General features: G+C 64.7%; 46 protein-coding genes and 1 tRNA gene (1 of these 47 running past the window's edge). 18 read left to right on the top strand and 29 right to left on the bottom strand.

Going from position 1 to position 57,671, the window contains the following annotated elements:
• The 3 genes in view from AB3X89_RS18430 to hemC are tightly spaced (at most 2 nt apart) and all read right to left on the bottom strand, a layout consistent with a single transcriptional unit that may run on beyond the window.
• Positions 1-622 carry the 5' portion of a heme biosynthesis protein HemY gene (locus tag AB3X89_RS18430; RefSeq protein ID WP_368584554.1) on the bottom strand. Its footprint begins 569 nt before the window's first position, so 622 of the gene's 1,191 nt are visible here — the first part of the coding sequence; it begins with the start codon at positions 620-622; the stop codon falls past the left edge of the window.
• Between the two features lie 2 nt (positions 623-624).
• Entirely contained in the window at positions 625-2,616 is a 1,992-nt protein-coding gene (gene hemDX / locus AB3X89_RS18425; RefSeq protein ID WP_368584553.1) for a fused uroporphyrinogen-III synthase HemD/membrane protein HemX, read from the bottom strand.
• The gene (gene hemC / locus AB3X89_RS18420) at positions 2,616-3,614 is read right to left on the bottom strand and encodes a hydroxymethylbilane synthase (RefSeq protein WP_368584552.1); all 999 of its coding nucleotides are present in this window, start codon (positions 3,612-3,614) and stop codon (positions 2,616-2,618) included. Before hemC ends, hemDX begins: the two co-directional genes overlap by 1 nt.
• Before the next feature lie 543 nt (positions 3,615-4,157).
• On the opposite strand from hemC, the gene ppc reads away from it, so the two are divergent.
• The 6 genes from ppc (at position 4,158) to AB3X89_RS18390 (ending at position 12,766) form a co-directional block, all read left to right on the top strand.
• Positions 4,158-7,316 (top strand): phosphoenolpyruvate carboxylase, encoded by a 3,159-nt coding sequence (ppc, locus tag AB3X89_RS18415; RefSeq protein ID WP_368584551.1) that lies wholly within the window; start codon positions 4,158-4,160, stop codon positions 7,314-7,316.
• Between the two features lie 192 nt (positions 7,317-7,508).
• Positions 7,509-8,321, top strand: a complete 813-nt coding sequence (locus AB3X89_RS18410) for a helix-turn-helix transcriptional regulator (RefSeq protein WP_368584550.1) — start codon at positions 7,509-7,511, stop codon at positions 8,319-8,321.
• Between the two features lie 164 nt (positions 8,322-8,485).
• Positions 8,486-9,892: an argininosuccinate lyase gene (gene argH / locus AB3X89_RS18405; protein ID WP_368584549.1), complete on the top strand. Its 1,407-nt coding sequence runs from the start codon at positions 8,486-8,488 to the stop codon at positions 9,890-9,892.
• Positions 9,893-10,252: 360 nt separating this feature from the next.
• Positions 10,253-10,783, top strand: a complete 531-nt coding sequence (locus AB3X89_RS18400; RefSeq protein ID WP_368584548.1) for an energy transducer TonB — start codon at positions 10,253-10,255, stop codon at positions 10,781-10,783.
• Positions 10,784-11,155: 372 nt separating this feature from the next.
• The gene (locus AB3X89_RS18395) at positions 11,156-12,463 is read left to right on the top strand and encodes an MFS transporter (RefSeq protein WP_368584547.1); all 1,308 of its coding nucleotides are present in this window, start codon (positions 11,156-11,158) and stop codon (positions 12,461-12,463) included.
• A gap of 123 nt (positions 12,464-12,586) precedes the next feature.
• Positions 12,587-12,766 (top strand): hypothetical protein, encoded by a 180-nt coding sequence (locus tag AB3X89_RS18390; protein ID WP_013088754.1) that lies wholly within the window; start codon positions 12,587-12,589, stop codon positions 12,764-12,766.
• Between the two features lie 30 nt (positions 12,767-12,796).
• On the opposite strand, the gene AB3X89_RS18385 is transcribed toward AB3X89_RS18390, so the two are convergent.
• Positions 12,797-12,928 carry a hypothetical protein gene (locus AB3X89_RS18385; RefSeq protein WP_368584546.1) on the bottom strand — a complete coding sequence of 44 codons (132 nt, stop codon included), beginning with the start codon at positions 12,926-12,928 and terminating at the stop codon, positions 12,797-12,799.
• Between the two features lie 510 nt (positions 12,929-13,438).
• A complete protein-coding gene (gene waaC / locus AB3X89_RS18380; RefSeq protein WP_368584545.1) occupies positions 13,439-14,443 on the bottom strand; it encodes a lipopolysaccharide heptosyltransferase I in 1,005 nt (334 codons plus the stop codon).
• Positions 14,444-14,697: 254 nt separating this feature from the next.
• Here waaC and AB3X89_RS18375 point away from each other — a divergent pair, with 254 nt between their 5' ends.
• On the top strand, positions 14,698-16,098 hold the full coding sequence (locus tag AB3X89_RS18375; RefSeq protein ID WP_368584544.1) for a chloride channel protein: 1,401 nt from the start codon (positions 14,698-14,700) through the stop codon (positions 16,096-16,098).
• Between the two features lie 155 nt (positions 16,099-16,253).
• Here AB3X89_RS18375 and AB3X89_RS18370 read toward each other — a convergent pair whose 3' ends face one another.
• From AB3X89_RS18370 to AB3X89_RS18325, 10 genes are all read right to left on the bottom strand, one after another.
• Positions 16,254-16,565 carry a YXWGXW repeat-containing protein gene (locus tag AB3X89_RS18370; protein ID WP_368584543.1) on the bottom strand — a complete coding sequence of 104 codons (312 nt, stop codon included), beginning with the start codon at positions 16,563-16,565 and terminating at the stop codon, positions 16,254-16,256.
• A gap of 270 nt (positions 16,566-16,835) precedes the next feature.
• Complete coding sequence (gene minE, locus AB3X89_RS18365; RefSeq protein ID WP_008922443.1) at positions 16,836-17,090, bottom strand: cell division topological specificity factor MinE; 255 nt, start codon at positions 17,088-17,090, stop codon at positions 16,836-16,838.
• A gap of 14 nt (positions 17,091-17,104) precedes the next feature.
• Positions 17,105-17,920: a septum site-determining protein MinD gene (minD, locus tag AB3X89_RS18360; protein ID WP_368584542.1), complete on the bottom strand. Its 816-nt coding sequence runs from the start codon at positions 17,918-17,920 to the stop codon at positions 17,105-17,107.
• 105 nt (positions 17,921-18,025) lie between these two features.
• Entirely contained in the window at positions 18,026-18,838 is an 813-nt protein-coding gene (gene minC / locus AB3X89_RS18355) for a septum site-determining protein MinC (protein ID WP_368584541.1), read from the bottom strand.
• A gap of 207 nt (positions 18,839-19,045) precedes the next feature.
• Positions 19,046-19,579: a GNAT family N-acetyltransferase gene (locus tag AB3X89_RS18350; RefSeq protein WP_368584540.1), complete on the bottom strand. Its 534-nt coding sequence runs from the start codon at positions 19,577-19,579 to the stop codon at positions 19,046-19,048.
• Between the two features lie 92 nt (positions 19,580-19,671).
• Entirely contained in the window at positions 19,672-20,457 is a 786-nt protein-coding gene (gene map, locus AB3X89_RS18345; protein WP_368584539.1) for a type I methionyl aminopeptidase, read from the bottom strand.
• 556 nt (positions 20,458-21,013) lie between these two features.
• Positions 21,014-22,609, bottom strand: a complete 1,596-nt coding sequence (locus AB3X89_RS18340; RefSeq protein WP_368584538.1) for a hypothetical protein — start codon at positions 22,607-22,609, stop codon at positions 21,014-21,016.
• A 741-nt stretch (positions 22,610-23,350) separates the two neighbouring features.
• Positions 23,351-23,441, bottom strand: a tRNA-Ser gene (locus AB3X89_RS18335).
• A gap of 198 nt (positions 23,442-23,639) precedes the next feature.
• Positions 23,640-24,935: a serine--tRNA ligase gene (gene serS / locus AB3X89_RS18330; protein WP_368584537.1), complete on the bottom strand. Its 1,296-nt coding sequence runs from the start codon at positions 24,933-24,935 to the stop codon at positions 23,640-23,642.
• Between the two features lie 64 nt (positions 24,936-24,999).
• A complete protein-coding gene (locus AB3X89_RS18325; protein WP_368584536.1) occupies positions 25,000-26,313 on the bottom strand; it encodes a replication-associated recombination protein A in 1,314 nt (437 codons plus the stop codon).
• 226 nt (positions 26,314-26,539) lie between these two features.
• Between AB3X89_RS18325 and cytX the strand changes: the two genes are divergently transcribed.
• Positions 26,540-27,856 carry a putative hydroxymethylpyrimidine transporter CytX gene (cytX, locus tag AB3X89_RS18320; RefSeq protein ID WP_368584535.1) on the top strand — a complete coding sequence of 439 codons (1,317 nt, stop codon included), beginning with the start codon at positions 26,540-26,542 and terminating at the stop codon, positions 27,854-27,856.
• A gap of 193 nt (positions 27,857-28,049) precedes the next feature.
• On the opposite strand, the gene AB3X89_RS18315 is transcribed toward cytX, so the two are convergent.
• The 4 genes from AB3X89_RS18315 to AB3X89_RS18300 all read right to left on the bottom strand — a co-directional run bounded on the left by AB3X89_RS18315 (position 28,050) and on the right by AB3X89_RS18300 (position 32,124).
• Positions 28,050-28,202 (bottom strand): hypothetical protein, encoded by a 153-nt coding sequence (locus tag AB3X89_RS18315; RefSeq protein WP_368584534.1) that lies wholly within the window; start codon positions 28,200-28,202, stop codon positions 28,050-28,052.
• Positions 28,203-28,365: 163 nt separating this feature from the next.
• A complete protein-coding gene (locus AB3X89_RS18310) occupies positions 28,366-28,596 on the bottom strand; it encodes a hypothetical protein (RefSeq protein ID WP_368584533.1) in 231 nt (76 codons plus the stop codon).
• 314 nt (positions 28,597-28,910) lie between these two features.
• Positions 28,911-29,654, bottom strand: coding sequence for an outer membrane lipoprotein chaperone LolA (lolA, locus tag AB3X89_RS18305; protein WP_368584532.1), 744 nt, complete (start codon positions 29,652-29,654; stop codon positions 28,911-28,913).
• 160 nt (positions 29,655-29,814) lie between these two features.
• On the bottom strand, positions 29,815-32,124 hold the full coding sequence (locus AB3X89_RS18300) for a DNA translocase FtsK (protein WP_368584531.1): 2,310 nt from the start codon (positions 32,122-32,124) through the stop codon (positions 29,815-29,817).
• 390 nt (positions 32,125-32,514) lie between these two features.
• On the opposite strand from AB3X89_RS18300, the gene trxB reads away from it, so the two are divergent.
• The 4 genes from trxB to AB3X89_RS18280 all read left to right on the top strand — a co-directional run bounded on the left by trxB (position 32,515) and on the right by AB3X89_RS18280 (position 36,300).
• Positions 32,515-33,516, top strand: a complete 1,002-nt coding sequence (gene trxB / locus AB3X89_RS18295) for a thioredoxin-disulfide reductase (protein ID WP_368584530.1) — start codon at positions 32,515-32,517, stop codon at positions 33,514-33,516.
• A 192-nt stretch (positions 33,517-33,708) separates the two neighbouring features.
• On the top strand, positions 33,709-34,476 hold the full coding sequence (locus tag AB3X89_RS18290) for a Smr/MutS family protein (RefSeq protein WP_368584529.1): 768 nt from the start codon (positions 33,709-33,711) through the stop codon (positions 34,474-34,476).
• 114 nt (positions 34,477-34,590) lie between these two features.
• Complete coding sequence (locus AB3X89_RS18285; RefSeq protein ID WP_368584528.1) at positions 34,591-35,250, top strand: glutathione S-transferase family protein; 660 nt, start codon at positions 34,591-34,593, stop codon at positions 35,248-35,250.
• 129 nt (positions 35,251-35,379) lie between these two features.
• A complete protein-coding gene (locus AB3X89_RS18280; RefSeq protein ID WP_368584527.1) occupies positions 35,380-36,300 on the top strand; it encodes a LysR family transcriptional regulator in 921 nt (306 codons plus the stop codon).
• An 82-nt stretch (positions 36,301-36,382) separates the two neighbouring features.
• Here the strand turns inward: AB3X89_RS18280 and AB3X89_RS18275 are convergent, their stop codons facing one another.
• From AB3X89_RS18275 to AB3X89_RS18260, 4 genes are all read right to left on the bottom strand, one after another.
• Positions 36,383-37,498: an ABC transporter ATP-binding protein gene (locus tag AB3X89_RS18275; RefSeq protein WP_368584526.1), complete on the bottom strand. Its 1,116-nt coding sequence runs from the start codon at positions 37,496-37,498 to the stop codon at positions 36,383-36,385.
• A gap of 93 nt (positions 37,499-37,591) precedes the next feature.
• On the bottom strand, positions 37,592-38,449 hold the full coding sequence (locus AB3X89_RS18270) for a carbohydrate ABC transporter permease (RefSeq protein ID WP_368584525.1): 858 nt from the start codon (positions 38,447-38,449) through the stop codon (positions 37,592-37,594).
• A complete protein-coding gene (locus tag AB3X89_RS18265; protein ID WP_176121165.1) occupies positions 38,439-39,377 on the bottom strand; it encodes a carbohydrate ABC transporter permease in 939 nt (312 codons plus the stop codon). Before AB3X89_RS18265 ends, AB3X89_RS18270 begins: the two co-directional genes overlap by 11 nt.
• A gap of 217 nt (positions 39,378-39,594) precedes the next feature.
• Positions 39,595-40,842: an ABC transporter substrate-binding protein gene (locus AB3X89_RS18260; protein WP_013088730.1), complete on the bottom strand. Its 1,248-nt coding sequence runs from the start codon at positions 40,840-40,842 to the stop codon at positions 39,595-39,597.
• A 599-nt stretch (positions 40,843-41,441) separates the two neighbouring features.
• On the opposite strand from AB3X89_RS18260, the gene zwf reads away from it, so the two are divergent.
• The 4 genes from zwf to AB3X89_RS18240 all read left to right on the top strand — a co-directional run bounded on the left by zwf (position 41,442) and on the right by AB3X89_RS18240 (position 46,790).
• Positions 41,442-42,905: a glucose-6-phosphate dehydrogenase gene (gene zwf, locus AB3X89_RS18255; protein WP_368584524.1), complete on the top strand. Its 1,464-nt coding sequence runs from the start codon at positions 41,442-41,444 to the stop codon at positions 42,903-42,905.
• 194 nt (positions 42,906-43,099) lie between these two features.
• Positions 43,100-43,816, top strand: a complete 717-nt coding sequence (pgl, locus tag AB3X89_RS18250; RefSeq protein ID WP_368584523.1) for a 6-phosphogluconolactonase — start codon at positions 43,100-43,102, stop codon at positions 43,814-43,816.
• Positions 43,794-45,710, top strand: a complete 1,917-nt coding sequence (locus tag AB3X89_RS18245) for a bifunctional transcriptional regulator/glucokinase (RefSeq protein ID WP_368584522.1) — start codon at positions 43,794-43,796, stop codon at positions 45,708-45,710. Before pgl ends, AB3X89_RS18245 begins: the two co-directional genes overlap by 23 nt.
• Positions 45,711-45,863: 153 nt before the next feature.
• The gene (locus AB3X89_RS18240) at positions 45,864-46,790 is read left to right on the top strand and encodes a bestrophin family protein (RefSeq protein ID WP_368584521.1); all 927 of its coding nucleotides are present in this window, start codon (positions 45,864-45,866) and stop codon (positions 46,788-46,790) included.
• Positions 46,791-46,821: 31 nt separating this feature from the next.
• Here the strand turns inward: AB3X89_RS18240 and AB3X89_RS18235 are convergent, their stop codons facing one another.
• The 5 genes from AB3X89_RS18235 to apbC all read right to left on the bottom strand — a co-directional run bounded on the left by AB3X89_RS18235 (position 46,822) and on the right by apbC (position 52,452).
• A complete protein-coding gene (locus AB3X89_RS18235; RefSeq protein ID WP_368584520.1) occupies positions 46,822-47,568 on the bottom strand; it encodes a lysozyme inhibitor LprI family protein in 747 nt (248 codons plus the stop codon).
• A gap of 2 nt (positions 47,569-47,570) precedes the next feature.
• Positions 47,571-49,856, bottom strand: a complete 2,286-nt coding sequence (locus AB3X89_RS18230) for an Orn/Lys/Arg decarboxylase N-terminal domain-containing protein (protein ID WP_368584519.1) — start codon at positions 49,854-49,856, stop codon at positions 47,571-47,573.
• A gap of 90 nt (positions 49,857-49,946) precedes the next feature.
• Entirely contained in the window at positions 49,947-50,516 is a 570-nt protein-coding gene (gene dcd, locus AB3X89_RS18225; RefSeq protein ID WP_013088723.1) for a dCTP deaminase, read from the bottom strand.
• A 180-nt stretch (positions 50,517-50,696) separates the two neighbouring features.
• The gene (locus AB3X89_RS18220) at positions 50,697-51,233 is read right to left on the bottom strand and encodes a superoxide dismutase family protein (RefSeq protein WP_018431686.1); all 537 of its coding nucleotides are present in this window, start codon (positions 51,231-51,233) and stop codon (positions 50,697-50,699) included.
• Positions 51,234-51,363: 130 nt separating this feature from the next.
• The gene (apbC, locus tag AB3X89_RS18215) at positions 51,364-52,452 is read right to left on the bottom strand and encodes an iron-sulfur cluster carrier protein ApbC (protein WP_368584518.1); all 1,089 of its coding nucleotides are present in this window, start codon (positions 52,450-52,452) and stop codon (positions 51,364-51,366) included.
• A 336-nt stretch (positions 52,453-52,788) separates the two neighbouring features.
• On the opposite strand from apbC, the gene AB3X89_RS18210 reads away from it, so the two are divergent.
• Complete coding sequence (locus tag AB3X89_RS18210) at positions 52,789-53,442, top strand: OmpA family protein (protein WP_013088720.1); 654 nt, start codon at positions 52,789-52,791, stop codon at positions 53,440-53,442.
• Positions 53,443-53,842: 400 nt separating this feature from the next.
• Positions 53,843-55,978, top strand: coding sequence for a methionine--tRNA ligase (metG, locus tag AB3X89_RS18205; protein ID WP_368584517.1), 2,136 nt, complete (start codon positions 53,843-53,845; stop codon positions 55,976-55,978).
• A 97-nt stretch (positions 55,979-56,075) separates the two neighbouring features.
• Here metG and AB3X89_RS18200 read toward each other — a convergent pair.
• On the bottom strand, positions 56,076-57,671 hold a 1,596-nt coding region (locus AB3X89_RS18200), incomplete at its 5' end, for a translocation/assembly module TamB domain-containing protein (RefSeq protein WP_368584516.1).

Raw genomic sequence — 57,671 nt, 5'->3', positions numbered from 1 at the left:
TCAGCACTTCGCCCCAGTTCTTCAGCTGCTGCTGCGCGCGCAGCATGATCTGCTGCGCGTGGATGCGCCGCGCGCCTTGCGATTGCATCTCGGTCAGCGCATGGAGCGCGCCGTCGGCGTCGCGGCCGTCGGCGCGCATGTCGGCGGTGGCCATCAGGCGCGCGTCCTGCCACTCGGCTTCGTCGATCTGCGCGAGCCATTCGTCGCGCCGCCCGTATTCATGCATGCGATGCGCGGCGGTCGCCGCGATCAAACCGGCCGCGCCCTTGTTGTCGCCATTCGTGAGCGCGTCCTTGGCAGCCTTTTCCGCGCGCGAGAAACGGCCCGCGTACAGGTTGCCGATCGCGTCGCGCAACGCCGCGTGCGCTTTCGCGACACGCGCGCGTGCGCGGTACGCGGCGACGCGCTGCGGCATGCGCCAGATATTGCGGATGATGCGCAACAGCGCGTAGAGCAGGATGAACAGCACCACCAGCCCGACGATGAACAGATTCAGCGACATGTCGACGCGATAAGGCGGATAGATCAACAGCACCTGCCCCGCGTCGAAGCGCCCACCCACCGCGAGCATGACCGCGACGGCGAACAGTGCCGCGAGCCATAGAAGTCCCCGGATCGCCATGATTAACCCCGGTTCCGGTATTGATTGACGGCCTGCAGGCTCGTTTCGAGGTTCGGCAGCTCGACCGCGGCCGAACCGGCGTCCACCTGCTTGACGAGATCGATAACCATCTGCGTGTCTTTCGACGAAGTGTCGAAGTAGCGCGTCAACGCGGACTGCGCCGCCTGCAGATCGGACTTCAGCGTGGTCTGGTTGCGCGACAGCAGCGCGAGGCGCGCCGACAGCAGACGCAGCTTCAGGTTCTGGCGCACGAAGTAGCCTTGATCCGGCGAGACCAGCATCGCGTCGGCGTTATCTATACGGCGCACCTGCACGAGGCTCGACAGCTGTTCGCCGATGCCGTGCGTGACCTCGTCGATCCACACTTCCCAGCGCGGCTTGCCGGTGGCGGCGGCCACCTTCGCGGTGTCGACCCACGTGGCCGCGTGCGGCGTGGCACGCGGAATCGGTGCTTCACCCGACAGCGGCAGGCCGCTCACGTGATCGATCGCGTTGTCGAGTTTGATCGCGAGGCCGGTCAGATCGGTGGACGGCGCGGCCTTCAGCTTGTCGATGTCTTGCGCGATCGCCTTGCGCACCGCAAGCGCCTGCGGGCTATCGGACGCCGCGAGGCGCGTATCGGCGCTTTGCAATGCGAACAGCGCGAGCTGCGTATTGCCGGTCAGCTGCAACTGCTGGCTGGCCGCCGACAGCATCTGCCCGACTTCGGCGAGCGTCCAGTCGTCGCGATTGCGCGCGAGGTCCGCGTACTGCTGTTGCAGCGCCTGCTGCGCGGCCTGCGCATCGGCGAGCTTGCCTTCGAGCTGCGCGACCTGCGAGTCCGATTGATGCACGGTGGCGAGCGCCTGGTCGATCTTGATGCGCAGTTCGTTGGTCTGCGTGTCGTTGGCCTGCTGACGCTGCGCGAGTTCCTGCTCGGTGCGCACCAGCTTGCGGTTCATCGCGAAGCCGCCCACGCCCACCGCGCACGCGATCACCACGACGACAAACCACAGCAGCGGTCCGCTCGTGCTGCTGCGCTTTTGCGCTTCGTACGGCGTGAAAGGTTGGTTCGGCGGCAAGGCGGCGCTTGCCGGCGGCTGAGGTGAGGCGTTCGTGGATGCGTTCGTTTCAGTCATGCGTGGTTGAGCCGGGTTGGACGATACCGGTTGGACGACGGGAGGCACGGCGGCCGCGGCCACGAGGGCGCGGACTATGCGCTCGTCGCCCGCGCCGGACACCGTAATCCTATCAAAACCCAATGCCCGCGCGGTCTGCGCGATGCGGGGATGCGGCGTGACGAGCGGCGCGTGTTTGAGCTGCTCGATCTCGCCGGCGGTCAGATGCTCGTGGGCAAGTTCCTGCAGATTGCGTACGCCCTCGGAGCTGGTCAGAAGCCATGCGTGCGGCGCGCCCGCGAGCAGTTCGTGCACGCGCGCCCAAGCGCCGATCGACGGCTCCGGCACGATGCGCCGGTACGCGGCGACCGTGTCGACTTCGGCGCCGGCTTCACGCAGGCGCTCGCTCAGCCATTCACGGCCGCCGTCGCCGCGCACGATCAGCACGCGCTTGCCTTCTAGGCCCGCGGCGCCGAGTTGCGCCTCGATCGCGGCAAACAGGCCCTCGGAGTCGAAGCTCGTGGATTCGTCGTCGGCGCTCGCCGCGGGGCTGATCACGCGATGCTCCGGCGCGCTGACGCCGTGGCGCGCGAGCGCATGCACGCTGCCCGGGCCGACCACGCCGACCGGCAGCGCGTGCGGCCAGATTTCGTGATGGCGCGCGAACGCGTGATCGACCGCGTTCGGCGACACGAACACGACCAGCGCGTAGCGTTCGAGCGACGCGAGCGCGGCGCACAACGGCGCGTCGTCGATGACGGGTGCGATGTCGATCAGCGGGAAGTCGAGCGACGCGAGGCCGGCTGCTTCGAGCCGTTCGACGAGCTCGCTCGACTGGCCGGCCGGCCGTGTGATCACGACCGTGAACGGCGCCTTCTCGGGCGTACCGGCGGCCATCACTCGCTGGCCGCCGCGCCGGGCGCGGCCGCGGGACCGCTCGCGGTGCTGAGCGCGCGGACGATCTCGAGTGCCCCTTGCTGCGCGAGCGAATGCGCCACTTCCTCGCCGAGCGCGAGCGCGCGTTCGATGGTGGGCGCCGGCGCCGATGCCTGCGCGCTCAACACGCGCTGGCCGTCCGGCGTCGCGACGATGCCGCGCAGATGCAGCGCGCCGTCGCCCCACGTTGCGTAGGCGGCGAGCGGCACCTCGCAGCTGCCGCCGAGCGCGCGCGACACCATCCGCTCCGCTTCGACGGCCGCCGCCGTGTGCTGATGATGCAGCGGCGCAAGCCATGCGGCGAGGTCCGCGCGATCGGCGCGAATCTCGATGCCGAGCGCGCCCTGGCCAGCCGCGGGCAGACTATCTTCCGGATCGAGCAGCGCGCGGATGCGCTCGGCGAGACCGAGACGCTTCAGCCCGGCCGCGGCCAGAATGATCGCCGCGTAGTCGCCGCGATCGAGCTTGGCGAGTCGGGTATCGAGATTGCCGCGCAACGGCCGCACGTCGAGATGCGGATAGCGCATGCGCAGCATCGCTTCACGCCGCAGGCTCGAGGTGCCGACCACCGCACCGGCCGGCAACGCGGCGAGCGAGTCGTACTGATTGGATACGAGCGCATCGCGCGGGTCCTCGCGCTCCATGATGGTGGACAGCGCGAAACCGGCGGGCAACTCCATCGGCACGTCTTTCAGCGAATGCACCGCGAGGTCGGCGCGGCCATCGGCGAGCGCGGCTTCGAGCTCTTTCACGAAGAGCCCTTTACCACCAACCTTGGACAGCGTGCGATCGAGAATCTGATCACCACGTGTCGTCATTCCGAGGATTTTTACGTCACAAGATGGATATAATTTGTGCAGCGCACATCGCACGTGCTCGGCTTGCCACATGGCAAGACGGCTCTCTCGCGACGCAATCACAAGCGTGTGGGGTGGCGTGGAAAACGTCTCGGTGTTCATTAGCTTGCTGCTTGATGTCGGGATGGAATAACAATCAATGTTAGCACGCGCCCTTATTTGTGCCCTTGGGTTCCAGAGCACCGCGGGGCGCCGTGCGCAAGCGGTATCGACGGAGGAGACGGGCTTCGCGCCGCGCGCGAAGGCCCCCATTCAGCGTTGTCGTGCACGGTCGTTCGCGCGCCGCGCGGCGGCATGCGGGATGATGCAATGCGGCGAACATGCTGCGGCAATGTGTGCCGTGCGTTCAGTCTCTTCGCGGGCTGGCTGCCCGTGGCTCCCTTGTCCCTCGTCGGCGTCGCGCGATCGGCAGCGCTTGCGTCGTTCCTCGCACGCGGTGCGGCACGCGCGGCTCGCTTCGAAGTGGGTCGGCAAGCGCCGTTTGCGGTCGCCGTCTCGACTCTTTGTTGCAGTCGCATTAGCAGTCTGTCTTGTAGTCCGTTGCGCAGTCCCTGTTGCACGCAGTTCACGTTGTACTTGCTGGTTGCAGTTCCGCAGTCGCAGTTCATCAATCAACAGACCCTGGCTTCCCCGAGGAAACTCATCGTGACGTCTTCCGGATCGGCGCGCCCCGCCCGCCGCAACACTGCCTCGCCCACCGCTCGCCCGGCCGACGCCGCGGCGCCCGACGTCCTGTCCAACGCTGCCGCGCAAGCCGCCAAGGCCTCGAAGGCCTCGCAAACCTCTGTGCCCGTCAAGCAGGACAAGGCGCCAAAAGCAACGAAATCCGGCAAGGCCGAAAAGGCCGCGACTTCGGCCACCGCCAGCAAGCCGGCCAAGGTCAAGATCAAGATCGAAGGCGACGCGACACTCCCGCGCGCCGCGAAGACGGCAGAGCTCCAGGGCGTGTCGCAAGCTGAGCCAGCCGCCGCGCCCGCCGTAAAGAACGGCGGCCGCACGCGCGAGGACAAGGACCACCCGCTGTTCCAGGACATCCGCTATCTCGGCCGGCTGCTCGGCGACGTGCTGCGCGAGCAGGAAGGCGACGCCATATTCGACGTCGTCGAAACGATCCGGCAGAACGCGGTGCGCTTCCGTCGCGAGGACGACAGCGCCGCCGCGCAGACGCTCGACAGGAAGCTGCGCTCGCTGACGCCCGAGCAGACCGTCAGCGTCGTGCGCGCGTTCAGCTATTTTTCGCATCTCGCGAACATCGCCGAGGACCGTCACCGCAACCGTCGTCACCGCATTCACGCGCTCGCGGGCTCGGCCTCGCAGCCGGGCACGATCGCGCATGCGCTCGAGCGGCTCGTCGCGGCCGGCGCCGCCGCGACGCCGGTGCTGCAGCGGTTTTTCGACGACGCGCTGATCATGCCGGTGCTGACCGCGCACCCGACCGAGGTGCAGCGCAAGAGCATTCTCGACGCGCAGCACGACATCGCGCGGCTGCTCGCCGAGCGCGACCAGCCGCTCACGAACCGCGAGCGCGCACACAACGAAGCGATGCTGCGCGCGCGCGTCACGTCGCTGTGGCAAACGCGGATGCTGCGCGACGCGCGTCTGACGGTCGCCGATGAAATCGAGAACGCGCTGTCGTACTACCGCAGCACCTTCCTCGAAGAACTGCCGGCGCTGTACGCCGACATCGAGGAGGCGCTGAAGGAGCATGGCCTCGAAGCGCGCCTGCCGCCGTTCTTCCAGATGGGCAGCTGGATCGGCGGCGATCGCGACGGCAATCCGAACGTCACCGCCGACACGCTCGAAAACGCGATCACCCGTCAGGCCGCGGTGATTTTCGAGCACTACCTGGTGCAGGTGCACAAGCTCGGCGAGGAGCTGTCGATGTCGAATGTGCTCGTCGGCGTGAGCGATGCGCTCAATGAGCTCGCGGACATCTCGCCCGACCACTCGCCGCATCGCACCGACGAGCCGTATCGTCGCGCGCTGATCGGCATCTACACGCGGCTCGCGGCGAGCGCGCGCGTGCGTCTCGGCGAAGGCAGCGTGCCGCTGCGCAGCGCCGGCCGCGGCGTCGCGCCGATTCGCGCGACCCCCTATGACGACGCCGCCGACTTCGTGCGCGACCTGCACGTGCTGATCGACTCGCTCGCCGAGCATCACGGCGCGCCGCTCGCCGCGCCGCGTCTCGCACCGCTCGCTCGCGCGGCCGAAGTGTTCGGCTTCCATCTCGCGAGCATCGATCTGCGGCAAAGCTCGGACATCCACGAAGCGGTGATCGCCGAGCTGCTCAAGTGCGCAGGCGTCGACGACGATGACGCGGCGCTCTCCCAAGCGGACAAGCTGAACGTGCTGCTCGCCGAACTCGCGCAGCCGCGCGCGCTGCGCGTGCCCTACGCCGAGTACTCCGACCTCGTGAAGAGCGAGCTCGCGGTGCTCGAAGAAGCGCGCCTCACGCGCGAGAAATTCGGCGCGCGCGCGGTGCGCAACTACATCATTTCGCACACGGAAACCGTCAGCGATCTGGTCGAGGTGATGCTGCTGCAGAAGGAAACGGGTCTGTTGCGCGGGCGTCTGGGCGACGAGCACGACCCCGCGCGCGCGGGCCTGATGGTGATCCCGCTGTTCGAGACGATCCCCGATCTGCGCAACGCGCCGCACATCATGCGCGATCTCTTCGCGCTGCCCGGCATCAGCACGCTGATCGAACATCAGGGCAACGAGCAGGAAGTGATGCTCGGCTACTCGGACAGCAACAAGGACGGCGGCTTCCTGACGTCGAACTGGGAGCTGTATCGCGCGGAGCTGGCGCTCCTGTCGCTGTTCAACGAACGCGGCGTGACGCTGCGTCTGTTCCATGGACGCGGCGGCACCGTCGGCCGCGGCGGCGGCCCGACCTATCAGGCGATCCTGTCGCAGCCGCCGGGCACCGTCGACGGTCAGATCCGTTTGACCGAGCAGGGCGAGGTGATCGCGAGCAAGTTCGCGAATCCGGAAATCGGCCGGCGCAACCTGGAGACCGTCGTGGCAGCGACGCTCGAAGCGTCGCTGCTGCCGCACGACCACACGTTGGCCGAGCTGCCGGTGTACGAGGAAACGATGCAGCACTTGTCCGATACGGCGATGGCCGCGTATCGCGCGCTCGTCTACGAAACGCCGGGCTTCAAGGAATATTTCTTCGAGTCGACGCCGATCGCGGAGATCGCCGAGCTGAACATCGGCAGCCGCCCCGCGTCGCGCAAGCTGCAGGACCCGAAGCAGCGCAAGATCGAGGATCTGCGTGCGATTCCGTGGGGCTTCTCGTGGGGCCAATGCCGGCTGCTGCTGACCGGCTGGTACGGCTTCGGCAGCGCGGTCACCGAGCATCTGGACAGCGCGCCGTCGGACGCCGAGCGCGCGCGCCGTCTCGCGCTGCTGAAGAAGATGCACAAGAGCTGGCCGTTCTTTTCCAACCTGATGTCGAACATGGACATGGTCATCGCGAAGACCGACCTCGCGGTCGCGTCGCGCTATGCCGCGCTCGTGACCGACAAGAAGCTGCGCAAGCACGTGTTCGAGCGCATCGTTGCCGAGTGGGAACGCACGTCGAAGGTGCTGTCGGAGATCACCGGCAAGAGCGAGCGGCTCGCCGAGAATCCGCTGCTTGCGCGTTCGATCAAGAACCGCTTCCCGTACCTCGACCCGCTCAATCACCTGCAGGTCGAACTGCTCAAACGCTATCGCGCGGGCGACACCAATGCGCGCGTGCGGCGCGGCATTCATTTGTGCATCAACGGGATCGCGGCGGGGTTGCGCAATACCGGTTGAGATCGACGCTGAAGCAGGCAGAAGCCGGGTGTGGTCCACACAGGCCACACCCGGCTTTTTTCATTGCGCGTCGAGATGGCGAACAACGCGTTGCGCGAATCCAGCCGCTACAATAGAGCCCGCCGTGTACCAGTACAAGTTCGGCAATTATTCTGGTATCTCTATTACTCCCCTCCACGCGCAGCCGATAGCATGACGACGCCGTCCTCCGCCGATCACCCGCCGCCGCTCGACGCCACGCCGGCGCGCGCGCTCGGCGACTTCATCCGCGCCCATCGCGAGCGGCTGTCGCCGCAGGCGGTCGGTCTGCCGCCGGGGCCGCGCCGCCGCACGCCCGGTCTGCGGCGCGAGGAAGTCGCGCAGTTATGCGGCGTGAGCCCGACCTGGTACACGTGGATCGAGCAGGGCCGGCCGGTGTCCGCTTCCGCCGATGCGCTCGCGCGCATCGCGGTCGCGTTGCAGCTGTCGCGAGCGGAGCGCGCGTATCTGTTCGAGCTGGCCGCGCAGCGCGATCCGGCCGAGCCCGACCCCGCCGCCGCCGATGCGCCCGCCACGCTGCTGCAAACCGTGCAGCTCATCGACACGCCGGCCTATGTGCTCGACCGGCAGTGGAATGCGCTCGCGTGGAACGGGCGCGCGGCCGATCTGTTCGTCGGCTGGCTCGACGGTGCACACGACCGCAACCTGCTGCGCTACACGTTCACCGAGCCGGCCGCGCGCGCGTTGATCGTCGATTGGGAAACGCGCGCGCGGCGGCTCGCCGCCGAATTCCGCGCCGACTCGATCCGCCATCTGAACGATGCGCCCACGCGCGGGCTGATCGATTCGCTGTCGGCCGCGAGCGACGAGTTCGCGCGCTACTGGGCCTCGCAGGACGTCGGCGGGCGCGAGGGCGGCAGGCGCGAGTTCAACCATCCGCGCGACGGGCGCATCGTTTATGACCAGATCACCTTCAAGCCCGCGCATCGCGAAGATCTGAAGCTGGTGGTGCTGGTGCGCGAATAGGCTCGCGAATGGGTCCGCTAATGGGTCCGCGAGCGGCGGCAGCGCCTTGGCCGCCCTCGCCCGGTGTTAAAATCTCCGTCTTTCTTCGCTGCGGCGGCGCTTCTGCACGACTCGCGCACTCGCGTTGCCAGCCTCCTCACCGCTCGTTCTTACCGCCCAACACCATGACGTCCCAATTGCACAAAAAAGGCGAAGCCTGGTCGGCTCGCTTCTCGGAGCCGATGTCGGAGCTCGTCAAACGCTATACGTCGTCGGTCTTCTTCGACAAGCGTCTGGCGTTCGTCGACATCGAAGGGTCGCTCGCGCACGCGTCGATGCTCGCCGCGCAGAAGATCATTTCCGCCGACGACCTCGCCGCGATCCAGCGCGGCATGGCGCAGATCAAGGGTGAAATCGAGCGCGGCGAGTTCGAATGGCAGCTCGATCTCGAAGACGTGCACCTGAACATCGAAGCGCGCCTGACCGCGCTGATCGGCGATGCCGGCAAGCGCCTGCATACCGGCCGCTCGCGCAACGACCAGGTCGCGACCGACATCCGCCTGTGGCTGCGCGGCGAGATCGACCGCATCGGCGAACTACTGACCGAACTTCGCGTAGCGCTGCTCGAAATCGCCGAGAAGAACGCCGCGACCATCATGCCGGGCTTCACGCACCTGCAGGTCGCGCAGCCGGTCACGTTCGGCCACCATCTGCTCGCCTACGTCGAGATGTTCTCGCGCGACGCCGAGCGCATGGTCGACTGCCGCAAGCGCGTGAACCGTCTGCCGCTCGGCGCGGCCGCGCTCGCCGGCACCAGCTATCCGATCGACCGTCACGCCGTCGCGAAGACGCTCGGCTTCGACGGCATCTGCGCGAATTCGCTGGATGCGGTTTCCGACCGTGACTTCGCGATCGAATTCACGGCCGCGTCCGCGCTGGTGATGACGCACGTGTCGCGCTTCTCCGAAGAACTGGTGCTGTGGATGAGCCCGCGCGTCGGCTTCATCGATCTGGCCGACCGTTTCTGCACCGGCTCGTCGATCATGCCGCAGAAGAAGAACCCGGATGTGCCCGAACTCGCGCGCGGCAAGACCGGCCGCGTGAACGGCCATCTGATGGCGCTGCTCACGCTGATGAAGGGCCAGCCGCTCGCGTACAACAAGGACAACCAGGAAGATAAGGAGCCGCTGTTCGATACCGTCGATACGGTCGCCGACACGCTGCGCATCTTCGCTGAAATGGTCGCCGGCATCACGGTCAAGCCGCAGGCGATGCGCGAGGCCGCGCTGCAAGGCTTCTCGACCGCGACGGACCTCGCCGACTATCTGGTCAAGCGAGGCCTGCCGTTCCGCGACGCGCACGAAGCCGTCGCGCTCGCGGTTCGCGTCTGTGCCGATCGCGGCTGCGATCTCGCCGACCTGACGCTCGACGAAATGCGCAGCGAACTGCCGAACGTCGCGCATCTGATCGGCGACGACGTGTTCTCGTATCTGACGCTCGAGGGCTCGGTGGCGAGCCGCAATCATCCGGGGGGCACCGCGCCCGAGCAGGTGCTGGCCGCGGTGAAGGCGGCGCGTGCGGCTTTGAAGTAATCGATGATCGTGCAGCGCCGTGAGCCTGGCTTGCGGCGCGGCCGGTTGAACCGAGAGCGAAAAGGCGGACCCGTTTGGCGGGTTCGCCTTTTTTGTTGCCGCGTGTAATTGGCGAATCGCAGGTAAAAGAAAGCCCGCGAGAAGCGGGCTGAAAAGACTTCCACCGATGCCTCGCATGAGGCCGCCAGAGTGTAGGCGGGTTCCGCCCGCCGACCAACGCGTGCATATTTCCGGCCAGTACATCGGAAAGCAAAGCGCGTCGTCGCGGCACGCGCAATGATATTCAGCGGGCGAACGCCAATTGAATCCCGCCGGTTTTTGACTACCATTCAATCAGGTTCTTCTCGCGGTTCGTCGACGATGCTCTCGCGCACTTCTCCCCGTCCTGTTCCCCGTGTGGCCCCGCACTTCTTCACCGCAGCACCCAGGCATCGGCTGTTGCTCGCCGCGCTTGGTGTCGTTGCCGTGGCCGGTTGCACGATCACTCCGCTGACGAAGCACGAAACCGTCAGCACACCGGTCGCCGCGATCAACAGCGCGACGCTCGATCAATATCGCGACGCGGTCGCCCGACGAATCGTCGAGCGCAATCCGTCGTATGTGCTCCAGGGCAGGCCTCAGCCGATGCTGCGCTCGCTGGTGGTGGTGTCGTTCACGGTCGATCGTGATGGACGCATCGTCCAGTCGTCGGTGTATCGCACCAACGGCGACGACGAAGCCGAAAGCACCGCGCTTGCGTCGCTGCGCCGCTCGGCGCCCCTGCCGCTACCGCCCGGCAAGCTGCTGAACGGCCGCGGCCAGCTCGAGCTGTTCGAAGACTGGCTGTTCAACGACAACGGCAAGTTCCAGCTGCGCGAGCTCGCTTCGCCGCAAGCGGAAACGTACGACTGAGCGCGGTTGGCGCGTGCGCCAACCCGCACCATCACGCGCATCGCCGCATTGGAGCAGGCCACACATGACCTGCTCGAGTCATTGCGCATCGCTCTTAACGCACCCCTCGTTGCCGCGCAAGCTTACGCCGCCATTGCTGCGCGACGAGCGCGCTCGCTATAATTTTCGGATTCCCCGCGCCGGAGCCTTCCGGCATGGCTCACGCCGCCCGCACACCCGCCGGCGCGGCGCATGAGCCGACTGCAGTGCCGCGGCGCCACCCGCGTGCGGCGCCCAAACCTATACCTCAACGAGGATGCCGCCGTCGCGCGCCGCCAGTCTGCGAAGCAAGGCTCAGCGCGCCGCGGCCTCACGACAATTGGAGACCCCTGCATGTCCACTTCGCCGATTTCCGCGGCTCAGCCCGCAAGCGGGCAAAACAGTAGCGCGCGGATCATCTTCGCGAGCTTCATCGGCACCGCGATCGAGTTCTACGATTTCTATGTCTACGCGACCGCCGCCGCGCTCGTGATCGGACCGGTGTTCTTCCCGCACGGCTCGGCCACCGCGCAAGCGCTGTCGGCCTTCGTCACGTTCGGCATCGCGTTCGTCGCGCGACCGATCGGCTCGTTCCTGTTCGGCCACTTCGGCGACCGCATCGGCCGTAAGTCGACTTTGGTTGCGTCGCTGCTCGTGATGGGCGTGTCGACCACGCTGATCGGCTTCGTGCCGGGCTACGACGCGATCGGCAGCCTCGCGCCGATCCTGCTGTGCGTGCTGCGTTTCGGCCAGGGTATCGGCCTCGGCGGCGAATGGGGCGGTGCCGCGCTGCTCGCCACCGAAAACGCGCCGGCCGGCAAACGCGGCTGGTTCGGCATGTTCCCGCAGCTTGGACCGTCGATCGGCTTTCTCGCATCCAACGGCCTGTTCTTCGCGCTCGCCATGTCGCTGTCCGACGAGCAGTTCCGCAGCTGGGGCTGGCGCGTGCCGTTCCTCGTCAGCTCGGTGCTGGTCGCGCTCGGCCTGTACGTGCGGCTGAAGATCGCCGAGACGCCCGCGTTCCAGGCAGCGATCGAGCGCAAGGAACGCGTGCGCGTGCCGATCGCGACGCTGTTCTCGCAGCACTGGGTGCCGACCGTGCTCGGCGCGCTCGCGATGGTGGTCTGCTACACGCTGTTCTACAACGCGACGACCTTCTCGCTGTCGTACGGCGTCGGCTCGCTGCATATTCCGCGGCAGACGTTCCTCGGACTGCTGTGCATCGCGGTCGTGTTCATGGCAATCGCGACGCCGCTGTCGGCCCGCGCGAGTGACCGCTTCGGGCGCAAGCCTGTGCTGATCGTCGGCATCATCGCGGCGATCCTGTCGGGCTTCACGATGGCGCCGCTGCTCGGCAGCGGTGAGCCGCTGCTGGTGCTGCTGTTCCTCGTGATCCAGCTGTTCCTGATGGGCGTGACGTTCGCGCCGATGGGCGCGCTGCTGCCGGAGCTGTTTCCGACCAACGTACGCTATACGGGCGCCGGTGTTGCATACAACCTCGGCGGGATTCTCGGCGCGTCGGTCGCGCCGTATATCGCGCAGGTGCTGGCCGCGCATGGCGGCTTGCCGTGGGTTGGCGCGTACGTGTCGGTCGCGGCGGCCGTGAGCCTCGTCGGCGTGCTGTGCATGCGCGAGACGCGTGACGCGAGTCTGATGAAGTGATGCATTGCGAATCGACGCAACCCCGCTTGCGTCGATTCGCGTTTGGTAAATCCCCCGCCTTGCGCGTCTTTTTGACTTGCCTATACTCCCTGACATAACCCTATAAAAACCAGGGAGACTCGCATGAACGTCCATCTTCACAATGCCGATATCGTGATGATCATCGCGCTGGCCTTGCTCGGCTCGCTGCTGCTCGCGCTGCGCTTTCGTCCGGCGTCGTGGAAATCCATCGTCGTCGAAGCGCTGGCCGCGAACGCCGCGGCTATTGCCGCGGTGGTCGCATTCGAAATGCTGGTCGCCTGAGGCCAGCGGCTCGAGGAACTCGAGCGCGGCTTAGCGGTAGTAGCCGTGATGGTAGTAGCCACCGCCGCCGTAGTAGTAGCCCGGCGCCGGCGCGATGACGCAGCCGCCGAGCGCCGACGCCAGCAGTGCGCCGGCCAGGAGAGTCAGGATCAGGCGTTTCATGTTGTTCTCCATCGAGTCAGATTGATTCGAGCGCAAACCCCGAATGACCCGATTGGACACGATGCGCGCCCCGGCGAACGTTGCCATTTGTAAGGGAAGATCACCGAGCTGTTACAGGATCGGCGCGTTGGACGGGCGTGTTCGAACGACCTGCCCCGCTCTCACCTGATCGCGCCACCATGGCGAAAAACAGCGCCTATACTCGATTGAGCGCACTGTCGCGATAGAAGCCTTGCTGGCCGCGCCAGCGTCGCCGCAATGGAGCGGTTCGACGCGCGCCGCGCGAGCCTCGATGCACCGCGAGCTGCCAGCTGGCCGCCTTGGCGTGTGCGCATCGGACACTGCGGCGTCCAACGAAAAGCGACAGTTTTAACAGACGTGTAATCGATTCCTCTCCGCCCGCTGTTCCCCGACACGGGCGTTCTTTGAGGCGCGACGATGCAGTCCCCGCCCGCACGGGTGGACTACGCGTCGCGCCTCTTTTTCTTTTGCGCAAACGATTGCGCGATCTCAGGCGGCGGCCGATCCTTGCTGCATCGCGAGCACCGGCTCCGCCCCGTGAACGTAGTCGATCGCGTCGAGCGCCGCGCTAACGGGCGGTACCGAGCGACCGTCACCGATCGATGTCGAGCGATACGGCGTCTCGACGCCGCAATGCGATGGCGAAGTCGCGACGAAGATCATCACGGTGCGCTTCTGCAGCGCATGCGCGAGGTGCACGAAGCCCGTATCGGTACCGACCACGAGCGCGCACGCGTCGATCATCTGCGCGACTTCGGTCACGCTCATTTGCGGCAGCACGGTCGCGCCCGGTACCTGTGCGCAGATCTGCGAGGCTTCGGCAAGCTCGCCGTCCGAGCCCCACGGCAGAACCACACGAAAACCGCGCTCGCTCAACTCGCGCCCGACAGCCACCCAATGCGTGAGCGGCCATTTCTTGTCGGCTTTCGACGTGGCATGAAAGAGCGCGGCGACAGGCGCGTCCTGTGTCGCGAACGGCTGCGGGACGGCTGCGGGTAGCCGCAGGTCGTAGATGGGCGGGCCTTCCACTTCGTAGCCGAGCGCCTCGCTAGCGCTGATGCGCATGCCGTGCCACGCGCTGCCTTGCGGGCGTGGACCGAAACGCCCGGTATAGGCGAACGCGGCGCCCCGCTCGCCAAGATCCTGAGATTGATAGCCGAAGCGCCGCGACGAGCGCGCGAGGAAGGCGATGATCGCGCTCTTGTAGACGCCGTGAATGTCGATGATGTAGTCGTAGCGGTATGCGCGCAGCTCGCCGATCGATGCCAAGATCGCCTTCAGATCGCTCCAGCGACGCGCCTTCTTGAAGCGGCGCAGCGGCGCGCATAGCACGCGGTCGACGCCCTGGCTCCACTGCACGACTTGCGCAAATGCTTCGTCCGCCGCCCAATCCACCTGAACACCAGGAAATGCGCGTTTGATATCGGCGACGACTGGCAACGCCTGCACGATATCGCCTAGTGAAGTGACCTTGACGATTAGGATTCGCTTCATTGAGGGTCTCTTCGTTTTCCGAAGTGGAAACTATTCTAGCCGACGTTTTTACCGCCTCCCTGCCAAATGGGCATCGTGCCCGGTCCTGTTTTCAATACGGCGAATTACAACAAAAGATACCCCTGACGATCCAGCGTAGGTCATTTTTTCAAATGTCTTTCACGCATTCTGGTCGGTCCCGCACGTTTTATACTTGGCCCTTTGCACGAACCCAATTCATGTCCCGGCCCTTCCCCTCCCGTTCGCACGCTGTCATGCGTCGCACGAAACGCCTGTGGCGGCAATACGGCATCTTCTGGCTCGGTGCCATCGCCGTCGGCCTGGTCGCGGTGCTCTATGCGCGCCTGATCGACTGGGGCTATGACGCGTTTCTCGATGTCCGGCAGCGGTATCCATGGGCACCGCTCGTGATCACACCCGCGGTCGCGGCACTCGCGGTCTGGCTCACGCGCAAGTTCTTTCGCGGCTCCGAGGGCAGCGGCATCCCGCAGGTCATCGCAACGCTGCACACGAAGCAGCGCGGGTATGGCGCGAGGCTGCTATCGCTGCGGATTCTGCTCGGCAAGATCGGCGTGTCTTTTATCGCGATTCTCGGCGGCTTGACGATCGGCCGTGAAGGACCGACCGTGCAGGTCGGCGCCGCGCTGATGTTCAATCTGCGCCGCTTCTATCCGCGCTCGAATGCGCAGATCGAACGGCAGCTCGCACTGGCGGGCGCGGCAGCGGGTTTATCGGCTGCGTTCAATACGCCGCTCGCGGGCGTCGTGTTCGCAATCGAGGAATTGACGCGCAGCTTCGAGGCGCGCACGAGCGGTGTGCTGATCACCGCGATCGTCGTTGCGGGTGTCGTCGCGCTCGGCCTGAACGGCAACTACACATATTTCGGCACGATCAGGATCGGCGCGCATTTCCCCGATCTGCTCGCCGTCGCGGTGGTGATCACCGCAATCGTCACGGGAATCGCGGGCGGCATTTTCGGCTGGCTGCTGCTCAATACCGCGCGCTGGATTCCGGCGCCGCTGCGCCAGTTGCACGGCAAGCGGCCGGTCGTGTTCGCCGCGCTGTGCGGCTTCGCGATCGCCGTGGTCGGCGTGATCGCGGGCGGCGCGACGTTCGGCAGCGGCTATACCGAAGCGCGTGGCCTGCTGGAGGGACACGGGCAGTTGTCGGTGTTCTATCCGTTCCTGAAGATGATCGCGATGGTGGGCTCGTACCTGCCAGGCATTCCGGGCGGCATCTTCGCGCCGTCGCTGTCGATCGGCGCGGGCTTCGGCAATCTGCTGCACATGGTGTTCGATTCGATGCAGTTGCCGATGCTGATCGCACTCGCGATGGTCGGTTATCTGGCCGCGGTCACGCAGTCGCCGATCACGTCGTTCGTGATCGTGATGGAGATGATCGACGGTCACGCGCTCGTGATTTCGCTGATGGCCACCGCGTTGATCGCGAGCCGCGTGTCGCGCCTGTTCGCGCCGCCGCTCTACGAGTCGCTCGCCCAGCGCTACATGGCACCGCTGCCGCAACCGGCGCCCGCGCCGGTGCCGGAAGTGCCCGAGGCCGAGGTGCCGGAAGCGCAAAGCGTCGACGGCGAGCCGCCCGCCGGTGATGCCGCCGACGACATCACGACGGATACTTCCGGCTCGCCGCGTCAGTAGACGACCACGCGCGGCGCATGCACATATAGCGGCCGCGCCGGCACGACGACGCAGCCGGCCAGCATCACCGCCAGCGCGGCGAGCACGAGCAGGTTCTTTTTCATGCGCATTTCTCCACGGTCAAAGGCGCGTCGCAAGCACGATCGTCGGCCGCATCACGCCCAGTGTCCCGGTACCCAGCGATAGTTCGGGCCATGCTCGATCCAGTGGCCGGGCATCCAGCGATAGCCGACGCGCTCGGCCTGCCAGTGTCCGGCGATCCACACGTAGCGGCCGCGATCCCAGCGCCAGTGACCGTGATCCCACACATAGCCGGCGCGCGCCGTGGGCACCGCTTCGAAGCGTTCGACGGGCGGCGCGGACGGCGCGACGATGACGACTTCCGCGGCCGAAGCCGAGGCCATCGCGGCGGCCCCCGCGGCAATCAGAACGGTGTTGGCAAGCAGCAGGCGAAAGGTTCGGTTCATGATTTCCCTCTCAGGTTGAACACCGGATGCGGCGTTACCGGTTTAATGCGCGAGGGCGACACGAGGCTGACGATGTGCGTGTAACGGCACCCGCTGAAGTGCAACGGTTTATTTCGACCGGGAAATGACGAGCGCCGTGGCGGCGCGAAGAGAGGGCTTCAGACAGAAGCCAGAGGAACAGCCGAACGCCGCATTGCATCGCGTCGATCCAACGCGATGCAATGCGGCGTCCTGCACATGATGCGAGATGGACCGCGGTCCATCGGAAGCTCAGGCCTGCGGTATTTCGATCTTGACTTCGAGCACTTCGAGATCGTCCTGACGCTCGAGACTCACGCGTATGTCGTCATCGGAAATCTTCACATACTTCGAGATCACGGCCACCAGTTCGCGTTGCAACGCAGGCAGATAATCGGCTGGCGCATGGCCGCCGGCGCGCTCGTGCGCGATGATCAACTGCAGGCGTTCCTTCGCTACCGACGCGGACTTCTTTTTCTCGCCCAGCAAAAACGAAAGAATCGACATTACGTGCGCTCCCCTTACTTGGTGCCGAAGAGGCGCTGCAGCAGCCCGGGCTTCTGGTAATCGACAAAGCGAAGCGATTTCTGCTCGCCGAGGAAACGCGACACGACGTCCTTATAGGCTTCGGCCACATCGGTGCCGTCCAGATGCACGGCCGGCAGACCCTGGTTCGACGCGTGCAGCACCGCTTCCGACTCCGGAATCACGCCGATCAGATCGATGCGCAGAATTTCCTGGATGTCGGTCAGCGACAGCATTTCGCCTTCGCTGACGCGCTTCGGGTTGTAGCGGGTAATCAGCAGATGCTCCTTGATCGGCTCCTTGCCTTCGATCGCACGCTTGGTCTTCGACGACAGGATGCCGAGAATGCGATCGGAGTCGCGCACCGACGACACTTCCGGGTTCGTCACGATCAGCGCTTCGTCGGCGAAGTGCATCGCCAGCAGCGCGCCCGACTCGATACCGGCCGGCGAATCGCAGACGATGTATTCGAAGTCCATCGCGGTCAGATCATTGATGACCTTCTCGACGCCTTCCATCGTCAGCGCGTCCTTATCGCGCGTCTGCGAGGCCGGCAGGATGAACAGGTTCTCGCACTTCTTGTCCTTGATCAGCGCCTGGTTCAGATTCGCTTCGCCCTGGATCACGTTGATCAGGTCGTACACGACGCGGCGCTCGCAGCCCATGATGAGGTCGAGGTTGCGCAGGCCGACGTCGAAGTCGATCACGGCGGTCTTGCTGCCGCGCAACGCGAGGGCCGACGCAAAGCTCGCGCTCGTGGTCGTCTTGCCCACGCCACCCTTGCCCGAAGTCACCACAATGATTTTTGCCATTACCCTTACCTTGTGTTCGTCAAATGCGTCAATTTATGCGCGGCGCGCGTCGCCCTGAAACGCCGCATGCCGAAATCGCTCGGGCAGCGCGCGTTGCTCGGCGCTTTACGTGAGCCGCAGCGGTTCGATCATCAGTTTTTCGTCTTCGAGCCAGATCTGCACCGGCTTGCCGAGCACGTCGGCCGGCAGCGGGTTCTCGGTCGTTCGATAGATGCCCGCGATCGAGATCAGTTCCGGTTCGAGACACGTACAGAAGATGCGCGCGTCGTGATTGCCCTGCACGCCGGCCAATGCCCGGCCGCGCAGCGGCGCGTAAATATGGATGTTGCCTTCCGCGATCACCTCGGCGCCATAGCTGACGAGACCGAGCACCACCAGATCGCCTTTCGCGTAGATGCGCTGGCCGGAGCGCAGCGGCTTGTCGACCACCATCGTTTGCGGCGACGTGGCGAGGCGCACCGGCTCGACGGCGGAGGTGGGTTCGACGGCGCCGGAAGCGGTGCTGGCTGATGCGCTCGTGCCGGCGGCTGCATCGGGGCCCGCCGCCGCGCTTGCCGCGCTCGCCGTGCCGTCCTCATCGGTCTGTCTGGCCGGCGCGCCGCGTCGGTCGCGCGCTTCGAGCAGCGGCAATCCCGACTCCGTCGCCCACTGTTGCTCCGCATTCGCGACCACGCCGACCGGACGCATGCGCACGCTGTCGAGCAGTTGCGCGATGTCGGCGAGCGGCACGCGTTCGTTGTCGGCGAGACGCCGTACGTCGATCGCGACGACGTCGTTAGCGAAGAATTCGGGCGTCGCCTCGAAGCGTCGCGTCAGTTCGGCACGCATCGCATCGAGGTCGGTCGTTTTGACCACGAACATCAGCGTGTCGACAGAGCCGCTGCGCAGTTCGAAAAAGGGCGATTTCTTGGGCGACATAGCGTTCGGCAAAAAATTTTGCGTATTTTACAGGCGTACGTGCGCGCGGCCACTTTTTTTCCCGGGAGAATCGGTGCTCGCGCGTGGGCGCGACGCGTGTCGTCGATGCGATCGACGCGCGACGGCGCAAAGAAATACTGGCGGGAGAAAAACCGTGATGAACGGACGGCGAAGACGAGCGGCACGCGCGACGCGCCGCTTGGGTGATCACTGTTGAAGCACCTGCGAGGTAGCCGGCACGTGCCGCACCAGCAGACTTTCGACCTGCTCGGGCGCGCGCTCGACGCGCCGGTGCTCGCCGGTCGGGCCAAAGCCGAGCGCCTCGTAGAAGCGCATTGCGTTGCGGTTCGTGTCGGCGACCCACGCGTAGATTTCCGTGGCGCCCGCATTCGCGAGCCAGCTGCTCGCCGTGTCGACGAGCAGTTCGCCGCCGCGCAGATGACGCACGGCCGGCGCCACCCACAATTCGCAGACGAACGCGCGGCGCGCCGCGGTGTCGTCGAAATGCGCCTCGACGAGGCCGGCCGGATGGCCCTCGGTGTAAAGCAGGAACGTGCCGACGGACTGCGAAACCGCGTGATTCGCCGCGGTCGCGTCGAAACTGGCGGCATCGGCCGACAACGCATCCTCGAGCGTCGCGCCAAAGGCATATGGCGCCTCCCGCAGCGAGGCGGTGCGGAGTTCGCGAAATACGGCGCCCTGATCAGCAGTGATGCGGCGAACGGTCAATGACGGACTCATGCAGACGAAAACCCCTGGAAACCCTAACGCGTAGCTTTAACCGAACCGGCCGGCGAGTCAAATTTATTATTGACCAGAATATGCGATCCCGCTCACGGCGCGTCGTAGTTGCCGGTGCCGTCCGGCCACGGCGTCAGCAGCTCATAGCCGTCGTCGGTCACGGCGACCATGTGTTCCCATTGCGCCGACAGCGAGCGGTCCTTCGTGATCACCGTCCAGCCGTCGCGCTGCACCGACGTGCCGGCGCGGCCCGCGTTGATCATCGGCTCGATCGTGAAGACCATGCCCGGCTTCAGCCGCACGCCCTGCCCCGGCTGGCCATAGTGCAGCACCTGCGGGTCCTCGTGATAGATCTTGCCAATGCCGTGCCCGCAGTAGTCGCGCACGATCGAGAAGCCCTCGCGCTGCGCGACCTTCTGGATCGCGTGGCCGACGTCGCCGAGCGTCGCGCCCGGCTTCACCTCGCGGATGCCGGCCACCATTGCCTCGTAGGTCGTGTCGATCAGCGCACGCGCGACCGTGCTCGGCTGGCCGACGCAGTACATGCGGCTGGTGTCGCCGAAATAACCGTCCTTGATGATCGCGACGTCGATGTTGATGATGTCGCCGTCCTTCAGGATCTCGCCGCGATTCGGAATGCCGTGACACACGACATGGTTGACCGACGTGCAGACTGTCTTCGGAAAGCCCAGGTAGCCGACGTTGGCCGGAATCGCCTTCTGCGTGTGGACGATGTAGTCGTTGCACAGCGCGTCGAGGTCGTCGGTGGAGACGCCTGCCTTGACGTGCTCGCCGATCATTGCCAGCACATCGGCGGCGAGGCGGCCCGCAATGCGCAGTTTCGCGATATCGTCGGGAGTCTTGTAGGTAATGGCCATGAATTCAGTCGATGTGAGTCGCGGGTCAAACGCGAAATGACCCGCCGCGCCCGAAAGCCCGGCGGCCCGCAACCGCCGCTCGATGGGCGATTTCGGGCAATTGTACAGAGGATCGCGGAGGGACCCCGAGCAAACCGGCTGAAGAGATGCTCGGCAGGCGGCGGCGCTGGCGGGGCGATTTCGGGCTCGCGCCCGAATCAGAGTGACCCCGTTCGTGCGTGGTGGGCTTGCCCGGCCTGCGCGCTCACATGGACTTTGGGAAAAAAGCTCGAACGTTCATCGAGCCATGCAACGCCATCGCTCAGTTTCCCGAACTAAATCGCGGACGTCCAGTCAGGCCGACCGCTGCATCCCGCTCTTCGCATATCGTACGGATCACGCGAATTGCGTGTGGCTGCTTCGGGGAAAGCGCGGCGGCGGCCGCGTCGCTCGCGGATGGTGATGAAGGGGTTGCGGGTGGCATGAGGCGCCCAACCCCTCGCCTCGATACGCTGAGGCAAGGGGTCGGGCGCGGTTCTTACCGACGCTCAGGGTTGCTTGCGTCGATATCTGCGGCTTAGTTGTCGGGATTCGCCGCCGTAAAGCTTTGGAACGCACTGTACGCCGGATTCAACGGTGTGCCGTTTTTCACGATGCCGAACGTCTGGTCGCCGCTGTCGAGCACGTAGTACATGACGCCCTGGATATTGTGCGTCTTGCGATTCTGATAGAACTCGCCGAGCCTCGTCGTGATGTAGTTCCCACGATATGTCTCGTCTCGTTCCGGTCCGGTGTTCCACTCGGTGATGAGGAACGGCACGCCGTAACGGGCCTTGCAATAGATCGGCAGATCGAAGCCCGGTTGGGCGCCGTCCGCACCGAGGGAGAACACGTCGCCATACACCTCGTAGTTGTGCCACGTGGTGATGTCCCAGCGCACGGTCGGGTGGCCGCTGCTACCATCGGGCTGCATACCGTCCCACAGCGCGTCCGCCGCGCCGACATCGTTCACACAGAAATTGATGCCGCATTTCGCGTTGGACTGAACCGACTTCACACCGTCGATCATGCCGCGCATCACGCCGCGCATCACCGGCCAGTTCGTGTTGTTGAAGTCCGACGCCTTCGTGCCCGCACAGGTGAAGTCCAACACTGTGGCGTTAGTGCGCGTCAACTCGTTGCCGCATTCGTAAATGGTCACGCCATACGGCTTCAGTGCGTTCGCGATGCCTTGGGCGACCGAGTAACCCTGGTTGTAAGCGGCACTCTCGTTGGCGAACAGGTTGCCATTGGAGTCGTAGACGCCCTGATTGACCAGCACGATCAACGTCATGCCCGCCGACTGGAAAGCCTGCGCAAGCCCGATCAGTGCGTTCAGCTGGGTCGAAGTGTTGGTGCAGCCCACGCGATAGCTGGTGCAGCCCATGCCCTTCAGGATCGATACGACCTGTTGAGGCGTGTAGGTGTAGTCGAAGTGGCCGTTCATGCCGTAGAACATGCCCGCGGCCGGTGCGATCGCGGTGCGCGGATCGTTACATGGCAGCCAATGACCGGCGGTTTCGTTGTTCACGTAGAACTGGCCACCCGTGCCGCAATGCCAGATCTTGCCGCCGTACCACAACAGAAGCGAGACGTTGTACGTGTTGCCTACGGTCGCCCCATTGCAGTAAATGACACCGTTGGTCACCGTCCAGATGTTGTTGGACTTGTCGATGATGTACGACGAACCGGGGATCGTGGTGCCATCAGCCGAGGTGCCGCCGAGGCGCGGGTCGAGGCAACCCTTCCAGCCCGAGCCCGTCCATTGATAGAACTGACCACCCGTGCCCTCGTGATAGATCACGCCGGCGTAAAACAGGACCATCTGCACGTTGTAGGTGTTGCTTGCCGGCGAACCGTTGCGGTAGACCGAGCCACCGACACCTCCGGACAGCGTCCAGACGTTGCCGGAGTTGTCCGTGATGGACGAGGCGGGCGGAATGGAGACACTGTTCGGATCGCTCGTCTTCGCGACGGCCGTTTTGGAAGCCGCGGTACCTGAAGCGCCGCTTGCAGCGGCAGCAGCGGCAGTCTTGTCGTCCGCGGTTCCGGATCCGCCGCCACCGCATGCGGCCAAAAGATAACTTGCGCTCAGGGCCGTCAGGCCCCCAATGAATTGACGTCGTTTTATCATCGCGGAGTAATTCCAAATGTCGGGAAAATTCCCGATAAAAAGACCAAAGGTGAATTCGCTGTGATTCGGACGGACAATGCGTAAGGATTCGATGCAAACGAATTTGCATTCCTTAAAAACATTTGTCCCGAGGTGCCGTGGAACGCACGTCTGTGATGTCCGATTGAACCGATGCTCGCGAAGAGGCTCCTCGCGGTGGTCCAGATTGACAATGCTGGTGCGCGTCAGTCCGCAAACGTTTGCCTTGCGAACCTTTTACCGATTACTGCCGCAGCTGTTGTTTTCCAGGAAAATTCTTCCCGTAAAAGCTGCTGACGGCGTAAATCGTACCCTGAATGAATGACCGAGCCCAACCAAAAATCGTATTTATTTGTAAAAAAGGGCAGATCTTGCCGAGATCTGTGGGGTCGGCGAAGATTCGCGCTTTAAGAAGTCGATCGGGGGGCGGGTCGCCCGCAAATTTTCTGACTTCGACCCCTTATAGCGCGCGGCGGCCATGTCCTGAATGCGTCCCCGCATATGACTCAGGGGAGAGCACAGCACGTATCGCTTAAGGGATTTGTATGGAAATGGGAATGAAAAAGACCACGAGCAACGAATAGCTCATGTACAAGAAATTGAAACAATCGATTTCGCCAATAGAAATGATGCTTCAACAATATCGGATTGACTTGACAAAACAATTCGAAAACCAAAAAACAAAAAACCCCTTGATCACGATGATCAAGGGGTTTCAGAATTTGGCGGAAAGGGTGGGATTCGAACCCACGGTACGGGGAAACCGTACGCCTGATTTCGAGTCAGGTACATTCGACCACTCTGCCACCTTTCCGGGTATTCCAACTTGTTGCTGCTTCGTCGGATCCAAGCGGGCCGTTGCTTGGGAGAAAAAGATTATAAAACAGCTCGAATCAGTTTTCCAAGCCCCTCGACGAAAAAACTTCTAAATTTTTTCCGAGAGGCGTGGGTGCCGGCAGCGGCACTGTCAGCCAAGCTGACGATACCGCGTCTACGCACACGCCGGTGACGCTCAGGCCGCCGGCACTTCCAGCCGCTCCACTCCGCCGAGGTATGGCCGCAATGCCGTGGGCACCGTCACCGAGCCATCGGCGTTCTGGAAGTTCTCGAGCACCGCGACGAGCGTGCGGCCCACCGCGAGACCCGAGCCGTTCAGCGTATGCACGAGTTCCGGCTTGCCCTGCGCGTTGCGGAAACGCGCCTGCATGCGTCGCGCCTGGAACGACTCGGTATTCGAACAGCTCGAAATCTCACGATAGGTGTTCTGCGCGGGCAGCCATACTTCGAGGTCATAGGTTTTCGCTGCGGAGAAACCCATGTCGCCGGTGCACAGCGTGATCACGCGATACGGCAGTTCGAGCTTCTGCAGAATCGCCTCGGCATGGCCGACCATCTGCTCGAGCGCGTCGTATGATGCATCAGGAGCGACGATCTGCACCATCTCGACCTTGTCGAACTGATGCTGGCGGATCATGCCGCGCGTGTCGCGGCCGTACGAGCCCGCCTCCGAGCGGAAGCACGGCGAGTGCGCGGTCAGCTTGATCGGCAGTGCGTCCGCTTCGACGATGCTCTCACGCACCGTGTTGGTCAGCGAAATTTCCGAGGTCGAGATGAGGTACTGCGTGACCGTGCTTTCACCGCCGCCCTTCTCGACGCGGAACATATCGTCCGCGAACTTCGGCAGCTGGCCGGTGCCGTACAGGATGTCCGGATTCACGATGTACGGCGTGTAGATCTCGGTATAGCCGTGCTGCTGCGTGTGCGTGTCGATCATGAACTGCGCGAGCGCGCGATGCAGCCGCGCAATCTGGCCGCGCAGCATCGTGAAGCGCGCGCCGGACAGCTTCGCGCCTGTCTCGAAGTCGAGGCCGAGCGGCGTGCCGACGTCGACGTGATCCTTGACCTCGAAGTCGAACTGGCGCGGCGTACCCCACCGGCGCACTTCGACGTTATGGGCTTCGTCGTTGCCGACCGGCACGCTTTCGTGCGCAAGGTTCGGCACGCCGAGCAGCAGGTCCGACAGACGCTTCTGGATGTCTTCGAGCTTGACCGCCGACGCCTTCATCTCGTCGCCGATGCCGCTCACTTCGGCCATTACCGCCGACGTATCTTCGCCACGCCCTTTCATCGCGCCGATCTGCTTCGACAGGCTGTTGCGGCGCGCCTGCAGTTCTTCGGTACGGGTCTGGGTATCGCGGCGTTCCGCTTCGAGCGCGGCGAAGGCCGCGACGTCGAGGGTATAGCCGCGGTCGGCGAGGCGCTTGGCGACGCCGTCGAGGTCTTTGCGCAGCAACTGGATGTCGAGCATGGGATGGGACGGATGTTCGTTGTATGAAAACGCGATTTTAGCGCACCGGCACAGGCGAAACGCCTCAAGCCTTCTTCGGCTTGTTCTCGGCGCGCCACCGCGCATCGAGCTCGCCAAGGCGCGCGAGCTTTTCGCCGATCTTGCCTTCCAGGCCCCGCGGCGTCGGCTCGTACCAATGCGGCTCGCGCATGCCGTCTGGCAGATAGGTCTCGCCGGCCGCGTACGCATCGGGTTCATCGTGCGCATAGCGATAATCGTGGCCGTAGCCGAGTTCCTTCATCAGCTTGGTCGGCGCGTTGCGCAGATGCACCGGCACCGCGCGCGACTGGTCCTTGCCGACGAAGCGCCGCGCCTCGTTGTACGCGTTGTACCCGGCATTCGATTTCGGCGCGACCGCCAGATAGATGATCGCCTGCGCGAGCGCGAGTTCGCCTTCGGGCGAGCCGAGACGCTCGTAGGTCTCGGCGGCGTCGAGCGTGATGCGCGCGGCGCGCGGGTCCGCGAGGCCGATGTCTTCCCACGCCATGCGCACGATGCGCCGCGCCAGATAACGCGGGTCCGCGCCGCCGTCGAGCATGCGGCAGAACCAGTACAGCGCGCCGTCCGGGTTGCTGCCGCGCACCGATTTATGCAGCGCGCTGATCTGGTCGTAGAACGCGTCGCCGCCCTTGTCGAAGCGGCGCAGATTTTCCGCAAGCGCACTGCCCAACAGCGCGCCGTCGATTTCAGTGGTCTTCTGCTGGGCGGCCGCGCGCGCGACGATCTCGAGGTTGTTCAGCAGCTTGCGGCCGTCGCCGTCGGCGGAGCCGATCAGCGCGGCGCGTGCTTCGTCGGTGAACGTGAGGCCGCCGAGCTCCTTCTGCGCGCGTTCGAGCAGCTCGCGCTGTTCGTCGTCGGTCAGGCTCTTCAGCACGTAGACCGCGGCGCGCGACAGCAACGCGCTATTGACCTCGAACGACGGATTCTCGGTCGTCGCGCCAACGAACACGAACAGGCCCGACTCGACGTGCGGCAAGAACGCGTCTTGCTGGCTCTTGTTGAAGCGATGCACTTCGTCGACAAACACCAGCGTCTGATGGCCGTTCGCGCGATGGATCTGCGCGGTCTCGACCGCCTCGCGGATATCCTTCACGCCCGACAGCACCGCGGACAACGCGATGAACTGTGCGTCGAACGCATCGGCCATCAGCCGCGCGAGCGTGGTCTTGCCGACGCCGGGCGGGCCCCACAGGATCATCGAATGGGCCTCGCCCGATTCGAACGCGACCCTGAGCGGCTTGTTCGGACCGAGCAGATGCGACTGGCCGATCACTTCGTCGATATTGCGTGGCCGCAGGCGTTCGGCAAGCGGAACATTGGCACGGGTTTCTTCAAACATGACGTTTTGGGGATAATCTCGGCTTTCCAGGTACGCGCCGCGTTGAAGCGGCGCCGCGCGGGACAAGCGCAAAGCCCGCGCACGGCCGCAAGCAGACGCAACAACGCGGGCAACGTCCTGCATTATGACAGTGACGGCGGCGGCGCGACGGCCGACCCGGCGCGCCGACAGCGCATAAATTCACAGCACAGAGCTTCACCGCACCACCACGAGGAACACACATCAGATGGCTCAAGATTCTGTCGCCGGCGAGGCCGGCTCCACCTACGCGCCGCTCACGCCGGTGCCCGACGCGCGCCGCGCGTTCCGTACCGGCGACGCGTTCGCGCTGTGGTTCTCACTGGGCATCGGCCTGCTCGTCGCCCAGGCGGGCGCGCTGCTGGTGCCGGGGCTGTCGCTGCCGCACGCGCTCGTCGCAATCGTACTGGGCAGCGTGATCGGCGTCGTGCTGCTCGCGCTCGCGGGCGTGATCGGCACCGACACCGGCCTCGCGGCGATGTCGTCGCTGCGTCCGACGCTCGGCGTGCGCGGCGCGTCGGTGCCGGCCGTGCTGAACATGGTGCAACTGGTCGGCTGGGGCTCGTTCGAAGTGATCGTGATGCGCGATTCCGCCGATGCGCTCGCGAAACAGGCATTCGGCCTGTCGATGCCGCTCGTGTGGACCGTGATCTTCGGCCTGCTCGCAACCTTGCTCGCGATCAGCGGCCCGCTGTCGTTCGTGCGGCGCTTTCTGCGCAAGTGGGGGATCTGGCTGCTGCTCGCGGGCGCCGCGTGGCTCACGTGGAACCTGCTCGCGCGCCACAATCTCGCGGACCTGATGCAGCGCCCCGGCACCGGCGAGATGTCGTTCGGCGGCGCGGTCGACCTCGTGGTCGCGATGCCGCTGTCGTGGCTGCCGCTGATCGCCGACTACACGCGCTTCGGCCGTCGCGCTGGCGAGACGTTCCGCGGCACGCTGTCCGGCTATGGCATCGCGAACATCTGGTTCTATGCGCTCGGCGCGGTCTATGGCCTCGCGGCCGGCGGCGGCGATGCATTGCTCACCGGTGCGCTCGCGCAAGCAGGCGGCGGGTTTGCGCTGCTGCTGATCCTGATCGACGAAATCGACAATGCGTTCGCCGATATCCATTCGGCCGCGGTGTCGACCGGCACGTTCTGGACGCGCGCGAGCGTGCCGTTGCTGTCGGCTGCGTTCGGCGCGCTGTGCACGCTGATCGCGCTGCTCGTGCCGATGGCGAAATACCAGAACTTCCTGCTGTTGATCGGCTCGGTATTCGCGCCGCTGTTCGGCGTCGTGCTGATGGATCACTTCATCGTGCGCAAGCGCCGCATCGATGCCGCGGTCCTCGCCGATCCGCGCGGGCGCTACGGCTTCTCGGGCGGTTGGCACCTGAGCGCGTTCGTCGCGTGGGCGATCGGCATTGCGTCGTATCAGGTGATCAATCAATGGCTGCCGAATCTCGGCGCCACGCTGCCGTCGCTCGCGATCGGCGCGGTGTGCTACTACGTGTTCGTATCGGCGCGCAAGACTGCGTATGCATGAGCGCGCCAGTCTGAGCGCGTTGCATTAGACGCGGCCGCCAGAAAATAAAAAGACCTGCAATGCAGTTGCAGGTCTTTTTTATGGCGGTAAAACCGCCTGCCGCCGTTCGCGCCGCCGGCTATTTCTTCGCGGCTTTGCGCCGACGCGATTCGACCTTTCGACACAGGTCCGTGAGCAGCCAACGGGCGACAGTCTAAGGGCGGTTCGGCGCGTACGACACGAATTTGCTCTCGTTCGAGAAATGGACGACGACGGTGCCCGTCATGATGCGATAGGTTCCGGCATAGTTCACGCCGTCCGATTCGACACTGAGCGCGTGGGTGGTTTCGTGTTCCGCGAAAGTCAAAGGAAGAGCGATATCTCAAAAACGAGTATCTCTACGATTTTTCGGAAGTCAAAAAGGATATGCAATTCGTTGCATATTGAAATATTACCGACAGGTAATCATTGCGGTTTTTGCCCGACAAACCCAAATAATGTGCACGCTATGCGCATGAAAAATCTCACGGCTATTGCCGTTCAAAGGAAACCGACGGCGCATCAGCGAAACGTTCGAGCGCGCGATTGCCTTCCCGATGGGCTTCGGCCTCATCGATAAAAGTTTTTTCGCTATATGCAATGACCTTGAAACCACTTCCCGCCGACCGTGGAACCGTGATCCCCCAATGCCACCCACCCTCCTGTTCGAATACATGGAGGGACGGGGACAAGCGTAAATCGTGTGACGTAGACAATCTCATGACATGCCTCACCTTTCCAGACATTCGAAGCGACAACCAGCTTCGACCAGTTTAGGCGTTATTTTGTTGCGTTGCAGCAAAAAATTGTTAGAGACTGCGCGCCCAATTCTGGAAATGATCGGACGCGCTAACTCAGCCCATCAGCGATGCCGGTCTTTACAGTCTCGCACTAAATCATTACGTCTGCCGGTACGACGATTTGATTTTCATCGCGGCACAGAGCGCGCATCTTAAGCAATCCGCGCGCCTCGTGCCAGGCGAAATAAAAAAGCCGCGCTCGACAAGCGCGGCTTCGCCGGCGCGCACCGCGCGATTCATCCGTTGATCACGTCCGCGCCCTTCGGCACCGTGAACTTGAATGCATCGGACGGCAGTTGCGGATTTTTCTGGATGTTCGAGAACGTCAGCAGGGTGACGTTACCGAACACGTCGTGCAATTCCATCGCTTCGAGATTACCGTCCTTGAAGCCGATGCCAACACGCTCGAACTGCGTGTCCTTCGCCTTCGGCGTCAGTTCGAGCCAGTCGATGCCGGCCTTCACGCCCGCATCGCGCAGCGTGAAATTCTTGTCCAGATCGTTGCTGCCGAACAGGATCGCCGCCGGGCTCGCGCCGAGCGCGTTGCCGAGCGCGCGCACCGTCACCTGGTTCAGATCCTTGTCATAGACGAACAGCTTGTCGCCGTCCGCCTGCAGCAATTGCGAGTAGGGCTTCTCGTATTGCCAGATGAACTTGCCGGGCCGCGCGAACATGAACGTGCCGCTCGACGTGGTCGGCTTGCCTGGATTCGCGGTAGACAGCGCGCCGCTCGCACCCTGCGCCTTGCTCGGCGCGCGCACTTCCTGCTGCACGAAGGTGCCGCGCGCGGAATGGACCTGCGAGACGAAGGCCTTCAGTTGCTCGGTGCCGCTCGCGAACGCGTGCGACGCGACGAGCAGCGACGCACCGATCGCGACACTGCCGGCGGCGCGCGCGATCTTGCGCATGCCGCGGCACACGCGCTCGCCGAGGCGGCCCGCTCGAGGCTGTCGGGCATCCTGCTGCGCGATTGCTTGCATAGGTATTTCTCCGTTGAATGAATTCGGTGATGGGCTGCGCCGGTTCGCCGCACTCGCTGAACACAAAGTGACCGGCCCGGCGTCGAGCCGCGATGGCGCACATGGCGCAAACGGCGGTAGACGCAGCGGCGCTCGCAATCGCTGCAATGGCTTGTTGCGACTATTCCGCTTCGCGCGCCGGCGCCAGAATCTCGCGATTGCCGTTCGACGACATCGCCGACACCACGCCCGAATTCTCCATCTGTTCGAGCAGACGCGCCGCCCGGTTGTAGCCGATGCGCAGGTGCCGCTGCACCAGCGAAATCGACGCCCGACGATTCTTCAGCACGACGTCGACCGCCTGATCGTATAACGGGTCCGACTCGCCTTCGGTGGACGCGGTTCCCGCCGAGCCTTCGTCGCCCTCGCCGCTCACGCCGCCCTCGAGAATGCCCTCGATATAGTTCGGCTCGCCCTGCTCCTTGAGCTTGTCGACGACGCGATGCACTTCGTCATCCGACACGAACGCGCCGTGCACCCGCACCGGCAAACCAGTGCCCGGCGGCAGATACAGCATGTCGCCCATGCCGAGCAGCGACTCGGCGCCCTGCTGATCGAGGATCGTGCGCGAGTCGATTTTCGACGACACCTGGAACGCCATGCGGGTCGGCACGTTGGCCTTGATCAGGCCGGTGATCACGTCGACCGACGGACGCTGCGTCGCGAGGATCAGATGGATGCCGGCCGCGCGCGCCTTCTGCGCGATTCGCGCGATCAGTTCTTCGACCTTCTTGCCGACGACCATCATCAGGTCGGCCAGTTCGTCGATGACGATCACGATGTTCGGCAAACGCGTGAGCGGTTCCGGATCGTCAGGCGTCAGACTGAACGGATTCGGCAGCTTCCCTTCGCGCTTGGCCGCTTCGTCGATCTTGTTGTTGTAGCCGGCGAGGTTGCGCACGCCGACCTTGCTCATCAGCTTGTAGCGGCGCTCCATTTCGGCGACCGCCCAGTTCAGCGCATGGCCCGCCTGACGCATGTCGGTGACGACCGGACACAGCAGATGCGGAATGCCTTCGTAGACGCTCATTTCGAGCATCTTCGGATCGATCAGGATCATGCGCACCTGCTCGGCGCTCGCCTTGTACAACAGCGACAGGATCATCGCGTTGATACCGACCGACTTGCCGGAACCGGTCGTGCCGGCGACGAGCAAATGCGGCATCTTCGCGAGATCAGCGCACACCGGCTTGCCGCCGATGTCCTTGCCGAGGCCCATCGTGAGCGGCGACGCGGCATCCGCATACACGGTCGAGCCGAGAATTTCGGACAGGCTCACGGTCTGACGGCGCTGGTTCGGCAGTTCCAAGGCCATGTAGTTCTTGCCCGGAATCGTTTCGACGACGCGGATCGACACGAGCGACAGCGAACGCGCGAGGTCCTTCGCGAGGTTGACGATCTGACTGCCCTTCACACCGGTGGCCGGCTCGATTTCATAGCGCGTGACGACCGGGCCCGGATACGCGGCGACCACGCTCACTTCGACGCCGAAGTCCTTCAGCTTCTTCTCGATCAGGCGCGAAGTGAATTCGAGCGTGTCCGCGGAAATGGTTTCCTGCGCGGCGGGCGCGGGGTCGAGCAACGAGATGGGCGGCAGCGTGGAGTCGCCTGGCAGATCGGTGAAGAGCGGCACCTGGCGTTCCTTCTCGACACGCTCCGACTTCGCCGGCGCGGCAAGCGGCGGCACGATCACCACGGGCTCGTGCTCCTCGATGCGCACGCGGCCCTTCTCGACCTTGCCTTCGCGCTTCACGGCGGCCGCTTCACCGAGCTTGCGATCGAGCCCGGCCTCGCGGCGCAGCTTCGCGAAGGTCACCGCGGAAATGATCGATTCGCCGACCTTCTCCGCGACCGACAGCCACGAAAAACGGAAGTACAGCGACAGCCCGATGCCGAGACCGAGCAGAAGCGCGAGCGTGCCGCCGGTGAAGCCGAGCGCATGCGAGACGCCGCGCGCGACAGCCTCGCCGATCACGCCGCCAGGCGCACGCGGCAGCTGCACTCTCAGCGACCACATGCGCAGCGCCTCCAGGCCGTTGCACGACAGCAGCACGAGCATGAACGCGAACGCGTCCGCGAGCCAGCTGACGCCGCGCGGCGCGTCGTCGTCCTGCGGCTCTTCGTTGCGGGTGATGCGCTTGTAGTTCGCGGAGATGTGGCGGCCGAGCAGCACGATCCACCAGTAGGCGGACAGGCCGAACAGCAGCAGCAGGATGTCTGAAGTCCATGCGCCGACGCGGCCCGCCCAGTTCGAGATATGGTCGACCTGCGCTGCATGGGTCCAGCTCGGGTCGTGCCTGCTGTAGCTGACGAGGGACATCAGCAGGAACACGCCGAGGGCCACCTGCAGAATCCAGCGGATTTCGGTGAGGAGGCGCGACATGCGGTGAGGCAATGCCTGCGCGCTCGCGGTATAGGGAGCTTTTGCCATTGATCCTGTTGCCTGGGGTAGCCGGTTCAGGCTGAAACTGCCGCCGGGAACGCGGCCCGAGCCTCGCCGCGCGCGGCTTCGGGCCCGATCCCGGCTACCGGAAACTTCGATCCGGGCTATTGTAAACGCTGTGTCCCGCGCGAGGCTGTAAATGACGGTAACTTGGCGGTTTGACCACAATGGATGCGCGACGCGCGCTAAATTCGTCGTATCGCGCCGCGTGCTCGCCCCGCGCGCCCACGCCGCCACGCTATCGCGGCGATGAGAAAGCTTGATGGCGCAGCCCTACGCCCCGCCCTTTATAATGCCGGTCTGATACCCATCTACAGTTTCAGTTCAAAAACGCACGGCTACGCAATGGCGAGCCGCGCGCCGTACAAGGATTCGATCATGCCCGCAACTGCAACGAAACACGCCAAGGTTCTGATTCTCGGTTCCGGCCCCGCCGGCTATACGGCGGCGGTTTACGCGGCGCGCGCCAACCTCGCGCCGGTACTCGTCACCGGCCTCGCGCAAGGCGGCCAGCTGATGACCACGACCGACGTCGAAAACTGGCCCGCCGACGCCAACGGCGTGCAAGGCCCGGAACTGATGGCGCGCTTCCTCGAGCACGCCGAGCGCTTCAACACAGAAATCATCTTCGACCACATCCACACGGCGAAGCTCGATGAGAAGCCGATTCGCCTGATCGGCGATTCGGGCGAATACACCTGCGACTCGCTGATCATCTCGACGGGTGCATCGGCGCAATATCTCGGCCTGCCGTCGGAAGAGGCGTTCATGGGCAAGGGCGTGTCGGCCTGCGCGACCTGCGACGGCTTCTTCTACAAGCAGCAGCACGTCGCCGTGATCGGCGGCGGCAATACGGCCGTCGAAGAGGCGCTGTACCTCGCCGGCATCGCGAAGAAGGTCACCGTGATCCATCGCCGCGACAAATTCCGCGCCGAGCCGATCCTGATCGACCGTCTGCTCGCGAAGGAGAAGGAAGGCGTCGTCGAGATCAAGTGGAACCATGTGCTCGAAGAAGTGACCGGCGACAATTCCGGCGTGACAGGCCTGCGCATCAAGCACACGCAGACTGGCGAGACCACCGACATCGCGCTGCAGGGCCTGTTCGTCGCGATCGGTCACAAGCCGAACACGGACATCTTCGAAGGCCAGCTCGAGATGAAGAACGGCTACATCATCACCAAGGGCGGCCTGAACGGTTTCGCGACCGCGACGAGCGTGCCGGGTGTGTTCGCCGCCGGCGACGTGCAGGACCATATCTATCGCCAGGCGATCACGAGCGCGGGCACCGGCTGTATGGCCGCACTGGATGCGCAGCGCTATCTCGAGACCATCAACGAGATGGCCGGCGAGCACGCGATGAGCGCGGAAGCGGACCGGTGATCCGCTGATCCACGGCGCGCCGCCATCGGTCGGCGCGAACTCGCGACCACGGTCGCGACAGTAAAATGACGGTAGCGCGCAGCGCAGCCGTCATTGGCTCACGAAGGCCGCGGCTGCAATGCCGGCGGCCTTTGTCGTTTTTGCCGCCTCGGCTTCGCACCACCCACCGACCTTTCCGCCTGTATTGCCGACATGCCGAAGAATCAGCCCCATCCGAACGAACCGAAACGTCCGCAGGCCCCCGCGCGCCCCGCGCCCGCGACGGCTGCACCCGCCGTCGCGCCGAAGCTCGATCGCGCGTCCGGGCTCGCCGGGCTCGGCGCGTTGCGTAACGCGTTGAAGGGTGACGCCGAGCGACGCGAGCGTGAACAGGCTGCGGCGCGAGCGGCGCAGCGCGAAGCGGCCGCCGACGCCGATCTGTTCCGCCGCGAGATCGGCGAAGTCGCGCCGCTCGCGATTCCGCCACGTGCGACGCTCACGCGCAATCCCCCGCCGCCCCTGCCGGTGCAGACGCTGCTCGATGAGGAAGCGGTGCTGCACGAAGCGATCTCCGACGAATTCGACCCCGAAGTGCTGCTGGAAACCGACGAAACGCTGTCGTATTGCCGCCCCGGCGTGAGCCGCGACGTCGTGCGCAAGCTGCGGCGTGGCGACTGGATCGTGCAGGCGCAGATCGACCTGCATGGCATGCGGCGCGAAGAAGCACGCGAGGCGCTCGCGGAATTCATTCGCGAATCGGTCAAGCGCGGCCTGCGCTGCCTGCGCGTGATTCACGGCAAGGGTTTGGGGTCGATCGGCAAGGAGCCGGTGCTGAAAGGCAAGGTGCGCGCGTGGCTCGTGCAGAAAGCCGAAGTGATCGCGTTCTGTCAGGCACGCCCGCATGACGGCGGCGCCGGCGCGGTGGTCGTGCTGCTGCAGCCGGGGTCGTTGCCGCCGCATGGGGCAAACGTGAAGGTCTGAGGTCGATTTTTTCGGCCGTCGTTCGTCGTGGGGTAAACGGCCAGCCTGGCCGTCGCGCGGTGGCTCTCGCCGCCACCGTGGATTCGTGCTGTGCAACCTTCAAAGGTGATCGCGATGCCCCTGAAGCTTTATGCCCATCCGTTCTCGTCGTACTGCCAGAAGGCCCTGACCGCGTTGTACGAAAACGGCACGCCGTTCGAGATGCGCGTGCTCGCATACGACGACCCGCAGATCATGGCCGAATTCGCCGCGCTTTGGCCGATCAAGCGCTTCCCGGTGCTCGTCGACGGCGGGCGCACGGTGGTCGAGGCGACCATCATCGTCGAATATCTGGGCCTGCATTATCCGGGGCCTGTCGCGTTGTTGCCGGCCGACCCGCGCGCCGCGCTCGAGGTGCGCATGCTGGACCGCTTCTTCGACAACTACATTTCGACGCCGCAGCAAAAGGTCGTGTTCGATATCCTGCGCCCCGAAGCCGAGCGCGACGCGCGTGGCGTCGCCGATGCGCGCGCGATGCTCGACACCGCTTACGCCTGGCTCAATCGCCACATGGCCGAGCGCGAATGGGCCGCCGGCGACAGCTTCAGCCTCGCCGACTGCGGCGCCGCCCCGTTCCTGTTCTACGCCGACTGGACGCATCCGATCGACCCCGCGTTCGCGCACGTGCGCGCGTACCGGCAGCGGCTGCTCGCGCGGCCGTCGTTCGCCCGCGCGGTCGACGAGGCGCGGCCGTATCGGCCGCTATTTCCGCTCGGCGCGCCGGACCGGGATTGAGCCGCGAGCGGCGGTGGCTGATTCGCGCGAAAGAGGCGCGGCAGACAACCTGATTTCGTGGCTGTAGACTTCGTGTCGTGTCGCAAACCTGCCCCGCTCTTCTCTTGGCTCACCACCACAAGGCACCCTATGGACCGTTTCGAAGCGATGGAGATCTTCACGCGCGTGGTCGAAGCGAACAGCTTCACCAAGGTTTCGGAATCGCTCGATCTGCCGCGCGCGAAGGTCAGCCGCACGATCCAGGCGCTCGAGGAACACGTCGGCGTGCGCCTCCTGAACCGCTCGACGCGCCAGGTCAGCGTGACCGAAGACGGCGCGTCGTTCTACGAGCGCTGCGTGCGCATTCTCGCCGACGTCGCCGATGCCGAGTCGTCGCTATCGAACAAGCGTGAGAATCCGGCCGGCACGATCCGCGTCGACACGTCCGGCACGCTCGCGCGCTCGCTGCTGCTGCCCGCGCTCGACGACTTCTACGAACAATATCCCGCGATCGACGTACGTCTCGGTCTCGCGGATCGCAACATCGATCTGATTCAGGACGGCGTCGATTGCGTGATCCGCATGGGCACGCTCGAAGAGTCGAGCCTCGTCGCGAAGCGCATCGGGCTTGCGCGCATCGTCACATGCGCGTCTCCGGCGTATCTGCAGAAGTTCGGCACGCCGACCACGCTGGCCGACCTCGGCGAGCATCGCGCGGTCAACTACGTGTCCGCGCGCAGCGGCCGCACCTTCCCGTTCGAATTCGAAGTGGACGGCGAAATCGAGCGCGTCGCGATGGATAGCACGCTCGCCGTCAACGACGGCTCGGTCTACATCACCGCGGGCGTGCTGGGCCACGGCATCATCCAGCCGTCGCGCTTCATGGTCGCCGAGCTGATCGAGCAAGGCGCGCTCACGGAGATTCTCGGCAACTACACGAGCCCCGGCACGCCGCTGTCGATCCTGTATGCGCATCGCCGCAATCTGAGTTCGCGGCTGCGCGCGTTCATCGATTGGGTCGGCGAGCTCGCGCGCAGCAATCCGGATTTGCGTTTGCCCGAGTCGGCATGACGGCTCCAAAAGCAAAAGCCCCATGCGCAACTGAACGCATGGGGCTTTTCTGATGCGACGTCTCTAGCGCGTATGCGACCGCTTACGCAATCCGCTCTTCATTTGACGGATCGAACAACACCGCCTTCGACGTATCGAACAGCAGCGTCGCATTCTTCTCCGGTTGCGGGTTCGACGCCGGGTGCACGCGGCTCACGATGCGCTTGCCGTTGACCTGTGCGAACACCAGCGTGTCCGGACCGGTCGGCTCGATCACGTCGACCTTCACTTCGACCGGCTGCAGCTTCGAGTCGTCGCCGTGCGCGCTGCGCGCATCGGTGATGCGCTCCGGACGCAGACCGAGAATCACGTTGTTGCCGATGTGCGAGCGCACCTTCGCCGAATCGAACGGCAGCACCAGCACCTTGCGCGCGATGCCCGTATCGAGTTCGATGCCGACACCCGAGCCCTGCTCGACCAGCTTGCCTTCGATGAAGTTCATCGGAGGCGCGCCGATGAAGCCCGCGACGAACAGGTTCGACGGCGAGTCGTAGATTTCCTGCGGCGCGCCGAACTGCTGGACGATGCCGTCCTTCATCACCGCGATGCGGTCGCCGAGCGTCATCGCTTCGATCTGATCGTGCGTCACGTAGACGATCGTCGTGCCGAGGCGCTGATGCAGCAGCTTGATTTCCGAGCGCATCTCGATACGCAGCTTCGCGTCGAGGTTCGACAGCGGCTCGTCGAACAGGAACATCACCGGATCGCGCGCCAGTGCGCGGCCCATCGCGACGCGCTGACGCTGGCCGCCCGACAGCTGACCCGGCTTGCGGTCGAGCAGATGCTTGATCTGCAGCGTGTTCGACACGCGCTCGACGATCTGCGTCTGCTCCTGCTTCGGCACCTTGCGGATGTTCAGCCCGAACGAGATGTTGTCGCGCACCGTCATCGACGGATACAGCGCGTACGACTGGAACACCATCGCGATGTCGCGATCTTTCGGCGACAGGTTGTTGACGGTCTTGCCGTCGATCTGGATCTCGCCCTTGGTCACGGTTTCGAGACCGGCAATCATGTTGAGCAGCGTCGACTTACCGCAGCCCGAGCCGCCGACCAGAATCAGGAACTGGCCGTCTTCGATGTCGATATTGACACCCTTCAGAACCGGCACCCCGTTCGGGTAGGTCTTGTACACGTCACGGATGGAAAGGCTTGCCATGCTGTGAATCCTCTAGTCTCTGGTACTGCTTGAAAACGTCTTGTCAGGTGACGGCGGCACGCATTCGGTGAAACGCCGTCGCTCTACGATGATTTAACCCTTCACCGCGCCCGCGGTCAGGCCGCGCACGAAGTAACGTCCGGCGATGATGTAGACGAGCAGCGTGGGCAGCGCCGCGATGATCGCGCCGGCCATGTCCACGTTGTATTCCTTCACGCCGGTCGAGGTGTTCACGAGATTGTTCAGCGCCACGGTGATCGGCATCGAATCGACGCCGGAGAACACGATACCGAACAGGAAGTCGTTCCAGATCTGCGTGAATTGCCAGATCAGGCACACCATGAAGATCGGCAGCGACACCGGCAGCAGAATCTTCGTGAAGATCGTGAAGAAGCCCGCACCGTCGATACGCGCGGCCTTCACGAGTTCAGCCGGCACGCTCACGTAGAAGTTGCGGAAGAACATCGTCGTGAACGCGATACCGTAGATCACGTGCACGAGCACCAGACCGCTCACCGTGTTCGACAGGCCGAGGATGCCTTCGAGGCGCGCCATCGGCAGCAGGATCGCCTGGAACGGGATGAAGCAGCCGACCAGCAGCATCGTGAAGATCGGATCGGCGCCGCGGAAACGCCAGTGCGTGAGCACGTAGCCGTTGAACGCGCCGATGATCGACGAGATCAGCACGGCCGGAATCACCATGCGCACCGAGTTCATGAAGAACGGCTGCATGCCTTCGCAACGCACCCCCGTACACGCGCCGCTCCACGCCTTGACCCACGGCGCGAAGGTCCAGCTCGTCGGCGGCGTCAGCAGGTTGCCGGTGCGCAGCTGATCGATGTCCTTGAACGATGTCGACAGCATCACGTACAACGGAAACAGGAAGTACAGCGCGAACAGAAGCAGGGCCGCGTAAATGACGGCACGGCTCATCGTCATCTTAGGTTGCATTGCGGGTGCTCCTCGATTCCAGATACATCAGCGGCACGAGCACGGCCACCACGGTGGCGAGCATCATGATCGACGAGGCCGCGCCGACGCCGAGCTGCCCGCGATTGAACGAAAACGTGTACATGAAGATGGCCGGCAGCGACGACGACGTGCCCGGACCGCCGGCGGTCAGCGCGACGACCAGGTCGAACGTCTTGATGGTGATGTGGCAAAGAATCAGCAGCACGGAGAAGAACACCGGCCGCATGCTCGGAATCACGATCTTGCGGTAGATGGTCGGCAGGCCCGCGCCGTCCATCTGCGCGGCCTTGAAGATTTCACTGTCGACGCCGCGCAAACCGGCGAGGAACAGCGCCATCACGAAGCCGGTGGACTGCCAGACCGCGGCGATCACGATACAGAAGATCGCCCGGTCCGGGTCGCCGAGCCAGTTGAACTCGAAGCTCGTCCAGCCCCAGTCGTGAAACACCTTCTCGATGCCGATGCCCGGCGACAGAATCCATTGCCACGCGGTGCCGGTCACGATGAACGACAGCGCCATCGGATAAAGGAACACGGCGCGCAGCGCGCCTTCGTTGCGGATCTGCTGATCGAGCAGGATCGCGAGCAACAGACCCAGACCGATGCAGATACCGATGAACGGAATGCCGAACCAGCCGAGGTTCTCGGCCGAAGTCCAGAACACGTCGTTCTGGAACAGCTCGCGATAGCGGTCGAGACCCGCGAATTCCCAACGAGGCATCAGTCGCGAAGTAGACAGCGACAGATAGCCGGTGATTGCGATAAAGCCATATACGAAGATCAGGCTGATCACGACGCTGGGTGCGAGCACCAGCTTCGGAATATAGCGATCGGCAAGGGCCGCCATGGGCGACGTGCGGCGGGCGACGGTGGCCGTTTTCCCGTTCCCGCTGATGGAAGCAGTCACTACTCGACTCCTGCTGAAACTGTACCGCCGGGCTGCCCGTGCGCACATGGCACGGGACCGCGACGGCCTGGGTGTGACTCCATGAAACCCGGGTAAGCCGCGTCGTGCCGGACTGCGCTGCGAACCGAAGCAGCTCGAGGTCCGACCCGACACGGCCCGAAGGGCGCGCCCGGCGCTTCAGATGCAAGCGGCCGGGCGCAACGCTTCGTACCTACGCTTACTTGGTCTTCGCTGCCTTCGCGAGAGCCTGAACCGCGGTCTTCGAATCTTGCTGCGAGTTCATGAACTTCGTCACGACGTCGGAGATCGCGCCTGCAGCGGCATCCGGCTGAGCCATGCCGTGAGCGAGCGACGGCACATAACCGCCGGCCTTGATCGCGATTTGCTCATCCGCGTACGACTTCTTCGCGCAGTCGTCGAACTTGTCCATCGGCACGCCGAGACGCACCGGGATCGAACCCTTGTACAGGCTGAACTGCTCCTGGAACTCCGGCGACATGATCGTCTTGGCGAGCGAGAGCTGGCCCGGCGTCGCCGCCTTCTGGCCCTTCTGCTGGAAGAACACGAACGAGTCGACGTTGAACGTGTACGCCTTGTCCGTTTGCGGCACCACCGCGCAGATGTAGTCCGTGCCCGACTTCTTGCCGGCGTTGGTGAACTCGCCCTTCGCCCAGTCGCCCATGAACTGCATGCCGGCCTTGCCGTTGATGACCATCGCCGTGGCGAGGTTCCAGTCACGGCCCGTGCGGCCCGCGTCGAAGTAGCCCTGGATCTTGCGGACCGTGTCGAACACCTGAACCATCTTCTCCGAGGTCAGCGTCTTCTCGTCGAGGTCGACGAGCGCCTTCTTGTAGAAGTCCGCGCCCTCCGACAGCACGACGTCTTCCCACAGCGTCAGGTCTTGCCACGGCTGGCCGCCCATCGCGATCGGCTGGATGCCCGCGGCCTTCATCTTGTCGGCCACCGCGAAGAACTCAGGCCACGTGGTCGGCACCTTGCCGCCTGCCTTGTCCAGCGCTGCCTTGTTGATGTACAGCCAGTTCACGCGATGCACCGAGAACGGCGCGCCGACATAGTGGCCGTCCGCTTGCATGATCTTGTCGATTTGCGGCGGCAGGTTCTTCTTCCAGTCGCCCGCGACCGAGTCGATCGGCACCAGCACGCCCTGCGAAGCCCAGTCCTGGATCAGCGGACCCTTGATCTGCGCGGCGCTCGGCGCGTTGCCCGAGATCACCTGCGTCTTCAGTGCCGTCATCGCAGCCGCGCCAGCGCCGCCTGCGACCGCGAAGTCCTTCCACGTGTAGCCCTGCTTCGTCATGTCGTCCTTGAGGACGCCGACGGCCCTGGATTCGCCGCCCGAAGTCCACCAGTGCAGCACTTCGATCGACTCGGCGGCCTGCACGGCCGACACGCCACACATCAGACCCGCAGCGCACAGAGCGCCCATGATCGCGCGAAATTTCATTGCTTATCTCCTCCAGACACCTGAACAAAAAAACGAATGGCCCCTGATGTCGCCAGGGTGCTGTGGTTGGTTCTAACAGGCAAAACACCGGGCGATCGAGCACGGTCGGGCGCATGCGCGAGGGCATGTGCCGGCGGACCGATGTCCGGCCGCTGGACGCTCAAGAGGTGAGTGGTTCGGGATGCAACTGACTGTCTCCTCTTTTGATTTTTGCCTGCCCGCATCGCGCGGCAGACTCGAGGTACCTCATACACCAATCCGACGCCAGCCTGACGTCGGCCACGGAAACGATCCGCAGGCCCGTCGACTCCCCGACTTTCCGTAAGGTCCGCCGGCACCCTGCTGGCGCGTACCGGAAAGCGTTGCCCCATTGTCCGTTCGCATGCCGGGGACGCCCGCCGATTCGCAAAAAGCGTGCATTTCGTCTGCACAGCGCACGCTCTTTTTCTTCGAATTAACGCTACCTCTTGATTTGGATTGTAGTTAAACTACAATTCAGTGTCAAAAAATATTTTATTGGACTACGGTCGCTTTTCCGGGTCGCTGCACGTGCAGTGTCCGATCAGCGCGGCGGCCTTTCAGGACATCGACGGAGACTCATGCATACCGACTCAAGCTTCACCTTCGTTCTCTTCGGCGGCACCGGCGATCTGTCGATGCGCAAGATCCTGCCCGCGCTGTTCGAGGCGCACCGCGCGGGCGGCATGCTCGCCGACAACGGCAAGATCGTCGCGGTCGCGCGGCACATCGCGGATCGCGGCGAGTACCTGCAGTGGGTCGAGGGGCACGTCAAGCCGCACGTGTCGAAAAACGGCCTCGACGAAGCCGCGTGGACGAGCTTCCTCGCGCGCATCGAGTTCGTGAAGATCGATCTCGGCAATCCGGATGACTTCGCGCAACTGCGCGACGCGATCCAGGATATGCCCGGCATCCGAGTGTTCTATCTGGCGACCGGTCCGTCGCTGTTCGTGCCGATCTGCCATGCGCTCGCCGCGGTGGGTCTGAATAACAACGCGCGCATCGTGCTCGAGAAGCCGCTCGGCTACGATCTGAAGTCGTCGAATGCGATCAATGACGCGGTCGGCGAAATCTTCGCGGAAGAGCAGATCTACCGGATCGACCATTACCTCGGCAAGGAGCCGGTGCAGAACCTGCTCGCGCTGCGTTTCGGCAATGCGCTGTTCGAACCGCTGTGGCGCCGCGAGTGGGTGGAGAGCATCCAGATCACGATCGCCGAGGAACTCGGTGTCGAAGCGCGCGGCGATTTCTACGACAATACTGGCGCGCTGCGCGACATGGTGCAGAACCACCTGCTGCAACTGCTGTCGATCGTCGCGATGGAGCCGCCCCACTCGATGGACTCCGACTCGGTTCGCGACGAAAAGCTGCGCGTGCTGCGCGCGCTAAAACCGGTCGATTCGCAGGAAATCGGCAAGGTCGCGGTGCGCGGCCAGTATCATTCGGGCGTGATCCGCGGCAACACGGTGCCGGCCTACGCGACCGAGCAAGGCGTGAAGCCGGATAGCTCGACCGAGACCTTCGTCGCGCTGAAGGTCGAGATCGAGAACTGGCGCTGGGCCGGCGTGCCGTTTTTTCTGCGCACCGGCAAGCGGCTCGCCGATCGCGTCGCCGAGATCGTCGTGAACTTCCGTGCGGTGCCGCATTCGGCGCTTGGCGCGTCGGCGCTGCGCGCGGGCGCGAACCGCCTCGTGATCCGGCTGCAGCCGAACGAGACGATCCGTCTGTACTGTCTCGCGAAGCAGCCCGGCGAGGGTATGAACCTCGCGAGCGTATACCTCGATCTCGCGTTCGACCGGTTCTTCCGCGAAGGCCAGATGGAGGCGTATCAACGGCTGCTGCTCGACGTGATTCACGGGCGCCTCGCGCTGTTCGTGCGGCGCGACGAACAGGAAGCCGCGTGGCGTTGGGTCGAGCCGATCCTGAACGAATGGAAGGCCTCCACCAAGCCGCCCAAGCCGTACGCGGCGGGCACGTGGGGACCGGCCGCGGCGAGCGCGATGCTCGCCCAGCACGGCACCTGCTGGCTCGAAGAAGAGAATTGAGTTTGATGAATTGACGGACGGCGCCGCGCGCGATGAACATCTCGGCGCGCGGCGACGGCAACACCACCGACGAACTGAACGGAGTCGCGCCGGTATCGCGTCAGGCGTCTGCGGGCCACCCCGCCATGCAGGCATCGCGCGAGAGCTGTTAGGCTGATTCCGCAGATCCAACAAGAATGCAGCACGGAGGAGAAGTGATCGAGCTTCACGCTTTCGACGACCAGCGCGCCCAATCCGACGCGCTGGCGAAAGCGGTGGGCGATGCGTTACATGCGTCGCTTGCCGCACAGGCAGCCGGCACCGGCACGTCAACCCCGCTCGCGCGCCCGGCCATGCTGGCCGTGTCCGGCGGCAGCAGCCCGCGTCCGTTTCTGCAAACGTTGTCGACGCAGACGTTCGACTGGCCCCGCATCGCGATCACGCTGGTCGACGACCGCTGGGTGCCGGAGACCGATAGCGCGAGCAACGCGCAGCTCGCGCGCGCCACGTTGCTGCAGAACGCCGCGCAACAAGCGACCTTCTGGCCGCTCGTCGACACCAGCCAGGATCTGCACTCGCACGTCGCCGCGCTGAACGCGGACGCGCGCTTTGCCACGGCGCCCGACGTCGCGGTGCTGGGCATGGGCGAAGACGGCCACACCGCGTCGATCTTCGCCGACGCACCCGAATGGGATCACGCGATCACCACGACCGAGCGTTTCGTCGCCGTGCATCCGGGCGCCGCGCCGCACGCGCGGGTGAGCTGGTCGCTGTCCGCGCTGAAAGACGTGAAGCATCTGTTTCTGCTGATCGCAGGACCGCGCAAGATGGACGTGCTCAACGCCGCATCCGCTGCGCTACAAAAAAATGCCATCTCGCAACTGGCAAACGACAAGGGAGTGAGACTCGATGTCTACTGGTGTGCAAACTAAAGCTGTGCCGGGGGCGGCCCAGCACGCCGATGGACCGAGGCTGCTGGCCGACATCGGCGGTACCAATGCGCGTTTCGCGCTCGAGACGGGCCCCGGCGAAATCGGTTCGGTGCAGGTCTATCCTTGCGCCGAGTATCCGAGCGTCGCCGACGTCATCAAGAAGTATCTGAAGGACACGAAGATCGGCCGCGTCAATCACGCGGCGATCGCGATTGCGAACCCGGTCGACGGCGACCAGGTCAGCATGACCAATCACGACTGGACCTTTTCGATCGAAGCGACGCGCCGCACGCTCGGCTTCGACACGCTGCTCGTCGTCAACGACTTCACCGCGCTCGCGATGGCGCTGCCCGGTCTCACCGATACGCAGCGCGTGCAGGTGGGCGGCGGCCAGCGCCGGCCCAACAGCGTGATCGGCCTGCTCGGCCCCGGCACCGGCATGGGCGTGTCGGGCCTGATCCCCGCCGACGACCGCTGGATCGCGCTCGGCAGCGAAGGCGGCCACGCCACCTTCGCGCCCGCCGACGAACGCGAAGAGATCGTGCTGCACTACGCGCGCAAGAAGTGGTCGCACGTGTCGTTCGAACGGGTGGCCGCGGGTCCGGGCCTCGAGGTGATCTATCGCGCGCTCGCGGGCCGCGACAAGAAACGCGTGCCGGCCAGCGTCAATCCGGCCGAGGTGGTCAAGCGTGCGCACGAAGGCGAGCCGCTCGCGGCCGAATCGGTCGACGTGTTCTGCGGCATTCTCGGCACCTTCGCCGGGAATATCGCGGTGACGCTCGGCGCGCTCGGCGGCATCTATATCGGCGGCGGTGTGGTGCCGCGCCTCGGCGAGTTGTTCGCGCGTTCGTCGTTCCGCAAGCGCTTCGAGGCGAAGGGCCGCTTCGAGGCGTATCTGCAGAACGTGCCGACCTATGTGATCACCGCCGAATACCCAGCGTTTCTCGGCGTATCGGCGATTCTCGCGGAGCAGCTGTCGAACCGCGCGGGCGGCAGCTCGTCGGCGGTGTTCGAGCGGATTCGCCAGATGCGCGACGCGCTGACGCCGGCCGAGCGCCGCGTCGCCGATCTCGCGCTGAACCATCCGCGTTCGATCATCAACGATCCGATCGTCGACATCGCGCGCAAGGCCGACGTCAGTCAGCCGACCGTGATCCGCTTCTGCCGCTCGCTCGGCTGCCAGGGGTTGTCGGATTTCAAGCTGAAGCTCGCGACCGGCTTGACCGGCACGATTCCGGTCAGCCACAGCCAGGTGCATCTCGGCGACACCGCGACCGATTTCGGCGCGAAGGTGCTCGACAACACGGTGTCGGCGATCCTGCAGTTGCGCGAGCATCTGAACTTCGAGCACGTGGAGCGCGCGATCGACCTGCTGAACGGCGCGCGGCGCATCGAGTTCTACGGGCTCGGCAATTCGAACATCGTCGCGCAGGACGCGCACTACAAATTCTTCCGCTTCGGCATTCCGACCATCGCGTATGGTGACCTGTACATGCAGGCGGCCTCGGCCGCGCTGCTCGGCAAGGGCGACGTGATCGTCGCGGTGTCGAAGTCGGGGCGCGCGCCCGAGCTGCTGCGCGTGCTCGACGTCGCGATGCAGGCCGGCGCGCAGGTGATCGCGATCACCTCGAGCAACACGCCGCTCGCGAAGCGCGCGACCGTCGCGCTGGAAACCGATCACATCGAGATTCGCGAGTCGCAACTGTCGATGATCTCGCGCATCCTGCACCTCGTGATGATCGACATTCTGGCGGTCGGCGTGGCGATTCGCCGCGCGGTGCCGAGCGATGAGGTGGCCGAGACGGTCGAGAAAGCGCGCGAAGGCGCCGACGACGACGCGACGGCCGTACTCGACTGGCTGAGCCACGGCGCGGCTTCGTCGGCGCGCGACTGACGCGCGGTTAGCTGCTGTCCCGCTGCGCTTGCGGTGAACGAACCCGCGGCGTGTGCATCGTCTGTGATGCGCACGCCGCGGGTTTTTCTGTTCGGGGGACGCGAAAAGCGACCGATAATAAGCGCTCTATCGCTTCAGACGAACCGCGCGTCCATGATCATTCGCCCGCATCTCCACTGGTTCCGCATGCTGCTCGCGTGGCGCGGCTCGGTGCTGCCGCAGTTGCTGCCGCGGCTTTTCCTGATCTTTGTCATCTCGATCATTGCGCTCGCCGCGCACGATCATCTGCTGCCCGTCAGCCTGAATCTGAACTCGATCGCGCCGTTCTCGCTGGTCGGCATTGCGCTCGCGGTGTTTCTCGGCTTTCGCAACAACGCGAGCTACGACCGCTGGTGGGAAGCGCGCAAGCTGTGGGGACAATTGCTCAATGAGTCGCGCTCGCTGACGCGCCAGGCGCTGACGCTGCCGTCGCGCGAATTGCCCAAAGAGGAAGCCGCCGCGTTTCTGGCGATACTGAGCGCGCTTCCGCATGCGCTGCGTCACCAGTTGCGCAAGACCGAAGCCCGCGACGACCTTGCCGCGCGGTTGCCCGGCGCACTGTTCGAACGTGTGATGGGATCGCGCTACAAGCCGGCCACGCTGATGCTGTGCCTCGGCGAATGGGTTCAGCGCGCGGCGCGCGCGGGCGCACTCGATCCGATCACGGTGCTCGCGTTCGACCGCAATCTGAACGGACTATCGGACGTGATCGGCGGCTGCGAGCGCATCGCTTCGACGCCGTTGCCGTTCGCGTATTCGGTGATGATCCACCGCACCGTGTACTTCTTCTGCGCGTCGCTGCCGTTCGGGCTCGTCAACAGCATCGGCATTTTCACGCCGGTGTTCGCGGTGTTCGTCGCGTACACGTTCATGGCGCACGAAGCGATCGCGTCGCAACTCGAAGAGCCGTTCGGCACCGACGACAACGACCTCGCGCTCAACACGATGTCCGCGATCATCGAGGATGCGATGCGCGATCTGCGCGGCGAGCCGGCGCTCGCGCCGCCGCAGCCGCGCGCAGACGGTGTTCAATGGGATTGAAGCTGCGGCGGGTCGCGCCGCTCGGCGGCCGTCAGTGGTTGCCGGCCGTTTCGGAGAGCCGTTTGATCGTCGCGACGCGCGCGCCGATGATGTCGATTCGTCCGCGTTCGTCCACGAGCGGCGTCGATGCCGTCAGATACGCATTCCACGCGCGTTGCGCGTGCATCAGCGTGGGCCGCGACTTCGCCGGCATCTTCGATTCGAGCACACGGTAGTAGCGGTTCAGATCAAACATCGCGTGTTCGCAGCGCGCATCGGCGTTGCACGCGCGCGGCCGGCGCGGCGCCGGACCGCTCGCATCGGCGAGCGCGCTGCGCAGCACGAGCGCGCGGTCGCGTACCGGCTGCAGCTGCATGTCGGCTTCGGAAAGCACGTACATCGAGCCCTGGGTCGTCGCGAAGACTGCGGCGAGCAACTGCTTCTCGGCATCGCGCGACGCGAGCCAGCTCGACTGGCTCTTTTCCCACAGCCTGCGCCGCGCGGGCGGCACCTTCGCGAGCAACTGCTGGTACGCGCTATCGACCGCGGCCATCCAGCCGATGCGCGCATTGTCCATGCACTGCACCTGTCCGATCGTCGTCGACATGTCGGCGCGCGCGAGACAGGTGCGCATCGCCGCATCGATCGGATCGGCGGCGGCCACTTCGGCATGCGCCGCCGGACTCGCGATGGCGCCGAGCACCAGCGTGCCGGCCGCGAGCGCGAACGCCAGCACGCCGGCCCCGCGCCGCCAGCGCCCGATGGCGGGCAGGCCCGTCAGCAACTTCACCCACGCCATCGTCAGATGCGCACGCAATCGACGAAATATTCGATGCGCCCGTTGACCATTTCGCCGACGAGCCCGTGGATATCCGTATGGAAGCCCGGGAAGCGCTCGTTGAACTCGCGCGCGAAACGCAGGTAGTTGACGATGGTCCTGTTGAAGCGCTCGCCCGGAATCAGCAGCGGAATGCCCGGCGGATACGGCGTCAACAGGATCGATGTGACGCGGCCTTCGAGTTCGTCGATCGGTACCCGGTCGATCTCGCGGTGCGCGAGCTTCGCGAATGCGTCGGACGGCTTCATCGCCGGCTCCATGCTCGACAGGTACATCTCGGTCGTCAGACGCGCGATGTCGTTCGCGCGATACACGCCGTGGATCTGCTGGCACAGATCGCGCAGGCCGACACGCTCGTACATCGGATGATGCGCGACGAACTCGGGCAGCACGCGCCACAGCGGCTGGTTGGTGTCGTAGTCGTCCTTGAACTGCTGCAACTCGGTCACCATCGAGTTCCAGCGGCCCTTCGTGATGCCGATCGTGAACATGATGAAGAACGAGTACAGGCCCGTCTTCTCGACGATGATGCCGTGCTCGGCCAGGTACTTCGTGACGATCGCCGCGGGAATGCCGGTGTCGTCGAAGCCGCCGTCCATGTTGAGACCCGGCGTGACGATCGTCGCCTTGATCGGGTCGAGCATGTTGAAGCCTTCGGCGAGCGGGCCGAAGCCGTGCCACGCGTCGTCCGGACGCAGCATCCAGTCTTCGCGCGAGCCGATGCCTTCCTCGGCGAACTGGTCCGGGCCCCACACCTTGAAGAACCAGTCGTCGCCGTATTCGGTGTCGACCTTGGTCATCGCGCGGCGGAAGTCGAGCGCTTCAGCGATCGACTCCTCGACCAGCGCAGTGCCGCCCGGCGCTTCCATCATCGCCGCGGCCACGTCGCACGACGCGATGATCGCGTACTGCGGGCTTGTCGACGTATGCATCAGATAGGCCTCGTTGAAGCGGTGCTTGTCGAAGCGGCTGTTCTTCGAATCCTGCACGACGATCTGCGACGCCTGCGAGATGCCGGCGAGCAGCTTGTGCGTGGAGTGCGTCGCGTAGATCATCGCGCCGATGCGCGGACGGCCCGCGCCGATCGCGTGCATGTCCTGATAGAACTCGTGGAATTCCGCGTGCGGCAGCCACGCTTCGTCGAAGTGCAGCGTGTCGAGCCATTCGCCCAACATCTCCTTGATCATCTCGACGTTGTAGACCACGCCGTCGTACGTGCTTTGCGTGATCGTCAGGATGCGCGGCTTCAGGTTCGGGTTCTTCGCGAGCGCTTCGCGCGCGAACGGATTCGCCTCGATCTTCTTGCGGATGTTCTCCGGTTCGAACTCGCTGCGCGGGATCGGGCCGATGATGCCGAAGTTGTTGCGCGTCGGCGTCAGGAACACCGGAATCGCGCCGGTCATCGTGATCGCGTGCAGGATCGACTTGTGGCAGTTGCGGTCGACCAGCACGATGTCGCCCGGCGCAACCGTGCCGTGCCAGACGATCTTGTTCGACGTCGACGTGCCGTTGGTCACGAAGAACACATGGTCGGCGCTGAAGATGCGCGCGGCGTTGCGCTCAGAGGCCGCGACCGGACCGGTGTGGTCGAGCAGCTGGCCGAGTTCGTCGACCGCGTTGCAGACGTCGGCGCGCAGCATGTTCTCGCCGAAGAACTGGTGGAACATCTGGCCGAGCGGGCTCTTCAGGAACGCGACGCCGCCCGAGTGGCCCGGGCAGTGCCACGAGTACGAACCCTCTTCCGCGTACTGCACCAGTTCCTTGAAGAACGGCGGCGCGAGCGAATCCAGGTACACCTTCGCCTCGCGGATGATATGGCGTGCGACGAACTCCGGCGTGTCCTCGAACATGTGGATGAAGCCGTGCAGTTCGCGCAGGATGTCGTTCGGCAGATGGCGCGAGGTGCGCGTCTCGCCGTACAGGAAGATCGGGATGTCGGCGTTGCGGCGGCGCACTTCGGTCACGAACGCGCGCAGCGCGACGATCGCGGCCGCTAGCTCGGGTGTCTCGCCTTCGACGACCACGTTGTCGACGTACGGCAGCAGTTCGTCGTCGTCGATCGACAGGATGAAGCACGACGCGCGGCTCGACTGCTGCGCGAACGAGGTCAGATCGCCGTAGCTCGTCAACCCGAGCACTTCCGCGCCTTCTTTCTCGATGGCTTCGGCCAAAGCCCGGATGCCGGAACCCGAGATGTTCTCGGAGCGGAAATCTTCGTCGATGATGACGACGGGGAAACGGAACTTCATGGGCGATTCTCCAAAAAGAAAACGACCGCTGCGTTACGTAGAAAGCGCAGCGGTCACCCGAATAACTGGTGGGTCGGGACGCTGCCGACGTCAGGTCTTCGGCAACGTGACGCCGTGCTGACCTTGATACTTGCCGCCGCGATCCGCGTACGACGTTTCACAAATCTCATCGCTTTCGAAGAAAAGCACCTGGGCGACGCCTTCGTTCGCGTAGATTTTCGCAGGCAAAGGTGTCGTATTCGAGAATTCGAGCGTGACGTGCCCTTCCCATTCCGGCTCGAACGGCGTCACGTTGACGATGATCCCGCAGCGCGCATACGTCGATTTGCCGAGGCAGACGGTCAGCACGCTGCGCGGAATGCGGAAGTACTCGACCGTGCGCGCGAGCGCGAACGAATTCGGCGGGATGATGCAGACGTCGCCCTTGAAATCGACGAACGACTTCTCGTCGAAATTCTTCGGATCGACGATCGTCGAGTTGATGTTGGTGAAGATCTTGAATTCGTCGGCGCAGCGGATGTCGTAGCCGTAGCTCGAGGTGCCGTAGCTGACAATCTTCCGGCCGTCTTGTGAGACGCGAACCTGATCGGGCGCAAACGGCTCGATCATCTTGTGCGACTCGGCCATGCGCCGGATCCACTTGTCAGATTTGATGGTCATAGGTGAACGCTGCTCGACGTGAATGTCAGGTGTGACGAAAAGATAGATGAAAACTGCCGGCGGCGCTGCGGCGCTCAGCCGGCGAAGGCCGCTTATTTTACGCGATCACGGAATCGCTGCCGCCGATGGCGTCATGTATGCCACCGAGCGGTGGCCTGGCGGCGAAAGCGCGCTCGCCGTTCACTGCTGGCGAATCACGCCGCAGGCGATGGCCGTGCCGGCGCCGTGCTGAGGGTACGCGTAGGGATCGGTCGCGTCGCGGTGCAGCAAAACTGCGCGCTGCAGCACCGAGCGGATGCCGTCGAGCGCGACGTCCGGCGCGACGATGAAGCCGGTGGCCACGCCGTTCGCGTCCGCATGGATGTTGCCGAGATCGCCCTCGACGCGCGCGCCGGCCTTGAGCCGTTCGGCCGCCGGCGAAAACACCGGACCGGCGCTTGAGCCGTCGGCGGCGTTGCAGTCGCCGCGCTCGTGCACCTGCAGCGCGTGGTCGCTATTGGGCGGCAAGCCGGTGAGATTGTAGGTGACCTGCACGCCGTCCGAGCGCTCGATAAAGGTCACGAGGCCGTGTGCCTGATTGCCTACGGTGGGCAGTAACTGCGCGTCGGCGCGCTTTTCCTGTGGTCTCAGGAAGACGCCACAGCCGCTCAACAGCACACAGCCGGCAGTCAGGACGATGAACGCATGTACCGCGTGCCCGTCGATTCGTTTTCCCATGCGATCCTCTTGTCGGCCTGGCGGCCGCCCCTGCGGCCGCCGAGCCGAACCCGTGAAGTCGACATGATACCGCGAGAGCTCATGAAAATAGGGATCGAGATCGCCCCTAATCCCTTGGCCGGACGGCCGCTCAGGTGTTCTGCACGACGATGTTCGGAAACTTCGAGCTCATGTCGCGCGCGCGTTCGGCGATATGCACCGCGACCTTGCGCGCGATCGAGCGATAGATCTCCGCGATGCGCCCGTTCGGGTCCGCGGCGACCGTCGGATGGCCCGAGTCGGCCTGCTCGCGGATTGTGATGTCGAGCGGCAGGCTGCCGAGCACGTCGACGCCATACTCCTTGCTCATGCGCTCGGCGCCGCCGGCGCCGAAGATGTGCTCCTCGTGGCCGCAGTTCGAGCAGATGTGTAGACCCATGTTCTCGACGATGCCGAGGATCGGGATGCCGACCTTCTCGAACATCTTGAGGCCCTTCTTCGCGTCGAGCAGCGCGATGTCCTGCGGCGTCGTGACGATCACGGCGCCCGTGACCGGCACGCGCTGCGCGAGCGTCAGCTGGATGTCGCCGGTGCCGGGCGGCATGTCGACGATCAGGTAGTCGAGTTCGTGCCAGTTGGTCTGGCGCAGCAGCTGTTCGAGCGCCGAGGTCGCCATCGGGCCGCGCCATACCATCGGGTTGTCCGCCTCGATCAGGAAGCCGATCGAGTTGGCCTGCACGCCGTGGCCGGTCATCGGGTTCATCGATTTGTCGTCCGGCGATTCAGGGCGGCCCTCGATACCGAGCATGGTAGGCAGCGACGGACCGTAGATGTCGGCGTCGAGAATGCCGACCGACGCGCCCTCGCTCGCCAGCGCGAGCGCGAGATTCACGGCGGTCGTGCTCTTGCCGACGCCGCCCTTGCCCGACGCAACCGCGACGATGTTCTTCACGCCGGGCAGCAGCTTCACGCCGCGCTGCACCGTGTGCGCGGCGATCTGCTGCGAAACCTCGACGTGCACGTTCGCGACGCCGGGCAGCCCGCGCAGCGCGTCGGCGAACTGCTGGCGGATCGCGTCGAACTGGCTTTTCGCCGGGTAGCCGAGCGTCACCTCAAGGCTGACCGCGTCGCCCTCCACAACCACGTTGCGGATGCTCTTCGCGGCCGCGTACGGTGCGCCCGTGTTGGGGTCAGTGACGGCCGCGACAGCGGCGTCGACCAAAGCCCGATCGATACTCATTGATACTCCGTGGGGAAGAGGTGCGGCGTGAGGATGGACGAATCGCCCACGCGGCGGAATTGCAAGAAATTGTTATGCGGCATTGCGAAAATCTAACGTGCCGGGCACCCTTCGGGGCACGCGGGACGCCGTAGGGTCGCATCGCTGCGTGTTCAGGCATTATTGTAGTGTCTGACGGCAGACGGTGCCCGAAGACCCTGCTTCGCTGTCGGACCGCGCGAAGCAAGGCGCAGGAATCGTTCCTGAACTTTCTGGGTGGTCGCTGCGTTGCCGTAATTTTCGGTGCATAGACTGACCGCTACCCGCTGGTTTATTCGCACACGAAAGGAAACCAAGATGAATGCAAGAATCATGACTCGCGTGGCCGTACTCGCCGTGGCAGGCTCATTGGTGGCAGGCTGCGCGACCCAACAGGGCACCAACACCGCAGTCGGCACCGGCGTGGGCGCCGGTGCCGGCGCCGCGCTCGGCGCGATCTTCGGCGGCGGCAAGGGCGCGGCAATCGGCGCGGCGACCGGCGCCGCGGTGGGCGGCATCACCGGTTACAACTGGGACAACATCCGCAACCGCATGTCGGGCGCGACCAAGGGCACCGGCACGCAGATCACCGAGCAGCCGGACGGCTCGCTCAAGCTGAACATCCCGAGTTCGGTCACGTTCGACACCAGCAGCTACGCGATCAAGCCGACGTTCGCGCCGGTGCTCGACCAGCTCGCGCAGACGCTGCAGCAGAATCCGGAAGTCGTCGCATCGGTGGTCGGCCATACGGACAACACCGGCTCGCTGCAATACAACCAGACGCTGTCGGTCAACCGCGCGCAGAGCGTGACCGGCTATCTGACGCAACGCGGTATCGCGCCGCAGCGCCTGTCGGCGACCGGCATGGGCCCGAACCAGCCGATCGCCGACAACAACACCGAAGCCGGCCGTGCGGCGAACCGTCGCGTCGAGATCTACCTGCGCGCCACCGCCCAGCACGCGACGCAATAAGCGCAAGTCAACAGGGAGAAGGCGCCGCCGGGCCGGCCGGGCGTTGCGGCCAAACGAGCCCGGCTGGCGTCCGGAATGAGCCGCCGGACCGGTTTGTCGGTAAATCGAAAAAAATTTCGAACTCTACGGAAAATCCGCGGTCTGTCTTTACGGTACGTGACTGGCGAAGCCGTCACGTCACCATTCTCCTCTTGTCGTTGTTGCTCCGGGGTTTATCGACCCCGGTTTTTTTTGCCCGCGCGGTTTTACATCTCGCTCGCGAGGCGTCGCCCCCGGTTGTCCCTCACCGCAGCGCCCATCCCCTTCTGCTCCGCTCGTCCAGCCCGCCGCGCCTGGCCCGCGTGCGGCGTGCGCCCTGCTAAAATCATCGTTTCGTCCCACCGCAGGCACCCCGATCCTTATGTCAGCACCCGCCACCGACCTCCCCGCAGGCGCGCCGTCCGGCCGCCGTCAGATTCTCGTCACGTCGGCCCTTCCGTATGCGAACGGGCAGATTCATATCGGCCATCTGGTCGAATATATCCAGACGGACATCTGGGTCCGGGCGCTGCGAATGCACGGTCATGAGGTCTACTACGTCGGCGCAGACGACACGCACGGCACGCCGGTCATGCTGCGCGCGGAAAAAGAAGGACTGACGCCGAAACAGCTGATCGATCGCGTGTGGCTGGAGCACAAGCGCGACTTCGACAGCTTCGGCATTTCGTTCGACAACTACTACTCGACCGATTCCGACGAAAACCGCGTGCTCAGCGAAAGCGTCTACCTCGCGCTGAAGGAAGCGGGGCTGATCGACGCGCGCGAGATCGAACAGGCATACGACCCGGTCAAGGAAATGTTCCTGCCGGACCGCTTCATCAAGGGCGAGTGCCCGAAATGCGGCGCCAAAGACCAATACGGCGACAGCTGCGAAGTCTGCGGCTCGACCTATCAACCCACCGAGCTCGTCAATCCGTACTCGGTCGTCTCCGGCGCGACGCCGATTCGCAAGACCTCGACGCACTACTTCTTCCGCCTGTCCGATCCGCGTTGCGAGAACTTCCTGCGCGCGTGGGTCGGCGGCCTTGCGCAGCCGGAAGCCACCAACAAGATGCGCGAGTGGCTCGGCGACGCCGGCGAAGCCAAGCTCGCCGACTGGGACATCTCGCGCGACGCGCCGTACTTCGGCTTCGAGATTCCGGGCGCACCCGGCAAATACTTCTACGTGTGGCTGGACGCGCCGGTCGGTTACTACGCGAGCTTCAAGAACCTCGCCGAAAAGCGCGGCCTCGATTTCGACGCGTGGGTCCGCCAGGGCTCGACCGCCGAGCAGTACCACTTCATCGGCAAGGACATCCTGTATTTCCATACGCTGTTCTGGCCCGCGATGCTCGAATTCTCGGGCCATCGCACGCCGACCAACGTGTTCGCGCACGGCTTTCTGACCGTCGACGGCGCGAAGATGTCGAAGTCGCGCGGCACCTTCATCACCGCGCAAAGCGTGATCGACACCGGCCTGAACCCGGAATGGCTGCGCTACTACTTCGCGGCCAAGCTGAACAGCACGATGGAAGACCTCGACCTGAACCTGGACGACTTCCAGGCGCGCGTGAACAGCGATCTGGTCGGCAAGTACGTGAACATCGCGAGCCGCGCGGCCGGCTTCCTGATCAAGCGCTTCGACGGCCGAGTGCAGGACAGCGCGATGCACCATCCGCTGCTCGGCACGCTGCGCGCGGCGCTGCCGCAGATCGCCGCGCACTACGAGGCTCGCGAGTACAGCCGCGCGCTGCGTCAGACCATGGAGCTCGCCGACGCGGTCAACGCCTACGTCGATACCGCGAAGCCCTGGGATCAGGCGAAAGACCCGGCCAACGCGGTCGCGCTGCACGAGACCTGCAGCGTCAGCATCGAGGCGTTCCGTCTGCTGTCGCTCGCGCTGAAGCCGGTGCTGCCGAAGCTCGCCGAAGCGGTCGAGGCGTTCCTCGGCATCGAGCCGCTGGTGTGGGCCGACGCCACTGTGCCGCTCAGCTCGGCGCGCCCGATCAACGCGTACAAGCATCTGATGACCCGCGTCGATCCGAAGCAGATCGAGGCGCTGCTCGCGGCCAATCGCGAGTCGCTGCAGGCCACGCCGGAAGCGGCGGCGGCCGACGCGAAGGCTAAGGCGAAGGCACACGCCAAGGCCGCCGCCGCCGCGAAGGAAGAAGAGTCCGGCATCATCTCGATCGACGACTTCGCGAAAGTCGATCTGCGCATCGCGAAAATCGTCGACTGCAAGGCGGTGGAAGGCTCGGACAAGCTGCTGCAACTGACGCTCGACGTCGGCGAAGAGAAGACCCGCAACGTGTTCTCGGGCATCAAGTCCGCGTATCAGCCGGAGCAGCTGATCGGCAAACTGACCGTGATGGTCGCGAACCTCGCACCGCGCAAGATGAAGTTCGGCATGTCCGAAGGTATGGTGCTGGCGGCCTCGGCCGCGGACGAGAAGGCCGAACCGGGCCTCTACGTGCTCGAGCCGCATAGCGGCGCGAAGCCCGGCATGCGCGTGAAGTAACGCGCGGCGCGCTCGGGCGCCCCACCCCACCTCGCAGCAAGCAGGTATGACGAAAACGGCACGCTTCCAGGCGTGCCGTTTTTTTATGCTGCCCTCATCACCAGGCGATCCGATCGAAGCGCCGTGTGTACAACACGTCGGCGCCATAGAACGTGCCGCCGTAGACGACCAGCGACCAGTACCGCGTCAGATTGATCGTCGCCTTGATCGCATTGCTGGCCGACTGCAGCCCCTGCTCATAGCCGATCACGAGCCACTCGTTGATCGCCTTCGACACCATCACGACTTGCGGATCGGTCAGACCGACGTCGCTGCGGCCGATCGAAAACTCGTCGAGCCCGACGGTCTGCGCGATCCGCGCGCCCGTCGCACTGCCGAGCAGCGCGAGCGCCGTCGTCATCGTGCTCTGCTGGCCGAGGTTGTTGCCCTGGTCGGTGCCGTGACCGAACAGCAGCCACGACAGCTTTTCGTTGTCCGGCACGCTCGGCTCCGACACGAGCCGCGCGACCGGCGCCTGGAGCGTGCCGGTCACCTGCACGCCGGCCTCGACCTGCTGGTTGCGGCGCATCGCGAGAATGTTGATGCCCGGATTCGTGACCGGCCCGTTGAACGTGAAGAAGCCGTTCTCGATCGCGAGCTTGCGGCCGAATGCGGTGTAGGTCGAACCCGGCGTGACGCGCACATTGCCGACCGCGCGCAGCGGCGTATTCGGCGCGCTCGTCGCAGTGATCGTGCCGGCGAGGCCGAGATCGGCGCCCTTACCGCGGAAGCGGAAGTCGTTACCGAGGCCGATCTCGATGTTCGCGCGCGGCGCGAACGGGCTCGCCGGCGGCTGACCGCCTTCGGTCGGACGCGGCCGGCCGCCCGAGCGCGTGCCGTCCGGGCGGATGATCACGACGTCGTCGCCGAGGCTCGGCGCGGCCTGCTCGGGCAGATCGAACAGCGCGCTATCGACCACGAACTTGCCGTCGATCACAGGACCGCGCTCCACGCCGCCGTTCGAAATGTTCGCGCTGCCCGACAGCGACAGATGGCGGTCCGGCGACGCGAACACATCGAGCTTGTCCGCGACGATGCTCGCGGTCATGTCGGGCTCCGCGCTGTCGAGGCGCACGCGCCCGGTCGCGCGCAGCGTGCCGCTCGCGCCGTGGAACTCGACCTGCTGGAAGTCCACCGTGTTCTGCGACAGCGCGATGCGCACGACGCCGTCCTTCAGTTGCACGCCCTGGCTCACGACCGTCGCGGACAGACCGTCGCCGGTCAGCGAGCCGGTCACGTTCGGCTTCGCGACCGTGCCGCCGAGCGCGAGTTGCAGCGCGAGACGGCCGTCGAGCAGGTAGCTCGGGCCGAGCAGGCCGCCCGTCGTGCGCAGCGACGGCACGTTCGCGTTGACGTTGCCCGACAGCGCGCTCTGCGGATCGACGGTCAACATGCCGTCGCGCAGCACGAGCGGCGTGTGCGCGTCGGCATCGATCACGCCGATGCGGCTCGCCTGCGCATGCACGGTCGCGTTGAGCCGGTTGCCGCCGGTGAATTCGGCGCGCGCGCGGATCGCGCCAATGCCCATCGACGCTAGACCGCGGCCGATTTCGACCGTCACGTCGCCGCTGCGCCGGCGCAGCTCGAGGTGGCCGCTCGCCGTCGCGCCGAGCGAGAAGTCCCAGTCGCCGTCGAACACGAGGTCGGTGCGCAC

It is taken from the genome of Paraburkholderia sp. BR14320 (genome assembly GCF_040948665.1).
GTDB classification, from domain to species: domain Bacteria; phylum Pseudomonadota; class Gammaproteobacteria; order Burkholderiales; family Burkholderiaceae; genus Paraburkholderia; species Paraburkholderia youngii.
This window is presented reverse-complemented; position numbering and strand designations above follow the sequence as displayed.

Bases quoted from the DNA above. Each gene is read 5' to 3' on its own strand.
- hemDX (WP_368584553.1), bottom strand. From the start codon at position 2,616: ATGGCCGCCGGTACGCCCGAGAAGGCGCCGTTCACGGTCGTGATCACA.
- hemC (WP_368584552.1), bottom strand. From the start codon at position 3,614: ATGAACACCGAGACGTTTTCCACGCCACCCCACACGCTTGTGATTGCG.
- AB3X89_RS18410 (WP_368584550.1), top strand. From the start codon at position 7,509: ATGACGACGCCGTCCTCCGCCGATCACCCGCCGCCGCTCGACGCCACG.
- argH (WP_368584549.1), top strand. From the start codon at position 8,486: ATGACGTCCCAATTGCACAAAAAAGGCGAAGCCTGGTCGGCTCGCTTC.
- AB3X89_RS18400 (WP_368584548.1), top strand. From the start codon at position 10,253: ATGCTCTCGCGCACTTCTCCCCGTCCTGTTCCCCGTGTGGCCCCGCAC.
- AB3X89_RS18395 (WP_368584547.1), top strand. From the start codon at position 11,156: ATGTCCACTTCGCCGATTTCCGCGGCTCAGCCCGCAAGCGGGCAAAAC.
- AB3X89_RS18390 (WP_013088754.1), top strand. From the start codon at position 12,587: ATGAACGTCCATCTTCACAATGCCGATATCGTGATGATCATCGCGCTG.
- AB3X89_RS18385 (WP_368584546.1), bottom strand. From the start codon at position 12,928: ATGAAACGCCTGATCCTGACTCTCCTGGCCGGCGCACTGCTGGCGTCG.
- waaC (WP_368584545.1), bottom strand. From the start codon at position 14,443: ATGAAGCGAATCCTAATCGTCAAGGTCACTTCACTAGGCGATATCGTG.
- AB3X89_RS18375 (WP_368584544.1), top strand. From the start codon at position 14,698: ATGCGTCGCACGAAACGCCTGTGGCGGCAATACGGCATCTTCTGGCTC.
- AB3X89_RS18370 (WP_368584543.1), bottom strand. From the start codon at position 16,565: ATGAACCGAACCTTTCGCCTGCTGCTTGCCAACACCGTTCTGATTGCC.
- minE (WP_008922443.1), bottom strand. From the start codon at position 17,090: ATGTCGATTCTTTCGTTTTTGCTGGGCGAGAAAAAGAAGTCCGCGTCG.
- minD (WP_368584542.1), bottom strand. From the start codon at position 17,920: ATGGCAAAAATCATTGTGGTGACTTCGGGCAAGGGTGGCGTGGGCAAG.
- minC (WP_368584541.1), bottom strand. From the start codon at position 18,838: ATGTCGCCCAAGAAATCGCCCTTTTTCGAACTGCGCAGCGGCTCTGTC.
- AB3X89_RS18350 (WP_368584540.1), bottom strand. From the start codon at position 19,579: ATGAGTCCGTCATTGACCGTTCGCCGCATCACTGCTGATCAGGGCGCC.
- map (WP_368584539.1), bottom strand. From the start codon at position 20,457: ATGGCCATTACCTACAAGACTCCCGACGATATCGCGAAACTGCGCATT.
- AB3X89_RS18340 (WP_368584538.1), bottom strand. From the start codon at position 22,609: ATGATAAAACGACGTCAATTCATTGGGGGCCTGACGGCCCTGAGCGCA.
- serS (WP_368584537.1), bottom strand. From the start codon at position 24,935: ATGCTCGACATCCAGTTGCTGCGCAAAGACCTCGACGGCGTCGCCAAG.
- AB3X89_RS18325 (WP_368584536.1), bottom strand. From the start codon at position 26,313: ATGTTTGAAGAAACCCGTGCCAATGTTCCGCTTGCCGAACGCCTGCGG.
- cytX (WP_368584535.1), top strand. From the start codon at position 26,540: ATGGCTCAAGATTCTGTCGCCGGCGAGGCCGGCTCCACCTACGCGCCG.
- AB3X89_RS18310 (WP_368584533.1), bottom strand. From the start codon at position 28,596: ATGAGATTGTCTACGTCACACGATTTACGCTTGTCCCCGTCCCTCCAT.
- lolA (WP_368584532.1), bottom strand. From the start codon at position 29,654: ATGCAAGCAATCGCGCAGCAGGATGCCCGACAGCCTCGAGCGGGCCGC.
- AB3X89_RS18300 (WP_368584531.1), bottom strand. From the start codon at position 32,124: ATGGCAAAAGCTCCCTATACCGCGAGCGCGCAGGCATTGCCTCACCGC.
- trxB (WP_368584530.1), top strand. From the start codon at position 32,515: ATGCCCGCAACTGCAACGAAACACGCCAAGGTTCTGATTCTCGGTTCC.
- AB3X89_RS18290 (WP_368584529.1), top strand. From the start codon at position 33,709: ATGCCGAAGAATCAGCCCCATCCGAACGAACCGAAACGTCCGCAGGCC.
- AB3X89_RS18285 (WP_368584528.1), top strand. From the start codon at position 34,591: ATGCCCCTGAAGCTTTATGCCCATCCGTTCTCGTCGTACTGCCAGAAG.
- AB3X89_RS18280 (WP_368584527.1), top strand. From the start codon at position 35,380: ATGGACCGTTTCGAAGCGATGGAGATCTTCACGCGCGTGGTCGAAGCG.
- AB3X89_RS18275 (WP_368584526.1), bottom strand. From the start codon at position 37,498: ATGGCAAGCCTTTCCATCCGTGACGTGTACAAGACCTACCCGAACGGG.
- AB3X89_RS18270 (WP_368584525.1), bottom strand. From the start codon at position 38,449: ATGCAACCTAAGATGACGATGAGCCGTGCCGTCATTTACGCGGCCCTG.
- AB3X89_RS18260 (WP_013088730.1), bottom strand. From the start codon at position 40,842: ATGAAATTTCGCGCGATCATGGGCGCTCTGTGCGCTGCGGGTCTGATG.
- zwf (WP_368584524.1), top strand. From the start codon at position 41,442: ATGCATACCGACTCAAGCTTCACCTTCGTTCTCTTCGGCGGCACCGGC.
- AB3X89_RS18245 (WP_368584522.1), top strand. From the start codon at position 43,794: ATGTCTACTGGTGTGCAAACTAAAGCTGTGCCGGGGGCGGCCCAGCAC.
- AB3X89_RS18240 (WP_368584521.1), top strand. From the start codon at position 45,864: ATGATCATTCGCCCGCATCTCCACTGGTTCCGCATGCTGCTCGCGTGG.
- AB3X89_RS18235 (WP_368584520.1), bottom strand. From the start codon at position 47,568: ATGGCGTGGGTGAAGTTGCTGACGGGCCTGCCCGCCATCGGGCGCTGG.
- AB3X89_RS18230 (WP_368584519.1), bottom strand. From the start codon at position 49,856: ATGAAGTTCCGTTTCCCCGTCGTCATCATCGACGAAGATTTCCGCTCC.
- dcd (WP_013088723.1), bottom strand. From the start codon at position 50,516: ATGACCATCAAATCTGACAAGTGGATCCGGCGCATGGCCGAGTCGCAC.
- AB3X89_RS18220 (WP_018431686.1), bottom strand. From the start codon at position 51,233: ATGGGAAAACGAATCGACGGGCACGCGGTACATGCGTTCATCGTCCTG.
- apbC (WP_368584518.1), bottom strand. From the start codon at position 52,452: ATGAGTATCGATCGGGCTTTGGTCGACGCCGCTGTCGCGGCCGTCACT.
- AB3X89_RS18210 (WP_013088720.1), top strand. From the start codon at position 52,789: ATGAATGCAAGAATCATGACTCGCGTGGCCGTACTCGCCGTGGCAGGC.
- metG (WP_368584517.1), top strand. From the start codon at position 53,843: ATGTCAGCACCCGCCACCGACCTCCCCGCAGGCGCGCCGTCCGGCCGC.